Source organism: Reticulibacter mediterranei (genome assembly GCF_016587455.1).
The window spans coordinates 4954875-5011806 of record NZ_BNJK01000001.1; the positions used below are offsets into that span (position 1 = coordinate 4954875).

Sequence of the window (56932 nt, forward strand, 5' to 3'; positions counted from 1 at the left end):
TTCATACCTCATTCTCAAAAACTTTGTACTGATCGATGGCACTGGACGCCCTCCCGTAGAACTGTGTGTCCTTGTGATTCAGGGTGAGCGCATTGTCTATATCGGCGATGAGCAGGGTTGGGTGCGGGAGGCGGAGGCGAGCGTCACAGAACTCGATCTGGAAGGGCGCTACATGTTGCCCGGCCTGATCGATTGCCATGTCCATTTGGCTGGTGAAGGGGCACCGGATAGTCGTTTGCGTGGCGATATGGGCTGGGCAACACTGCTCATGCTCAAGCATGCTCAGAACAGCCTGGCAGCAGGTGTTACGACCGTACGTGATGTGGGAGGTCGGCATGGCCTTGAGTTTGCGGTGCGCCGGGCCATCGAGCTTGGTATGTGGGCGGGACCGCGCATGCAACTGGCGGGCAAACTGCTTTCTATGACCTCAGCCGGAACAGAGTATTACGAGGGCATGTACCGCGAGGCAGATGGACCTGACGAGGTGCGCAAAGCCGCCCGTGAGCAACTGAAAGCTGGTGCCGATCTCATCAAAGTCATGGCAACAGGAGCCGTGCTGACGCCGGGAGAGTTTCCAGGAGCCGTTCAATATGACCTTGACGAGTTGCGGGTGGCTGTTGAGGAAGCTGGAAAAGTTGGGAAAGGTGTGGCGGCTCATGCTCACGGTATTCAGGGAATACGAAATGCGGTTACTGCGGGCGCGAGAACCATTGAGCATGGCACCTATCTCTATAAGGATGAGAAGGTGATGGAGATGATGGCTGAGCGGGGGATTTTCCTGGTGCCTACGCTGAAGGCTGGCTTTGATGTGTTGTATGGAGATCGCCCTGGTGTGCCGAATTGGATCAGAGAAAAGCTGAAAGAAGTGCAGGATCATGCCATACGCAGCGTGCGACGCGCTTTGGAACTGGGCGTCCCGATTGCGATGGGGACCGATGCATCTACCCCCTACAATTTGCATGGAGATAATGCTTTGGAGCTACAATGGATGGTCGAGGCCGGGTTGTCGGCGATGCAGGCGATTGTGGCATCTACCGCGAATGCTGCCCGCGCTCTGGGATGGGACTCATGGCTGGGGACGCTGGAAATGGGGAAAGTTGCCGACCTTGTCGTAGTGAACGGCAACCCGCTGGACAATCTGGGCGTATTAACTGATCGCCGCAATATTACCCTGGTGATGAAAGATGGGCAGATCGTCGCTCGCCAACCCGCCATTGACACGTTGAAGGTGCCGGAAGCAGCGATGGCCGGAGCCTGGATCTGTTGTGGCCTGCCTGTACATGAATAGTGAGAGTTTTCCACTTCTGAGCATTAGCTCTTCTTTGTGAAATACTTCATAGCAAAAATCTTGCGCAGAATGCGATAGTATATCTATCTATTTTTTAACTCAATAACGATAGCCTGGTTCATCCTTTTTTCTACTGTGCTAGACGAACAGCGCATATACCCTTATACTATTTTCACTCATTCCTGCGATGTGAAGGGAGGCACATACTATGACTGTAGAGAGTTTTATCAGCAATTATAGGATACTGACGCAGTTTTTTCATTGCTCCTCCAGTGAATGTTATTTGGCAGAAGATACCACTGGCAACGCTCCTCTGGCGATTATCACTCTCTGGCCGATCATTACCTTGACAGAAGAGAAGCAAGCAGAATTTTTGCAAAAGGCGCGTGGCGGCACCGTGCAATGTGGCGATAAAACCGTGCTTATTCGCGATGCAGGGGTACAGGATCAACATCCTTATATCGTGACTCAATCTAGCTATGAAATCCGCGATCTGCTAGAAGCACAGGTGAAGCTACTCGATCAAATATTGCAGAGGATGCAGAAATCGTATCCCGGCGATCAACGCGTGCTGCTCAATACACTGCTCTATGCATTTATTACTCCCACACCGGTTAGTGAGCACGAAGCTGTGGTATCTTCTCCGGTGTCGCAAGTAGAGGCTCCAGTAGAGCAGAACACGCCGATCCCTCCGGTCACACCAATACCTCAGTCAGAACTGCCAGTTTCTTTAGAAACTGCTACACCGCTTCCACCTGTGCAGGAGCCAATGGTTGAAAAAACTGTTATTGCCATTCCACCTGTGCAGGAGCCAGTTGTTGAAAATACTGCTGCTCCGTTGGCCAATGAGGAGGTGACGCTACGGGCCTCATACAATATGTTACCGCCACCGCCACCAGTGTATGCTCCGGTTTCGCAAGGAGAAGAGCAAAAAGTAGCGCGACAGGCAACGCCCCTACCCTTTGGTGCATCGATTGGAAAATATAGGTTGAGGAGAGGGCGACTCAAGGAATGGCAGATTGGGGTTGCGGTTGTGCTGATCGTGTTGTTGCTTGCGTGGGGAATTAATACGCTGCATACCACGCTTCCAGCCACCAGTGCAACAGTGACGATCAAGCCGATGAGCCAGGCGATGCGCAAGACATATACTATTAGCGTGAGCGCTCAGGCATCCAGTCCACTTTCGGTGCAGGGGCGTGCGCTGTCTGCCAAATCTGAGCAACTTGTGCAGAGCGGACCTGCTACCGGACAGGGCCATCACGATGCAGTGAGCGCAACAGGCACGATGGTTGTTTCGCAGATCAATCTTACGAACTCAACCGGCAACGACGTGCTGAACCTCTCTATCGGTGACAATAACGGCGTGACTGCTACCGGCGATGAATCGGTGCATATCTATACAGGTGGAACGGTCTCGATACCATCGCATGCCAGTCCAGCCGGGAGCGCCGGGAATATTGCCGCTCACGATATGGATGGCCCCATTCAGATCATCGATCACTATACACAGGCGGTGATTGGGACGGCGTATATCTCCAATCCACAGCCCTTTTCCGGTGGCGTAGATGCTCGTGATTACACCTATGTTCAACAATCCGATATCGATAAGGTGGCGAATGCGCTCGTCACGCAACTCACGACGGACACGAAGGCAAAGGTGAAGCAGCAGGTTAAGAGCGGAGAATTGCTTGTGCAAGATCCATCCTGCTCTCCCAACACCTCCCCCGATCACAAGCCACAGGACGAAGCCGCCAGTGTGACGGTCAAGGTTAGCCTGACCTGTAGCGCTCTGGCCTATCGCAATCAACAGCTTCAGGACGCGGCGACGCAAGCGTATAACCAGGATGGTACAGCCCATTTTGGCAAGGGCTACAATGTTGTGGGGGCAACGGTTCTGAGCAAGCCTACCTTCGTTCCTGGCGGTGGTGATTCGTTCTCTATCACCGTCAATGGTATCTGGACATTTCAATATACGGATCAAAGCCAGTTGACGCTGAAAAAATTGATCGCAGGCAAGCCTGCCAACGATGCCCTTCAGATGTTGCGTACCCGCAAAGACATTCAGAATGTGACATTGACAACCAATGGTGGGTTTGGCACCGCCGTTCCATCAGTGCTGCCCCAGATCAAGCTGAATATCGACAAAGTCAATGGGTTAAGCGCATAGTCCTTTTCACAAGCAAAATCGAGAACCTCTTTCGTAGTGGAGCGATTTATCGCGTGGGGGGGATGCATCTCAGGCGCATCCCCCCCACGCGATAAATCGCTCCACTACGAAAACTTTACCGGGTTTGCTCCCGACAAATTTTTGTCCATGATCCGTTTATTTGCGCCAATGAAATGACTGTAAAAACCTGAATCTAGAATAATGCACATAATAAAGTTGGACCAGACAACCCGTTTTGCCCTTCTGTTCATACTCACTCTATAGTGCAATAGAATGTAATAGAATTATTAGCGGATCTTCTATCAAGTTATATTGTATTTTTTTAGCCAATATGGGCTACGTTTATAATGCTTGAACTTGTATCGTTTTGTTTCATGGTAATATATCAATAACCTAAATTTGAAAACAGGTTTGCCGAAGAAAGCAGGCCAGTTGCAATTCTACATCGAGAGTAGCCAATATAGGCTATATTTAACAGGTTTCGTGGTATATCATTTTGTTTCATGGTAAGATATTGCAAGTTACAAAATGAAAGCAGAGTTTTGAGGGGTAGGGTGGGTAGAGGAAAGCCATCCAAACTAGACACTAATGATTAGTGGCCTACCAAATCTTCTGGGCATAATTGCCAGAAGCACACTACACAACCACGAAGGTAATAGCGGTCAGGGAATTTCAGCCACAAAATAAATCCCATGAGAGGTATTTTTGTGCTATCCAACTGATCCATATCAATGATAACTTGAAGGAGAAAATATTGAGTACACAACGTGACAACCGGAAGTTCCTACATCTGTCTACCGCACAAGCCGTACTAGTCAAGCTGGGTCTGGCTGTTGTTCTGGGCGTTGCCCTGTTAGGGGTGATGGTCAATACGAACGCGCAGCAAGCCCATGCCAGTACGCTAAGCTCCTCGTCAGCTTCGGCAGCTGAGGTGACAGGCATGATTAATCAGGTCTTTGGACCAGATGCACCAGGAGCGCTCCGCGTTGCCCAATGTGAGTCGGGCCTGAATCCAAATGCCGTCAATTCTATGTACATTGGAAATAGCCGCGCGACTGGCGTATTCCAGATTCTCTATCCCAGCACATGGTATAGCACATCTCAAGCGAGTGCCTCGCCCTACGATGCTTACGCCAACGTGCGAGCCGCCCATGATATCTTTGTGCGTGATGGGCATAGCTGGCGCGAATGGGTCTGCCAACCATAGTTAGAGATAAAATGACGCGTCTACTGGATATACAGACGTTCGATCATGCTCTTACAATTTTCTGAATTCAGAACAAACAAAAGATCCTGGCTGTGTGCAGTCGGGATCTTTTGTTGTATTTTGTCGTAATCGCTCGATTACGACGGAGGGAAATTGGAAATTGTTAAAATTTTCATGGATGAAACAGACGGGCAAGCGCGTTGGCGATGCCGCGTCGATATGGATTGAGATTGGTGCCGCGTTGGGGGCAGACACTGTTTGCGAGGAAAACGATAGCCAACTGGTGGGCCTTGTCGATCAGCAGCGAGGTGCCGGTGAAGCCGGTATGCCCGTATGTATTGTTGCTGGCCAGATTGCCCATAAAATAGGGGGCGGCAATCACCCAACCCAATCCAAACGCCTCATCGGGGTCTGGATGTTGGATTGAGGTCATGCGGGCAATCGTTTCTGGCTGCAAGATCATGGGGGTGGTTTGTTCCGGCTGCAAGAGCATGGTGCAGAAACGAGCCAGATCTTCGGCGGTCGAGAACAGGCCAGCGTGCCCGGCTATCCCCTCCATCTCCCATGCATTTTCATCATGGACCACGCCATGCACCAGACCGCCTCGCCACTCGACATATTCGGTGGGCGCAATCCGACTTTTGAGCGATTCTGCTGGTTTGAAAAGCGTATCATGCATGCCCAGCGGCTCGAAAATATATGCCCGTGTATATTCGGCGAGGTTGAGCGAGGTGATTTCATGGACAAGTTCTCCAAGCAAGATGAAGCCAAGATCATTGTAGAGATGGCGGGTGCCGGGAGGGAAGACCAGCGCTTGTTGACAGATACCATTGAGAATTTGCGCCGGACCGTGATGCTCCTGATAGAGGCGGCAGGGACCAGGCAACCCCGACGTGTGAGTGAGAACATGCCGGATCGTGATCGACTCTTTTTGTGCGTCGCAGCCAAATTGTGGCAGATAGGTACAGATGAGATCGTCAAGCTGCAATTTGTCCTGCTCTATAAGTTGCATGATAGCGGTCGTGGTCGCCACAACCTTTGTGAGTGATGCCAGATCGTAGAGTGTGCGCATCGTTGTCAGGATGGGTTTGTACTGCTCGTAGGCTTGATCGGCAGTCTTGCCATACGCCGCACTATGTACGGTCTCGCCGCGCCATCCTATCCAGAGTGCAGCTCCAGGAAATGCGTATTCCTGGAGTCCTCGTTCCATCACCACATCAACTTCTGTAAGAACTTCTTTCAATCGGGCAGAAAAAGGCATATATATTCTCTCTTTATGGTATCTACACCTGGCTGGTGTACGGGGCGCATGGTAGATAATCGAGGGCACACGCAAGTAATGCGCTCTCTGTTCTGTTATTATACAATGAAGCATGTATAGTTGAGCCGAAAATGCTAGCATAAAGGAGCCAGTCGTTTTGATCGAACAGCAGTATGAAGATCTCTCCTACCTGCAATTTTCTCACTACCAACCCTTTCCAGAATTCATTCACGGCGTCTTTACGCGTCAGGGCGGGTTCAGCTCGCCGCCATATCAGGGACTCAACACTTCGACGCCGCTCAAAAACAAGCATCGCGATAGCGTCGATAATGTTATACGCAATCGGCAGCGCATTTTGGAGGCGCTTGCAATGCAGGACTATCCATGTGTCACGCCCTGGCCGGTGCATGGAGCCGACATCGCCACCTTTCAATATGAAGACGAATGGCGGACCGATTGGGCCTCTCGCTCTTTTTATGAGCAGTCCTGGACGCCGCAATCGATTCGCAAGGCCGATGCGTTGATTACGCGCGAGCGTGGAGTTGGACTGGCCCTTTCTTTCGCCGATTGCGTCCCCATCGTCTTTTACGATCCTGTCGAGCAGGTGATCGGCATTGCTCACGGCGGATGGCGCGGTACAGCACGCGGCATCGTGATGGCAACCGTTGAGGATATGAGCGCGCAATTCGGCTGTCAGCCAGCGAATATACTGGCAAGCATTGCACCTTCTATCGGCGTTTGCTGTTATGAGGTGAGCGAACATGTACGCCAACTCTTCTCCGGCGAGCAGGTGTTCGACGATATGCCTGTACGCCCACACTTGCGCGGTTTTGTGCGTGAATCGGCGACGTTTACACATGTGCAACTGTCTGATCGCACCAGCCTGCGCCTCGATCTCTGCACGACCAATCGTCAGCAGTTGTTGATGGCAGGTTTGCAACCTGAACATATCGAAATAGCCGATATTTGTACTTCCTGTCATACTGAGCTATTCTTCTCGTATCGCAGAGAAAATGGTATAACAGGTCGTTTTGCGGTGGTAATCGCACTAAAAGCATAAAAATATATCTATATCGATTTGTGTGCGAAAAACCTTTCATACAGGCGTCTATGAAATATCAGGATAAATAGACCTGATATTTCATGATATAGAAAATCGCTTTTGTATGAAAGGTTTGGCACTATGTCTATCACGAGCTTCTCTAACGGTACAACTGGAGGGCATGGCGTGCGCATTCGTCGGATACATGCGCCGCATACGAATCAACCATTTCGCCCATTGCCTCCACCAACCGGAGCAGCCCCCTATCATCTATCGCTTGATCGTATCGTGTCAGCCGATATGATGGCAGCAATACAACAGGCAAAGCGCATGGTATTTCATATCATCGGTGATACTGGCGGGGTGAAAGCGCCGCAGGCACAGCAGATCGTCGCGATGCATATGGAGAACGATGTACAGAATGCAGCGTCCGGGGGGTATCCAGCCTTCTTTTATCATCTTGGTGACGTTGTGTATTACTATGGCGAAGCTGCCAACTACTATTCGCAGTTCTACGAGCCATATATTCAATATCCCTTGCCGATAGTGGGCATTCCCGGCAATCACGATGGCGATCTGCTCAATACATCAGTTCCGTCGCTGGCCGCCTTTGTCGAGAATTTTTGTGCAAAGGAGGCGCATATTACGCCGGAGGCAGGCGATTCCACGCGTGAGGCGGAGATCCAGCCCAACGTTTATTGGACGTTAGAGGCTCCTTTTGTCACCATCGTTGGCATCTATACCAATGTGCCGGAAGGCGGGGAACTGGACGCTGACCAGATAGCATGGTTGGAGGGAGAGTTTGCCTGTGCGCCGCAGGATCGGGCGTTGCTACTGGCGATGCATCATCCCATTTACTCTGCCGACAAATTGCACAGCGGCAGTGCTCACATGGAGCAGATGTTAGAGCAGGTGGTACAGAAGACGCAGCGCTATCCTGATGCCGTATTTGCCGGACACGTTCACAATTATCAACGTTTCACCCGTGCCATCAACGGACGCCAGATCCCATATATCGTGACGGGGGCTGGTGGTTACTGGCATCTCCATGCCATGCAAAAGAGCGCTGGTGGATCAGTTCTCCAGGTACCATTGAAGATTGAACCAGATATCACGCTGGAAAGCTATTGCGATGATCGTCACGGTTTTATGCGCCTGGAAGTGACGGATCACGTGCTGACCGGCACCTATACGACTGTGCCACGTCCGCAGGAATCGTGGAGCGCTGGTCCAGTTCGGGTGCTTGACAGCTTTACCCTTGATTGGAGAGAGCATCGATTGCAGTCGTGGTGGTTGTAGAAGAGGAGAGCATGACCCGATGCTCAAGGTAGCATGCTCTCTCGCTCTAGTTATTTGATAAATGAGCCGCCGTTGCAGTCGATAACGGAGCCAGTAATAAATGCATTGTTGATCAGGAAGAGAATGGTCTGAGCGACATCTTCGGGTTGACCGATGCGTTTCACTGGTAACTGAGCGGCGTATTGCGCCCACAGTGCCTCGCGCTGCTCCTGTGAGAGGTTATCCCACCAGGGCGTTGCGATAACGCCAGGGGAAACGGCGTTGACACGCAGGGGTTGTAGCTCAGCAGCCCACGAAGGGATCATTGCCTCCAGCGCCCCATTGACTGCACCGAGGCCGCTGGCACCGGGAACTGGTCCACGAGCAGAGGCGGCGGTAACAAGGGTCAGCGAGCCATCGGGACGCAGCGTGTCCAGACTGGCCTGTGCGACGGTTAGATGCGCCCAGAATTTTCCATCAAAGGCCCGACGCAACACTGCGGTATCGAGCGTCCGCAACTCACCTGCTCCCAGGCTGCTGCTCAGTGTGATAATCAGGTGATCGAAAGGGCCGATGTGCTGGAAAAAGGCGCGCACCTGTTCGGCTGAGGTGGCATCCACCGCTTCACCAGTTGCGTTATGCTCTAAAACTTTGAGCGCGTTTGCTACTTTTTCGCTCTGGCGGCTGGCAATTACCACATCTGCTCCCGCATCCACCAGCGCTTTTGCTGTTGCCAATCCGATGCCTGAAGTACCGCCGAATATAACAGCGCGTTGATTTGTCAATGTCATTATCTGCTCCTATCACACTTTGAAAGATGAGGCGAGAACCATCGTCCCATCAGTGCTATCAGTAGGCAGGGCTTTCCAGTTCTCCGCTCAAAGGGGTGCAGGGGTCTCCCTGCCGGGGCCTGGGGCGTCCCCAGTTTCCTTCCCTCCTTCGCGCGCCGCCTGCGGCGGCGCGCAAAAGAGAAGAAAAAAGGTTTTTGCGGGGACACCCCGCACCCCGGCAAAGGGCTGCCGCCCTCTGCACTCCCGCTAGATGGGAGAATTGGAAAGCCCTGTATCAGTAGGGAGGCCAGTTGCTTCCCTGTGATCTATTCACTATAATAAGACGAAACGTCTCGTATTGTTAATTGTATACGAGACGTAGTGTATTGTCAAGGGTTGATGTCGTTTATGAAGCCAGGTGTAGTTCGTAGTGGAGCGATTTATCGCGTGGGTGGAGGCACCTGTGATGCGGCCCCAACGCGATAAATCGCTCCACTACGAACTACATTAGCAGGAGAGTGGTATGACCGAGCAGAAGTTTGTTGATAGGAATAGCGCAGGGCGGAGGCGCAATGATAAATCGCATAAAGCGATCTTACAGGCGGCGCTGGATTTGTTAGAGCAGGATGGCTATCGCGCTCTGACCATTGAGGCCATTGCAGCGCAGGCGGGCGTTGGCAAGCAGACCATTTATCGCTGGTGGCCCTCGAAAGCTGCTGTTGTGCTTGAGGCGTTCACCGCAAATGCTGCCACGCAAATTCCACAGCCCGACACTGGCTCATTGCGGCAGGATCTTCAGGAGTTTTTTGCCGCCACGCTGCACGCAGGAGGAGAGAGGACAGCTCTGGTATTACGAAGCTTGATGGCAGAGGCGTTATTGGACCCGGAATTCGCGGAGCAGTTCCTGCACATCTTTATCTATGCGCGGCGCAATGCCCTGGGCGAACTCCTTACAAGAGGGGTACAGCGTGGACAACTCGCAGCGGATGTTGATATCAACTTCCTGCTAGATCTCGTCTATGGTGCCATCTGGTATCGCGTACTGGTGCAACATGCAGCGCTTGATGAGGTGTTGATGGAGCAATTGGTGGATATGCTCAGGCGTTATAACCCTGCTTAACGATTCTGCAAATTTCCCTCAATTCTACTTAAACTCTTTGTGGAGATAGAGTACACTTCCGTTGTGTTTACAAATTGATGTTTTGTGTACAAATGCATCTTTTATCAAGCATTGTACGATCTGCATCAGATTGATATCTCTAAAAAAAGTAGCCTCAGAAGAAGGAGAAATGTTCACAATGGAAGATACTACTTACAAAGGGTATAACAAGAGCAATGAGATAACCAGTAGTCCTCATGGTGAGTTGAAAGAGAAATCCAGCGGCCAGACCGGGAGCAAGGAAGGCTGGCGGTCAACGCTACAGGACATCAGGGGACCTGTGACACATGTGTTCGCACAACTCTCCTTTCCTCTGAGGAAGCAGGGCAAGAAAAAACGCCGGTTCATTCCTGTCGCTCTTCTGCTCTATTTTCTCATTTTCTTGATCACCAGTCTCTTTTCTCTCATCGGAGGGACATCGGCTTCGGCCTCTTCTCAATTGGCGAGCGACGACCCCAAGATAGATATTGGAGGATTGATGGGATACCCCTCTAATCTGCTTGATTGTACCGCGTCTACAACGACAACGACCAATTCAGACGGATCGGCCACCTCAACCGTTGAGAATGGCAAGTATATTCCAGGTGGTAGCCCCATGCCAACATGTCAAAGCGGGCATTGGTCTTGTCCACAAGATGATAAAAATGATAGCCATTCTGTTCCAATAGATCTAACAGGAAATGGGAAGCAGGATTATGTGATCTGCCTTTATGCTGCCAGCCTGTCAAATCCACACTTCAACCCGACCAGGGTAGATATCTCCAATTTTGATACTTGTGACGTCAGTAAGCTTAACGTTCGTCCCTGGGTTGACCGTGTTGAAGTGGATGGTGCTCATGGTACTGCTAAGCCAACTTGTGCTCAGGTTGCTGGCGTTGCAGGAAGCAGTATATGGATCTGTCCTTCAAACTATGCTGCGAAATACAATCCAGATGGAACTACTACAGCAAACTACGGCGGATCTACAACAAACCAATATGATACGCTTAGATGTGAATCTAATAATAGTGACTGGGCCTTTCCTTGTTCAGATCTTTCAGATGGTCTCCCCGCAGTGTCAGTTATTCAAACGGATTGGCTCTCAGGTAATCCCCCAGGAGTACTCTCATCTACGCAAGCGACCCCTGCTGCGGGAGTAGGAGGCCGTTTCCTCTATACATTCCCTGAAGATACCTTCAAGTTCGATGGAGTCACAAAGCTTATGCCCTATACCCTGGGCATCGGACTGATCTTACTGACCCCGGTCATTGTTCTGATCGGCTACCAGGTGCTTCTGGGCAGCATTACCTTTCGTTATGCCAATGCCCTGCAAGCCATCCCTCGTCTTTTTCTCGGCCTCGCGATTATTGTGATCGCTTTTACCATGACCGAAACCTTGATTGCGATCTCCAATAATATCACCGGAGGTCTTGTCTTACTGCATAAAGACCTGGGCTTTCCCGCAGCGACGGTAAATGGACAGCCAGTTGCTTACGCGCTTGCTAATGAGAACGACCCAATTTCGTATCGTGGGATGGTAGTGCCCATGAGCCGTTGGGGGTGCGCCGCCAATGAGTTTGTGTCGATTCTAGCTAAAAAATTTATCACGGACGTGCTGTCCTCGATCATCCCGATCTTTGGCAATTTAGTCCATCTTGTCGCCACAATCACTACCTTTTTCGATTTCATCAAGCACCTGGGTCAGTTCATCTTACTGGTGCTCTCCATTATGCTCTGGGCGCAGGTGCTCGTGCGCATTGTTATCTTGAATTATTATATTCTGCTGTGTCCTGTGGCCTTTGGCTGCTGGGCCTTACCTGGGGGCTTCGGACAAAGTGTGGTCAACCAGTGGACCAAAGGCTTTTTCTCTGCCCTACTAGTTCAAATTGTCCAGGTCTTTATCATCACTACGTTGCCATTGGTGATCCCGACATTACCAGCAATCCCTTCCGACGGTCTCGGCTTGATGAAAGGAATATTGACCGAGCTACCACCTATCCTGGTACTCTGGATGACGGTGCGCGCCCCCTCTATTCTGGGCACCTCCACGGCCAGGGCCATCACTAATGCCGGCTCAATCGCCGGAGGAGTGGTGACAGCGGTTGGCGCGACAGCCTATAACATGGTTTAGGGGATGGATGCAGACGGCATGAGGAAGATGACTTCCTCTCTGTTGGTAAAACACACATAGGACGACAAAAGAGAAGAGCTGAAGCCAGGAAATGATCCTATCTCAGCTCTTCTCTTTTGTTGCTTTCCCTTTATTTTGATTGGGCAATGATCGATACCTATTTCACCAGCTTACCAGCAGCCAGTCCATCCTCCATCTTGAAGCCGCCAGAGCCGACGGAGAGGATGACCACCGCTTTATCGACCGGATCACCATTGGCGTCAAAAGCGATCTGGCCGCTGGCTCCCTGGATGGCCTGAGCGCCTTTGATATTAGTGAGCGCCTTTTGCAGATCAGCGGGCGTAAAGAGCTTACCGCCATTGCTGGAAAGCACGTTGTTGGCCGCGCTGAGCATGGCCAACGTCGCATCATAGCTCAGCGTGACGTTGTATGCCGCGCGGGTGTAGCCATACGTGTTGGCGTGCTTGTTGTTGGGATCAAAGGCTTTGCCATAATCCGTATAGAAGGGCGGTTTCTGAGCATTGAGTTTCAGCACGTTCCACTCGTCGGGGTAGGCAAACTCTGTGAAGTGCAGGCGACTGAAGCCAGCAGTTGCAGCTTTGGTATAGCCACCGAGGTTGTAGAGTGCGTCACCACCCAGGACCGGCACCTTGGCAGAGGCCGTATCTTCTAAGATCACGCTGACATCGTTAGGATAGCCCGCGAAGTAGAAGAGATCGGGTTTGGGATTCTGGCTCATGGCTTGCTGAAGCGCTGTCGTAACCGACTGCTTATCGTTCACCTTATAGTCGACGGTTGCCAGGATGGTTCCAGTGAACTGCTTCTTGAAGCCTTCACCGAGGCTGCGGCTATAAGGATCGCTAGTATCCTCGAAAACCACCACATTTTTTGCCAGAAGCTTCTGCTGGGCATACTTCGCGCCTGCGCCTGCCTGCGTGGTGTCAGATGGAGCCACGCGGAAGAAGTAGGGCGAGGAACCGGTCAGGTCATCGCTGGAGGCGGTGGACGAGACAGAAGCAATCTGAGCCTGCGTCAGCACAGGAATGGCGTTCAGTGCGCGCGAGCTATAGGGCCAGCCTGCCACGCCAACGATAGTGTTGTCGCTCTTGGCAGCCTGGACGATCTGCTGGGCAACTGCTGTAGCATAGTTTGCGCTGCTGCCGGTGTTGGCGACTAGCAGTTTCACCTGCAAGCCATTGGCACCAGCCTTATCGTTAAACTCTTTTTGCGCGACATAGGCTCCCTGCAAATTGTCGCGTCCAACTGATACCAGGTCGCCGCTGCCAGTGAGCATGGTAGCTATGATGATTGTGATATGCGGTCGGTTGCCTATGCGGATATTTTCCAGATAGATCGCGGCCTCAGCGTCGTTGGTCTCCTTGACCAGTGCCGAGCGCAAGGACGATTGAGCACTACCAATATTGCCTGATTTCAAGTTATCCGCAGCATCTTTTTTATCGGAGCCGTCGCTGCGGTTGGTATCAAAGGCAAACGTGCCATCGCTGATGCCGATAGACTCGTTAGTGCTGGTGGTCGTGACGCCGATACCGTTGCTGGTATTAGCTGGCGTGACCGTTTCGGTGGATACTGCGGTTGGGAGGCCGCCCTGATTACTACCCTGATTGCCGCTGCCTTGCGAGTTAGATTTCATCAGGTTAGGAACAACCAGGATAGCGCCGATCAGTATGGCAACGACAACCAGGATAATAAAGCCATTTACTGGTCTACGGGCTTGTTGTCGTGGTTGGAACTGCACCTGGGGAGGCTGCATCGTTTGCTGCTGTCTTTGTGCCTGGACGGGCTGCCTGACAGGTGGTGGCGGCGTCACCGGGCGTTGAATCTGTGTTGGAGGCAGGCCAGGCGATGAGATGGGACCGGATGTGCCGCGCATATAGGTGCTGGTGTCCGGGCCTGTGCCAAAGTGCTGTGCCAGAATAGTATCGATCTCTTGTTTGAGTTCGGCTGGCGTCTGATAGCGATTATTCGCATTGATCTCCAGCGCCTTTTTCAGAACACGCTCGGTATCGGGCGTGATTTTGGGATTCAGCGTGCGGACAGCTGGATAGCTGAAGGGCGGATAGTCGCGTGGATCGCGATTGGTGAGCAGGTGATGCAGAGTGGCCGCCAGAGCGTACATATCTGAGCGCGTATCGGCATTGCCCTGATATTGTTCAGGAGGAGCATAGCCGGGCGTCCCTAGCGCTGAGGTCTGCTTGCGTTGGGCGTGCTTGGCAACATCTGCGCGTGCAATACCAAAGTCCACCAGACGGGCACGCTTATCGCGGCTGCTGATAATGATATTGGCCGGCTTGATATCGCGGTGGACAATAGGCGGAGTCTGCTGGCTGAGGTAATCGAGGATATCAAGCACCTGCGAGACATACGAAAGCGCCTCTTGCTCCGGCATAGGCTGCTTGAGCCGCTCCATATGCGCTTCCAGATTTTCACCAGGGGCGTACTCCTGCACCATGAAGTAGTGAGAGCCTTCCTGGAAGCTATCCGTGACGGTGGGAATCAGAGGATGGTCGAGGTTTGCTAGCGTATCCACCTCACGCACGAAGTTGCGTACATCCTCTTGTCGCTGAGTTGGATCTGAGTTATCCGAGACCAGTTCTTTAATGACCACGCGCTTGTTAGAGACGCGGGTATCCTTTGCCAGCACAGCAGCACCCATGCCGCCCTGCCCCAGGATTTTCTCTACAACGTAACGACCGTTTTGTAGTCGTGAGTTCGGGGTTAAGGTGCCACTGCTCGCGCCAGAAGTTGGGCTGGTAGCTGTTGTGCTACCAGTCGTACTTGACCCACTAACGGCTGTGGCTGTACCACCTCCGGTGATGACAGTTGGGGGAGCTGTAGCTGGATCAAGAGACCCGCCACAATTGCCGCAAAACATCTCTCCGGCTGGATTATCGGTACCACAAAAAGGACATTTCATGCTCTGTGCCTACTCTATCTATACTACTGATGATGATTACTAGCTAGTAGGAGCGCTATTCATCAAAAGCGCTCCTACTAACTGTGCCCGGATTGCTTCTCTGGGCTATTTTAATAAGAAGCGACCCTCGACCGTCTGCTCCATATGAATACGACCCACTGGATCGACATACAGAATCACAATGGCTTTATCGACCGGATCGCCATTGGGTCCAAAGGCAATTTGTCCACTCACTCCCTGAAAGGCGCTTGCACCATTGATCTTGCTCAAGCCATCGCGCAAGTCCTCCGGGGTAATCGTCTTCTTTCCTGCGTTCAATTCAATATTACAGCCCATCAAGAGCGCTACCATTGCATCGTAAGAAAGGATAACATCATTGGCGGCTCGCGTAAAGCCATAAACGCCTGCTGGCTTCTGATGATTGGGATCAAAGGCCGCCGGATACTCGTTGAAAAAGGCCGGTTTCTTTGCTGTGAGACCCTGCACTTCCCATTCATCGGGATAGGCAAATGCAGTGAAGCGCAAGCGATTAAACTGTGCGCGTGAACTCTTGGGATAACCGCCCAGTTCATACAGCGCATCGCCACCCATCACGGTCAGCTTGCTCGGCGTGTTTGCTGGCAGGTTGCTCAGGAGCGCCCCGACATCGCTTGAATAGCCAGAGAAGTAGATCATATCCGGGTTTTTGCTCAATGCATCCTGTAACAGCGAAGGAATATTATCTGTCTTGCCCACAGTATAATTCTCGGTGGCAACAATCGTATTGCCATCGGCCTGAAATTGCTGCGAGAAATCCTGTGCCAGACTCTGGCTGTAGGGATCGCGAATATCGACAAACAGCGCCACTTTCTTTGCGTGCTGCGTCTGTTCCGCATATTTGGCCCCGTTGATACCCTGGATCTTATTGGATGGAGCCACGCGGAAAAAGTAGGGCGAAATGCTCGTCAACTGGTCGCTGGAGGACGTTTGAGAAACCATCGGTATGTGAGCGTTGCCGAGGATCTGAGCTGCTTCAAACGTGCGCGAGCTATACGGCATGCCCATCACGCCAACAAATGTGGAATCTTTCTTCGCCAGATCGATAATCTGCTGTGCCACCTGCTTTGCGTATTCCGTCTTGCTCCCGGTGTTCGCGATCAGCAAGCGAACCTTGAAGCCACCGGTGAGTTTGGCGTTATCGTTGAATTCTTTCTGTGCGACATAGGCACCCTGCAAATCATCGCGGCCTACACCTGCAAGATCGCTACCGCCAGAGAGCATGGTTGCGACCACGATAGTCACGTGTGGCGAGGTCAGGGTGTGCTGGTTCTCCAGATAGATTAGCGCCTCAGCATCGGTGGTCTCCTCACCTGCCGCCTGATTCCACAGTGAGATGGCCCCGGTGGTATCGTTGTTGTGGAAGCTGGTCGCGGCCTGCTCTTTGAGATTGCCGTCGCGCCTATCGGTATCGAGCGCAAAGCTGCCATCGCTGATGCCAATCTTTTCCTTGCCGATTTGCGTTACACCGATGCCATTGCTGTTCGTTGGCGTCTTTGTTGTTGCTGCGGTTGGTGTTGTGCTGGTGGTTGTGCCGCGTGAGCCGAGACGAGGCACCATATACATAGTGAGAAAACCGCCTAGCAGCAGCACCACGAGCAGGAGCGTTACCGGGATCAGCCACCTGGACGTTTTGCGTGGCGCAGGTGGAGGTGGCGGTGGTGGGTAGAAACCTGGCATCGAGACATACGGTGGGGCAATAGGCTGTGGTGGTGTCGCTGTGGACACAGGAGGATACGTCCCCGATACCTGTGCAAGATAAGCGGGAGTGACTGTCCCTGCCTGCGTTGGGTAGGCGGCAAGGTCAGGCGATGACTGTATGCCGCTGCTGGGTCGGACGGTTGGAGCAAGGCCCGATGAAGATATCGGTCCCGAATTTCCAAAAACATAGGTATTGGTTCCGCCTGTTACACCAAAGCGATGGAGCAACAGATCATCGATATCTTGCTTCATTATGGCCGCGCTCTGATAGCGCTGATTGATATCGTTGGTCAGCGCGCGGGTGAGGATATTTTCGATCTCTGGCGAAAGCTGTTGATTAAAGGCACGCACAGGTGGATAAGAGAATGGTGGATGATTGCGCGGGTCGCGGTTGGTTAGCAGGTGGTGCATCGTGGCAGCCAGCGCATAGAGATCTGAGCGTGGATCAGCGTTGCCTTGATATTGCTCCGGTGGCGCATAGCCAGGAGTGCCCAGAGCAGAGGTTTGCTTGCGCTGCACATTTTTCGCAACGTCGGCGCGGGCGATGCCGAAATCGACCAGATGCGCACGATGATCTTTTGTCCCGATAATGATATTCGCGGGTTTGATATCGCGGTGGATCACTGGCGGGTTTTGTTGTGCGAGATAGTCAAGCACATCCAGTATTTCGGACGCACTGACCAGGATATCGCGCTCCTTGAGTGGTTGGCCGACGCGCTCGATCTGCTCTTCGAGGTTTTCGCCATCCACATACTCCTGTACCATGAAGTAGCGGGAGCCTTCCTGGAAGTGGTCGGTGACGTTAGGAATCAGGGGATGATCGAGATGGGCAAGTAGAGACACTTCTCGCTTGAAGTTCCGTACATCGTCCTGGAGGCGATCAGGATCGATGGTATCAGAAATGAGTTCTTTGATAACGACAGGTTTGCCATCCAGACGAATATCTGTCGCGAGCAGTGCTGCACCCATACCGCCCTGTCCAAGCACCTTTTTGATCACATAGCGACCGCCCTGCAAGCGCGAGCCAGTTGCAAGTGAGCGAGAGGAACTATTACCAGGCATTGCAGTTGTCGTGTCGGGAGGTGTCCCGATTTGCTTACCACAACTCCCACAATATCGCACCCCGTCCCGATTCTCTGCTTTACAGTAGGGACATTCCATCTTCTTTTTTTCCTACCTTCTGAGACATATAAGCACAACGTGAGTCTCTAGCGTCCTATCTCAGCAGATTATACTTGGTTTCCTGGTATCAGTCGAGTGAAAATTCCACACTTGTATGCAATCTCACAATTACCTACGTATCTCTAGAGCCAAAGTTAGCACATCTGCTATACCAGATAATATATATGTAGAAATAGACGTAATCCAGGGGGAGGATATCAAATATTGCACATTTTTGTTGTGGCATATTGCACAAAATGGTGGGGGAAATGGTGGGGCTAAATACGCTGTGAGCGTTCCGGTGTTGTAGTCGAGCGATTTATCGCGGGGGGGCAGCCTGTGGCACGTTTGGAACCACCGCGATAAATCGCTCGACTACAACACCGGGAAAAACCGGCAAGGACCGGACAAATCGGCCTGATCGAGCCGAGTCTAAAGGTGCTGGCAGCGCAAAGAGATAATGCCAGGAGCGAAATGATTAGCTTTTTGCAAGTACTCCTGCTCGTTGCCTTCGATCATCAATTTATGCATCACCACGACATCGCCATCGGGCAGCGGCTCAGCTGGTTGCAAACATAGCTCCATAATCGCACACCCGCGCTCATAGACTTTGACCAGTCCGCCGGAGCCAGGAATACGATAGACTCGATTGTCGATAGTGGGGCTGGACACTTCAAGGTATCCAAATTTAATGAGTTGCTGGTATTGATTCTCGGAGAGCATTTCGCGTAAGAGCGCTTTGGCGCGGCTCTCGGCTGACAAGTGCTCGCTGACGGATTCGCGGAAGCGGCCTACCCCGCTATCAGAAGATTGCGAGAGATAGTAGATTGCCAGCAAAAGGAACAGCAGCCAGATCCCGAGAAATAAACTCAGCGTTTCCAACATAGTTGCTGTACTCCTCACCCACCAACGACGCGTGGAACAAGCACGATCTGCTCGGCGGTACGATCAAATGTGTCGATACGCTCGACGCCTTTGCCCGGCTCAACCTTGAATGCTGTTGCGCCTTTCATGCGCTCTTCGTTGAAGATACGCTCTGCCTCACGAATGGCCGCCATTGCTTCAGGATCATGTACCTCTAATTTTTTGGAGTCCCAGCTAATCCGGTCGTCGCCGCGACGGGACATTACCCGTAGCATACCCACTGTCTGTCTCCTTCTCCTGATACAAGCTTACATTACCGAGCCTCATTCCTGGCCTTTGAATCAGCAAGGAACATATTGAGATAACTTGAGCATAGCACGCATTCCGCAGTGAGTCAAGGGCTATCATCGTGCTTCACAACGAAATTGCTTCGAGTGAAAAAATGAGAGCCGTCTCATTTGGAGCGAAACGGCCTCCCCTAGCTCTAGGTAAGCAGGCAGGGCAGTACGCACACAAAGGTACTGCCTTCTCCCGGCGTGCTCTTAACCGTCACCGTGCCACCGTGTAGTTCCACCACCATCTTGACGATAGCCAGGCCATGCCCGCCGCTGCGTCCTCTGCTCCCTGGAACAGTCTGGACGAAGCGCTCAAAAATATGCGGCAGCTTGTCTGGCTCGATGCCAGCGCCAGTATCGTTGACAAGCAGCTCTATTGTTCGCTCCTCTTCGTCGGCGCTGATCTGTTCCGACAGCCTGGCGGAGATCATGACCCGCCCTCCTGCTGGCGTAAAACGTAGGGCATTGCTCAGCAGGTTGCGAATGACCTGTTGTAAGCGGATGGCATCGCCGTAGAGCCGGGGCAGATTGGGCGCGATCTCAACCCCTACAATGATATTATCATCGCTGGCTGTCAATTCCATTTCTTCAACGGCGTTCTCAATCACATCGGATAGGCGCATAATGGCGCGGTTCAATTGCAATTGCCCGGCGTCGGCGCGTGCGATCAGGAGGAGATCTTCCAGCAGCGCGTAGAGGTGTTCGCTACCAGAGCGAGCGCGACGAATAAACTCGTGCTGCTGCTCGTTCAGATCTCCGGCAACGCCTTCCAGGGCCAGGTCCAGATAGCCGTTAATGGTATTGATGGGCGAGCGTAGTTCGTGCGCCACCTTTGAAAGAAAACCGGCCTGCATCTGTCGTGATCCCTCGCTGCCCGACTTTTGCTGCAACGCTCTGTTTTCTAGCGCTGCCGTCGTCATTGCGCTAATATGACGCACGAGTCGAAACTCATCACTGTGAAATGCTGTCGGACGTGTTAGCCAGATGAGGCCATGAAGTCTGTTGCTGGCAAGCAATGGAACGGCAACTTCAGCCGGGAACAACTCGGGATTATCGCCGGAGCGAAAAGGCGCGCGCAACATGGGATGGCGATGGTGTGCCGCCCACGAAGCGAGCAACTGTTTGTTTTCTAGATCAATAGGCTCGCTGGCGAGTTGCGTTGTGCGTATATCTCGAATAGGGTGAGCATCTTCAATCTGGTGTGGCTCGCTATTCAGCTCTGCAACTGGCACCAGTTTACGAGCGCCCTCATCTGTAATGTACATAATAGCTTGCTGACAGGGGATGACGTTCTGTATAGCGGTGAGAATGGTATGATAAAGGGTTTCGGGATCAAGATGAGCGACAATGGTGCGCGAGAGACGAAAGAGCATTTCGCGCTGTCGTGCCTGTTGCTGGGCAATAGCCGTCTGACGAGCATGTACAATTGTCTGCACAGCCTGTTCCGCCAGGATTTCCAGTAATCGCTGTTTCTGTTCGTCAAAACAATCGGGCTGTGTGCTGCTGACTGTGAGTGTGCCAAGCAACAGCTGTTGGTCCAGTAGAGGAACACAAAGTATGGAGCCTATGGGCTGGCTGCCGAGGCGCTTGAAACGGGGATCTTGTTCGGCGCAATTGAGGAGGAGCGAGCGGCGATGTGCTGCGACCCAGCCAGCCACGCCTTCGTTGAAGTGAAAACGCGTGCGGCGAGGTTGCTGACCATGTGGGAGCAGAGCGGCAAGGGTGACGACGGCTGTATTGGAGGCATCCACCAGAGCCAGCGAGCAATGAGCAACTTCCAGCAGAGCGCCGGCGTGCTGCACAATTTTTTTGATGATCTGAAGCTGCTCTGGATCAATTAGCTCCTGGGATTCAATGGTAGTGGTAGCAATATTACTTGTGAAAAGAGCGTTTGAAGTGAAAGAAATATGGGCCGTCATACAAGACCTCTTTACCATTTATGATATTCGGTGCTATACATCACAGCAGAAAAAATGTGAAACGGGTTGGTTTTAACCGCCAGGAAGAACGCCGTCCACTTCATTTTTCATCATCGGCAAACGTATGTGATCCTTAAATGTTGATGAGTAAAGTATATCATTGTGTGTCGCAGCTCGTCGAGATAGCCTGCTATTCAGGCTATCTTCGAGGCGGTATCAAGAGATCCTCTTGCAAGGGCAGGGTCGGAGCGTCGCTGAGGGAGGGCTGTCCGGCAGGCTGGAGCGGCAGAGTGAAGAGAAGGCGCGCTCCGGCTCCTGGAGCGTTTTCTGCTCCTACCTGACCGCCGTGTGCCTCAACGATGGCCCGTACTATAGCCAGACCCAGGCCACTGCCACCGGTCTTTGATTGTCGTGCGCTATCGGCTCGATAAAAGCGCTCAAAGACGCGGGGGAGCGCCTCGGGATCAATGCCCGGTCCGGTGTCTGTGACGGCGATAACGATCTGCTCGCCCTGTTGCTGTGCCTCGACTGTGATCGTCCCCCCAGCAGGGGTAAAGTGAAGAGCATTGTCGCAAAGGTTTGCGAAGACGCGGGCCAGCATGTCCGGATCGGCCTGTATGGAAGGTAAGTTGTAGGAAATGGCGTTGACTGGCTCGACTTGCTCGCGCTCGAACTCGGGGGTCAGAACGGCCAGCACTTCATCGAGCAGGGCAGCCAGGCGTACAGGTTTGCGGTGTGGATGCAGCGCACCAGCCTCCACCTTCGCCATCATATGTAGATCTTGCACCAGACGGCGTAAACGCAGGGTCTCGCGAAAAATGATGCGCCCGGTAGCTTCGTAGTCTTCGTGGCTTTGATCGACACCATCAGCCAGTGCTTCTCCCAGGCCAGCAATCGCTGTCAGCGGTGTGGCGAGATCGTGGGTGATGCTCATAAGCAGTTCGCGTCGCCAGATCTCCTGTTTGCGTAGCTCCTCCACATCGCGCTGCAACTGTGCTGCCATATCGTTAAATGTCGTTGCCAGTTCGCCCAGTTCGCCCAACGCTTTAGTGCGCACCTGCGTCCCATAATCGCCAGCGGCCATTTTGCGCGTTGCGTTGTTTAGTTTGGCCAGGGGATGTGTAATCGTGCGCGAGAAGAGAATACCTGCAATGGCGGCAAGGATGGTTACGATCACCGAGGCAAGCAGAACGGCCCGCCCAACAATTTTTATAAATGGGGGTAAGGTGTTATTTGCTGCTGAAGTGGGAATGAGGACGACAACACCAATGGGGGCGTTCTTACCAGCGACTTTGACCGGCTCTACGGCAAAGGCACGTGGCAGTACACCCAGATATGCTGTGCCAATCTCTCCGGTGGCAGATTTGCCCTGTTGAGCCTTTAAGACGGCATCGCGCAACTGACCCAGACCATCTTTTGTTTTTTCGTCAGGATGGTTCAGTCCATCAAGTAAAGAGTCCAGCAGGTCTTTTGTCGAATCTTTGCCATGCGACAACGATTTCAGCGTTGGGAAGGTTGCATCATTCTCGTGGTCGATGACGAAGAGCAGATAGTCATCTCCCTCTGCTTTGGTGACGGCGGTTGTAGCGGCAAGGCGCGGGAAACTGTAGGCGGCTTTGGCGGCTTGATAGAGGCTGTGGTCATCGTCCTGTGAGTAGTGGTCGCTCACCAGTTGTGCCGTACTGGTTGCCGCGTTGGTTAAGCGGCCCTGCTGATCGATATCATAGAAGCGGACAATGGCGAAGAGAGCGGCCAGAGTCAACAGGCCAGTTGCTACCAGCGAAACCAGCACAGAGCCTATTGCCAGTTGCCAGCGGATGCTTTGCCACCAGCGAATACGCATGATCTTTCCTTGCCACCAGCGAATACGCATAATCCTTCCTTTTATACTGGTCGGGTGCTTTTGGCCTCAAAGCGATAGCCAACGCGCCAGACTGTCTTAATATAGCGTTGCCCCGGTTCGGTCTCGATCTTTTTGCGCAACGAGCTGATATGCACGTCGATGGTGTGACCATCGCCAAGATAGTCGTAGCCCCAGACCTTGTTCATCAGCATTTCGCGCGTGAAGACGCGGTCGGGCGATTGTGCCATGAGCGCGAGCAGATCGAATTCGGTTGGGGTCAGCGCAATTTCTTTACCATTGATCTCCACGCGCCGCGCTGGTAGATCGACGAAGAGGCCGGGGAAGTAGAGGATCGTCTTCTTCTCCGACTTTGTTGGAGAGACGGCTGCCGGTTGTTCGCTGCTCTCCTGGCTGCTGCTGGTTCGCCGCAGAATGGCCCGCACGCGGCTCACCAGTTCACGCGGACTGAACGGTTTGACCAGATAATCGTCTGCCCCCAGTTCCAGCCCGTTGATACGGTCGTCCTCATCGCTGCGGGCGGTCAGCATCAGAATAGGTGTTTTGGACCACGCACGAATGCGGCGACAGACCTCAAAACCGTTGAGCGCGGGTAGCATAATATCCAGGATGACGAGATCGGGATGTTCACGCGCATGGAGCGCCAGGCCATCCGCCCCATCGTAGGCCGCGACAACAGTATAGCCGGCATCTTTTAAATATAAGTTCAACAGGTGAATGATGCCTTCTTCGTCTTCGATAATTAAAATCTTTTGCGGCATAAGTCATGCTCCTTCTCATGGGGCAGCGGGCTTGTTAACTGCAAAAGTGCGCGGTTAACAGGGTCACAGCCCTACACCACAAGAAATTTGAACTTTCTTTATTTGCTATCTTAGCATAAAAGCGTTTCATTGTGTTACAAGGTGTGAGTTTCGCTGCAAATCTTGAGCAAATCTTGAAGGTTCATTACCATGCATGGAAAGTTCCAGGTGCTATAATAAAGTTTGTTGCAGATAATAAATAATTATTGTCGCAAAGATTGGCACAGGAAGAGTTGTCTCTGCTCAATAGTTGTAGCAGAGGTATTTCACGGAAAGAGGATTCGTTTTATGCCCGTAAGCTATGGTATTTCGCTTCCGCAGGGCTGGGTGATGGATCTGGTCCATATCAAAGATCCAGTAGAAGCGTATGAGGCGATGACGAGTGTTGCTCAGACAGCCGATGAAGTTGGTTTTACTTCCGCCTGGCTCGTTGATCACTTTCACACGATCCCGCAACCATCGCAGGAGGTGACATTTGAGTGCTGGATGAGTACAGCGGCATTGGCACGTGATACAAAAAACATTCGCATCGGGCAGATGGTGGCCTGCAATGGCTATCGCAATCCCGCGCTGCTGGCAAAGATGGCAAGCACGGTCGATGTGCTGAGTCATGGCCGGTTGAACTTCGGCATCGGGGCAGGTTGGTACGAACACGAATATCGTGCGTATGGCTTCGAGTATCCCGATGCACCGACGCGTCTACGCTATTTGCGCGAGGCGGTGCAGGTGATTCTGGCGATGTGGACGCAGGAGGAGGCGATATTTGAGGGCAAATATTATCAGGTGCGAGGAGCAATCAATCAGCCAAAGGGCGTCCAGAAGCCGCACATTCCGCTGTTGATTGGTGGCGGCGGCGAGAAGGTGACGCTCAAGCTGGTGGCGCAATATGGTGATGCCTGTAACGTGGGTGGTGGCGATCTTGCGACGATCAGACATAAGCTGGACGTGCTGAAACAGCATTGTGAGACGGTTGGGCGCGATTACAATAGCATTCATCGTACATCTGGAACGCTCTGCGCCATTGCCGATACTGATGAGGAGGCGTTGGCGTCGATCTCGGAAGGTGTGCGGGCCAGATATGCGAACACGCTCGATGCTGCGCTGGTTGGTGGCCCTGACACGATTCGCAAGCGCATCGCCGCCTACGAAGAAGCTGGTGTGCAGGAGTTGATACTCCGCTTTGCCAACCCAACAGACTTAACCGGGATTCGCCGTTTTGCGCAGGAGTTTATTGGCTAACTTCTACTTCTATTGTTGGTAAATAACTGTATTGTACGGACATGATTGATCATGTCCCATTCATCCAGATTTATCCAGAAGATACATATTCTTCGTGAATATTGATAAATCATAGGATAAATGGGACGTGATCAATCATGTCCGTACAAATTGTTTTGCGTTTATATCTTTTGGGAAGTTACTGCATCGGGTGCTAGATCGGCGACATGATGGAAGCGCTTGAGGTGGTGTTCCATGCCCATTTCATGGAGTTGTGGATGGATCAGATTGGCCTGAATCAACAGGTCGCGGTCTCCCAGGATGCTTTCGGGTGTGCCATCTGCCAGGACGCGTCGCTCTTCTCCTATCACGACCACGCGTTGGGCGATGATCGGCACAATCTCTAGTTCATGGGTGGTTGTGATCACCGTTTTGCCCGCCTCACCCAACTTGCGAATGAGATTGACGAGTACCCATTTCGTGCGCGGGTCTAGGGAGGCCGTTGGTTCGTCGAGCAGGATCACATCGGGGCGCAGCGAGAGGACCGAAGCGATAGCGGCACGCTTTTTCTCTCCTCCAGACAACTCAAAGGGCGCGCGTTTCGCCAGATGCGTAATATCCATCAGCGCCATCGCTTCCTGACAGCGCTCTTTGACTTCTTTGGGCGTGAGGCCCAGTTGCAGCGGCCCAAACGCTACATCGTCGAAAACGGTCGCGCTGAAAAGCTGGACATCGGGATCTTGAAAGACGAAACCAACCTCGCGATGAAACTGAAAAGCGTCTTCCCCGGCTGCCACCGCCTTGATCTCCCGGCCTAGAACGTGCATGCGCCCTTCGGTCGGCGCATAGATGCCATCGAGCATCTTGAGCAGCGTTGATTTGCCACAGCCGTTCGCTCCCAACAATACGACCTGTTCGCCGCGCCGTACTTCTAGATCGACGCCATCCAGCGCCAGATGACGGCCTCCGTAGCGATAACGCACTTCCTGTAATGAGAAAATTACATCGTTTGCTGTATGTGGTGTGTTCATATAATTCTATTTCCCAGCACGAACACCACGACGGCCAGCACAACCGCACCAATGACAACAAGCCAATCGGCGCTCTGCATATGATCGTCGTGGTAGGTGTAGATATCCCCTTTAAAGCCCCGGGCCGCCATGGCAGCGTAGACATCGTTGCTCATTTTAAAAGAGCGTTGCATCAGGCTTGTGACTGAACTGCTTACCCAACTGCGTTGCTCGTTGCCGCTCGTGATGCCAACTGTGCGACTTTTGCGAGCCTCAAACATGCCATTGGCGGTGTGCAGGAAGAGGAAGATGTAGCGATAGGTCATGGTTAAGAGCAAGATGAAGACCTGGGGTACGTGGAATGCACGCAGGCTCTTCATCAGATCGGACCAGGGCGTAGTCAGGATCAACAGCACTGCCAGCGAGACCGAGACGCCGACGCGTGCCACAAAGATTGCCGCCGTGAGGACGGTGCCCCAGGATGGTCCGAGATGAAGTGAGCCGATAGTGATGTCAAACCAGCGCTGGTCCGCAGCAAAGAAAATAGACGGAATGATCACGATTCCGGCAAAGAACGGAATGCCGAGCCAGACGCGTTTGACAAACACATCATAGGGAATCTTGCTCAGACGCGCAACGACCAGTAGCGCCAGATAGAGCGCTATCAATGTCAGCAGCGAGTGTGAGAGACCTGCGGCAAGGACCAGGGCGAGAAACATTACCAGTTTTGCGCGTGGATTGCGGGCTTGAAGCCAGCCCGCTTTGTGAGCATGTTCCTCGGTGAAGACCGATTGTTCAATAGCTCCGGCGATACCTGAGATCGTCTTCTCGATCCAGCCAAATTGCCGCTTTTGCTCTCGCCTCTCAGCACGCCAGGAATTCGAAGTCGTCATGCGTGCACCGATCCTTCTTCTAGCGTATCCTGTGGCTGTTGCGTCTGTTTGCGGCGCAAGAGCGAGCCAATGCCAAGAATAACTGCACCGATGAGCAGCACACCGATGATCCCGCAGATCTCGTAACCGATGGCCGCGTGCCAGAGTGGTGCGTTGGCGTCGCTAAAGAATGGCAACTGGACATTGTAGCCGCTGAAGGGCGCGCTAAATATGCTCGAAAACTGGCGCAACCCCTCTGGTATATAGCCAAAAGCTGCCTTGACATCCTCAGCGCTGCCCTCGCCAAAGGCAAAGCCGGGGGCAACCAGACCAAGCGGGGCGATGATCGCAATGGCGACGAAGAAGGTTCCCGTCCGTTTAATCCGTTTTGGCAAGAGGAACCAGGCGAGCGGAATCAGGATGATGGCGATAACGGCTGTGATTGCCAGCATTACCCAGACATCGGGCCAGCTAACCTGCGACCAATCGGCCCCGAAGAAATGATCAATGCGTCCCCCGCCAGTGAGCAGTCCGGCCAGGAATAAGATCACGACGGCGGCAACAATCCCAACGGCGAAGACACGCCAGAGCGGTATCGTCTCTGCCTGCCCTTCCACGATCTCGGACCCCGCAACGACGGATCGCAGCGAAGTGAGATATTGTGGATAGTTGCGCTGAATAAAGGCAAAGCCAAGCGCCGTGACCAGCGCTTCTACCAGCGCCGCGCCGAACAGATGTGATATGAGCATAGCAGGTAGCGCAACCGCAAGAGGGTAAGGGCTGTAGAGCGCATGTCCGTTCTGGGTGAACAATAACGGTTGCACACCAAGCTCAACAGCGACAGCTACCGCCGAGACGGTGATGCCAATGTATGAGCCAATACCAGCTGCCCAGACGCGGCGCGTCGAGAGCAGAGGGGATTTTCCGGCAATGAGCTTATAGCTTGCATACCCGACAAAGGGGAGAATGACGCCCATGTTCAGACAATTGGCAAAGATAGCAAGAATGCCGCCATCGCCGAAGAAGAGTGCCTGAATAATTAGAGCGGTACTGACCCCGATGATTGCCGCCCAGGGGCCAAGCACGATAGCGATGAGGGTGCCTCCAACCGCGTGTGCTGTCGTGCCACCGGGGACGGGGATATTAAACATCATAATCGTGAAGGAGAAGGCGGCAAAGATCGCCAGCAGTGGGACGGTGCGATGATTCAGTACTTTGCGTACACGCCTTACCGCGATAGCCCAGGCCGGAACTGTTGCAAGGCCTGTTCCCAGGGAAAAGACCGGGCTAAGATAGCCATCAGGAATATGCATAGTTTGTCTCCATTCTTCTCTGTGGGAGCTATTTCAGCACATGCAAGAAATAGATCAGGGTGATGGAAGCAACAAAAATACAAGCAGAAGCTCTACACTACAAATACATTTCGTTGTTCTCAATAAAAAGCATATCCTATTTGCGAATGATTCGCAAGAGCAAAAGATTTTTATTGATGTGTACGAAAAAAGATGACACAATCCTGTTGCTATTCTTTTTTGCAGTGGCATTTGCGGTAACAATGTATGGGGAAGTTGTCAGGAATGTTGATTGGGGCATCCACGAAATCTTCGCTAGATGCACCATTATGACCCTGATTGTTTTTTGCGGCGCTCCATTTCGCGCAGTTCGACGCGACGAATCTTGCCAGAGATTGTCTTGGGCAGGCTCTCGACAAATTCGATCTCGCGAGGATATTTGTAGGGAGCGGTGACTTGTTTGACGTATGTCTGTAGCTCAGGGGCGAGTTCGGGCGTTGGACTATAGCCTGGAGCGAGAATTACATAGGCTTTGACAATCTCGCCGCGCATCTCGTCCGGGCTGGCGACGACCGCTGATTCGGCAACGGCGGGATGCTCTTTGAGGGCGCTCTCCACCTCAAACGGCCCGATACGATACCCGGCACTGATAATGACATCATCGGCCCTGCCAACGAACCAGAAATAGCCCTCTTCGTCCTGGTAGGCACGATCTCCCGTAATATACCAGTCGCCGCGCAAACAGGCCTGCGTTGCATCAGGATTGCGCCAGTATTCTTTAAAGATCCAGGTTGGGCGCTCTGGTTTGACACGAACGGCGATATCTCCTTCTTTGCCGGCGGGGAGCTGATTGCCTTCATGATCGATGATGCCGATCTCAAAGCCGGGCGAGGGTTTGCCCATTGAGCCAGGCTTCACCGAGAGCGCCGGGAAATTACCACACAACAAGACGGTTTCGGTCTGTCCATAACCATCGCGGATGGTCATGCTCGTCTGCTGCTCCACAGAATGCCCATAGTGTAAGGGAAGGAGTCGTTGTTGTCTAGATTTAGGGCATTGCAGCCAGTTGTAGCTCGGCGACAGTAGTTGACTCTAGCGCTAGTAGTCGGTGCGAAATGGGCCCTTTCGATCCGCTCCACAAGCCAATCGCCTTTCGGAAATTTGACCGAGTGATTCGATCCACTTCTCAGGCCGTTTGATCTCGTTAAGCTTATATGCCATAAGACTGCTCTGCAGGCTGATTTAGGCATTTCGCACCGCATACTAGTGCTATTAGACACTGCGCTAGATGCCAACACCGCTCATTAGGAAAGAAGCAGTTACCTATCTTCAACAGCTGGTAAATAAGGTGACAAGTGAGCAGGTTTTCAGGTAAGGTGACAAGTGAGCAGGTTTTCAGGTGACGAGTGAGCAATCGGTGCGAAGAGTGAGCGACTTCAGATGCATGGCTTGGGAAAAACGCTCTTCCTCTGGCTTCCTCCATCAACGTTTTGTCAATTGGCTTTAACACCCACCCAGCGCAGCCATCACCACCAAGTGCTCGTGAGCCAGTTACCCCTGCGCAGTAGGACGGACAACCACCTCATTCACATCAACATGGCGTCACCAGATCAATTTGGGAAAAACCTACGCTAAGGGTACTTCACCCCTGAAAAGAGGAGCAATGGACTATGCTAAGGACTTTCCTGCTCATTTCGTCTTGCGTCGTAAAGGTCGAAGTTGCCCACTTGCAGGCGTCTGACCCTGGGGAGAGGTCACCAGCACAGCCAAAATCAGACAAATGTCCCTATCTCAAGCTGTAGTTCCTTATGGTTTCAGCCTTGAACGGTTGGACGAATGGTGATGTCGCCAATCTCGACGGAGTCAGGTTGTGCGATGGCAAAAGCAATGGCGCGTGCGACGGCGTCGGCCGGAATCCCAATACTCCGCATACTTTCTTGAGCGCGGGCGCGGAGCTCGGGGTCGGGAATCCAGTCGTTCAGCTCGGTCACAACGTATCCGGGAGATATCGAGGTGGTACGCAACACGCCGTCGGTCGATTCCTGCCGGAGTGCTTCAAGGAATGTGCGCACTGCATTCTTGGTCGCGGCGTAGACAGCTTGGTTTGGCACGATCTTCAGTCCCGAAGTCGACACGACAGTGACGAGGTGCCCACGTCCCTGCGCCCGGAACACCGGAAGGGCGGCCGCGACGCCGTTGAGAACGCCGCGCAGGTTCGTGTCTATCATGGCGTTCCATGCCTCGACATCGAGGTCAGCGACCGGAGCGACACGTGCCACTCCCGCATTGCTTACCAGCACATCGAGTCGCCCCGTCTGATCGGTGGCCGCTCTGACGAGAGCAACGAGGTCGTCGGCTCGGGTGACATCCGTCTGGAGACCGATTGCGTGACCACCGGCGGCATTCAACTCGTCAACCAACTCGGTAAGCCGCTCGCTTCGACGGGCACCCAGCACGACGATTGCTCCACTTGATGCCAAGGTGCGAGCGGTGGCCGCGCCGATTCCGCTGCTGGCACCAGTGATTGCGACGACCTTGCCTTCGATTCCCGACAAGCCCTTTTCTGATCTGTTCTGTGTCATCATTTTTCCTTTGCATAAAGTACTTGCTCGACAGAGGTCAATCCCAATGTGAAACCATCCCTCTGTGTCTTTTTCTCCTGGTGGATAGCTTTGCCCAGCATCAGTGGCCGAACACGCCAAAAGAGTGGAAAACCCTTTCATCAGGATCATTCCGCTAGCACAACCGGCTTCACGTTGAGATGGACGTTTTTTCTTTCACACACTCCCATCGCAAGACTCAAGCTTTTGCTGAAGTCGGTCTCTCAATGAAATATGCCTAGTCGGCAACAGCAACAGCCACGCCCTCTAGTCTACAACTTAGAGCGCGCTCTAAGTCAAGTGCGACTCGGCTTTCTCTCCGAATTTACAACTGCCGAGCACAACGATCCCCTTCTGGAGCGACTTCCCGAGGCAACAAATCATCAATGCTCACTCTTCGCGCTGACGGTTCTGTCAGAACTAAGATCACAGAAATGCATTAGGAACAACGAATCTGAGGCGCTGCGGTCTCTTCCTGCTAGGAAATTGTGTGCCTAGCTTCCTTCAAGGCTGTAAGCCGATCAAGAAAAGCTCGTCGCCGTTCTGAGAGCGTGACTGGTTCACTGATGGTGAAGCGAGGGCGAAGATAGTTGCGCAATTCATCAAAAGCACAGCAGAAACGAGCTGCTGAGTCAAAGTTCCCGAAGCCATGCATGGGGGAATACCGTTGCTTGATCCCTCGGTGGTCTTGCTCTCAACAATTGTTGAGATATTTGTTGGTCCGATGGTGGACCTGGTTGCCCAGTATTTCACGCACTGCTCGTGGGTAAGAGGTATAGCCATCTGTCGTCACCCATTCTGGGGTCGAGCCAACAACGGCGAGAGCGTGTTTGAAAAACTGTTGGGCGGCTTCCATATCTCGCTTTTCGCTCAGCCGAGAATCCATCAGATTGCCATCAGCGTCAATGGCTCGATACAGGGAGCACCACTTTCCGTGAACCTTGATATATGTCTCATCCACATACCAGGATCTCCCGGCTTGCCCCCATCGTTTTGTCTGCAATTGGTCTGCGACTAGGGGCGCAAACCGGGCTTCCCAGTCCCGAACAGTTTCATGAGTGAAGACAAAACCACGTTCTAAAAACATCTCAGCCACGTCACGCAGGCTCAACTTATAGCGCAGCCGCCACAGAACGACGAGAAAAACGACATCGGTGGGAGCCTCAAGGGAGTTGAAAAGAGTGCCAGTGCGCTCATTAAAAATGCGCTGGCACATCGGACAGAAAAACGTTGCATAGCCCAGTTTCGTTTTCCTTGTTCGCTTCCTGGTTGTAGATGCTGCACAATAAGGACATTTCATCGGTTGAGGCTTTCCATTTCCATTTCTTTTCGAGAGAAGGAGAGCAGAAGTCTGCCTCAACGCCAAGATGTTGTTTCAGTTCTGACAAAACCCAGTATTCTGGTCCGCAAGCTTCTCAAACGGGGCCATTTCATCTCGCTCGATGATTTGCGCGACCAGATGCTGGCCTTTATGGCCTATTACAATCGGACAATGGCTAAGCCCATCCAGTGGACGTACACCGCATACTGACAGAAAGTGCCCTACCGATGAACGGTACAACCAAGCCTCTTCATTTAAGAGGCACTTCCCTCTTTGGGCCAAGTGACTTCTAAACACAGCTGATTGTTGTCGAAAAACACAAATGATCCTAATTCAGGAATATCTGTGACAGAGACATGAGCATTTTTCAAACGCTCGCGTAAGGTGTGTGCGGCAGTTCCATTTGGGAGCCGCAAGGCGACATGAGGGGCAAAACTCTGTGGGTGAGAATCTGAGATGCCGAGCGTTGTTTTTTCGGCTGGGCGTTCAAAGAAATGGAAGCCTCGGATGTGGTCATCGTTGGGTTTGACGAAAATGAGACAATGCCTGCCGCGTCCCTCTTTGGACGGGAGGATCTCACTGGTAGGCATCCCCAACACGTCCCGGTAGAAGCCAATAGTCGCCTCCAGATCCGTGGTAAGCAAAGCAATGTGATGAATCCCATGCCAGGGAAGTTGAAATGATTGCTCTGTGAGAGACATCTTTCTTCTGCTCCTTCTCTTTTTCTAGACGATATAGATGGGCACATAGGCATGGTGAGGGTTGGGAACGAGAGGCCCTCGCTGCTTCCGCTGTTTGACGAAGCCGAGAAACACCGTTGGCGTACAGCCCATCCATATCTTGAATTCATGGATAATATGGGCTTGATCCTGATAGCCAAGCTGAGAAGCGACGTCAGCAAGAGAAGAGGCTGGCTCGTGGATCAATATGCGAAGCAGCGCCTCGAAGCGGAGGAGGCATGCAAACTTCTTGGGCGAGACACCAATGCACTGCTTAAATCGTCGTTCAAATTGGCGTAAGGAGAGACCACAGTCAGCGGCGAGCGCACTCATACGGATGTGACCATGTGTGGTGTAAAGCCGTTCGAGTGCCGTTCGCAGAAACGTCACATCAGCAAGCGTCCAGCGCGTTCGCACGGCGCTAAAGTGCTGAGAGGAAAGCATTTGCTTGGCAAAAGAACTGCGGCGGACCGTCCCCTCCAAGGTGAAGGCAAGGCGGAGCCAGATGCCCTCACGTGGGACAGTCAGCTGCATCGCCTGTTGATCGAGCGATGATCTCTGTTTTTGATGAACGATACCAGGTCTTTCCATCGTGCATCTCACCTCGTCGTTTGTTCTACGAGAACGGGTTTTGTGAAGAGCTTCTCACACGACTGTTTTCACTCGGAGAGAGGTGTCTTCACGTGTGACGTTCTCAGAGAGAGCATACCAGAGAACCCCACCAGGAGTCTTGTTAAAAATCGACATTTCTTTCTTCTACTCTGGACTCTTTCCTGATCATGGAGCCATTTGAGCCTCAATGTACTAGATCTTCTACAAGAGAAGCGAGTGTGATAGTCTACCTAAAAGTCTCTTTCTCTCGTTTTACCTTTCCCTGCTTATACTTGCTCGTTCCTCTTTAGGAAGCACGAATCCCCTTCGTCTCTGACTATGAGTAGACTGGTAGAGGCGAATCCTCTCTTCATAAAATATACTAGGTAGCAGCGATGAGCGGATTTTTCATCGAAGCCAAGTGATTCATAAAAATAGACTCGGAAGAGGAAAGAGAGGAATTGGAGGGCGGAACATGATTCTCTCTTCACAAGGCGATTTTGCAGAAAGTGTGTGAGCGTGAGGAGCAGCACTAGAATGGACGAGCAGCAACAAGCCGGGCAAAAACAGGATGATGCAAGAGGCTTGGCTCAGCAAGAAGAGTTACACCCGCCTCTCGCCAGCAGTCGCTCGACTCATGAAGGGCAAACATACACCTTCCTGCTGGCGAGAGACGGGGACTCTCGTAGGCTTGCTGACGTTACTCTATCACTGTACGCAATGCCTCGATCCGCTCCCTGACGCTGTACTCCGCTGAGGGCTTCGGCTTTCTCTCCACAAGTGGCTGTTCTGGATAGCGCAACACCCGTTTCCTCACATAACGCCCGTGGCTGCTCGATTTCTCTCCTTCCAGGGATGGTAGTGTAGGACGATGTGCTTGCAGCAGCAGACATGGCACCAACGCTGAGCGTTCATCCCTTCGCCCAAGCGTCAGGAAGAAGGTTCTTTCTCCTACAGCGGTGCGCACAAAGATTGAGCCACTTGTAGCTTCGTTCGTCTGGGGATTTCTGTACAGAGAGCTGAATGCCAGAGAGGCAATGAAGAGAGGATATTAAGGCAGCCTGATGATGTGTGATCAGACTTCGGCTATTTGCTGCGACCACATCTCGCAAACACTCATCGTTTTCTTATCAAAGGGAATATAGTAGAGTAAGCGGAAACGCCTATCCTGCGTAAAATGTTCCGCAGCGAGGCGAAAGTGCAGGGGTTGTCCCTGTGGCCCTTTTAGTGCTATCGGATAGAGCAGACGCGCTGCAACGGCAGATGGAAGTCCCTGTTGAGCTTGTTCCCAATACGTTCTAAAGTCAGGAATATGCTGCAACCAGCGGGTTGTGAGCGCGGTATGCCAGGTCTCATGACGAAAAGGCAGCATTTCATGGTAAAGCGCCTGAACCAATTGAGGGTAGAACTGTTCCGCAGCATGGACCAGAGAGCCCAGACACGACTGTGTATCAAACCAGACATCAATAATGGAATGGTCCCTTAATTGGAGCAGATTCGGGTCACCAGGGCAAACTCTGAGTAGCGATGGAATGAGAGCGTTCCACGCAAGAAGCCGGTGGGCACAATCCAGCAAGTAGGTAGGAAGCCGGACTGCCTGCAATACATCGTGGCAACAGTCTCGCGCCCAATCCATTTCTTGCCTGGTGGGCAACCTCTGGGCAGAGGTATAGCCAAAGAGCGCAAGCACTTCCTCAGCCTCACGGCTCTCAACTTCTATAGCCTCAAGGATACGCTCAAGCGTTGGACGCAGTGGTTGCTTCACTCTCCCAGACTCTACCCGTTGCAAATAGCCACTGCCAAGCTCGGCTTCTAGCTCAATATCAAGCTGTGTTCTGCTACGGCACTGACGCAATTCACGCAGTCGTTGCCCTCCCTGCGGCTCATTCTGTTGCATAGCCTGGTCCTTCTTCACTCAATTCGACTTCGGAGTCAATGACAGCGATCCTCCCTACATGTATGATAGCAGAGAGGAAAAGGAAGAGCAACAGAGCTCTGAGAGTCACTGCATAAAGAGGGAAGCACAGCGAACGGAGAAACAAGCATGAAGGGCAATAAACCACATATCTATATACGGGAAGCAACGGCAAAGGATGCCGAGTCAATCACAGCAGTGTTGCAGGGTGCATTTGCTGAGTATAAGGTAGCCTTCACCGCCGAAGCATTTACCGCGACCACTCCCACGCGCGAACACCTGGTGCTCCGATTGAGCGAAGGCCCGATATGGGTTGCCGTACAAGGGGAGATCATTGTCGGTACCATCTCTGCCGTTCTCAAGAGCAAGGAGGTCTACTTGCGCAGTATGGCGATCCTTCCCTCTGCACGAGGACAAGGGATTGGAAGGCTTCTGCTGGGGCAGGTAGAGGAGTTCGCCCGCCGACACAACTATGAGCGGGTGTTTTTGAGCACGACTCCTTTTCTCACGCAAGCCATTGGCTTGTATGAGCGCGATGGGTTTTACCGCAGCGATGAAGGTCCCTATGAGTTGTTTGGAACACCGCTCTTCACGATGGTAAAGATCCTCAAGCCGGCAGAGGAGTGGGAAAATAGAGGACAGAGAAAGAGAGATGGACATTATGGTAGTTGATACGAAGACGCTTCCGTCTGCCCATTGTAGAAATTGGGATTGTGGTGTGGTGGCTGGTTCATAGCTTCCTCTTCTCCACGCTCTTCAAGAAAAGATGTCCCGTTGAATCTCACGGCGAACGGGAGTTGAGGGAACGATGGCTTGCATTCACCAGATCTTGAAGAGTTATCCGTTTGGATACATCACTACAATGAACAGAGATGAGATGCACCACACAGGCCAACAATACCGTACACCCCAGCGGTGCATCTTTTTTGTTAAGAGGTTGGCCGAAAGGTGAGCCAGCCAACCCATGAGGTTAGTGTGAGTACGGAATAGCTTGCTCACCTCTATGCTTCGAGCAGCTTCCTTTATGCCCTCCCGACTTGGAACAAAGACCGTCACCACATTGCACAACATAGCCAGTGCCATTCTCAAAGGATGAGACGCACGAGAAATACTGGCCTGAGCAGTAGTCAGCAGGTGGATCAGTGATGTAGTTTCCCTGCTCAAAGTCATATCCCCAGAGGTCCCGTTCACTCCAGTAGGCATCGCTGGCGTTGGCGTCGGTATTTGTGTAGGGATCGGTATCGTCGGCTGAAGGGTGGGCGTCGGTATCTGTGGAGGGATTGGTGTCGGCGATGGCATAACGGTTGGAGATGGCATAACGGTTGGTGTTGGTGTTGGCGGCAGCTCTGTTGGTGTGGCTGCGGTGGCGTGCGCCTGAACAGTCGGTGTCATGCTGGACTGAGCCGTATGTGGATGCTGCGTGGTGGGAGCAGCACTGACCGAAGCGCACACGCTACACACGATCAAGACAAGCACGAGAGAGCCGCAGCCAATCACCCACTGCACGCTTTTCTTTGCAGAAAGTAGCGCGTCCAGAGTCCCGGTTGCCGTACTGGTGGTGGCCGTGGGACGAATAAACCAGGTTGCGGCGGCGGATACCAGTGAGCATGAACTTCCGCCTGACCACTTGAATAGTCGCCTATGCAAATGAGCTAGGCATTTGCCGAAAACAGAGGCAATCTGCTACAGTGATCGTATGAACAGGGCTGAAGAACTCGAAGCCTTGCGGCAAGAAAATCGAACCCTGCGCCAGGAAAATCAAGCCTTCTGTCGAGCAGTGGCCGCTAAAGACGAGCGATTCAAGTGGCTCGACCAGGAGAAACACTTGCCGAGCGAAGCGCTTCAGAAAACGACCCAGGTGGTCGATCAGTTGCGCCAATGGGTCAAAAACCTGGAGGAACAGCAGGCCAAAGACAGCCACAGCAGCCACCTGAACCAGGACTGTCAAGTCTTTTGGAGAAATTGCCAGGGCTTTCCAATTCTAATAAACAGTACAAGAACCAGTGAAAAGGAGAGCAAGAGCTTGTTGAGGGTGAGCGTCAAAATAGCGCATCTGTCGAGCAACGTTGCGAACGCCAACGCGATCCATCAAGCTCAAGACGGTGCTGTTGAGTTGAGCCAGAAGGCTCGGTACTCGTCCAGTGCGCGTTTGACAGGCATCTTCCCCTAAACTTCCGTCGCGGCGATAATGCAGCCGATTTTCGATGGCCCAATGCTCCCGAATCAAAGCGAGCAGGCGGCTAGGTGGCGCTTGGCGCATGGAGAGACTACTCAGTCCATAGACGACTTCATGACGAAGCGTGCCAGCTTTGAGCAAGAAGGTCGTCCGTTCGAGCCGAAAGACTTGCTCGATGCCTTCCCATTGCTTGCCAAACCACTCATTGAGATCAGGACTGCACGTGATAGCTCGATGTTCTTTCCGTCCATGAGCTTTGTCCCACGTCTCTGCTTGTTTCCACCGACGACGATCAGGGCCGCGATCTTCGAGCAAGTCCGCAATATCTTCCTGGAGGGTCGGTTGGTTCTCTTTGGCGATCAAAATATAATCTCCGGCTAGTTGATGCACGCGGCTACAGAGATCACGTTGGGTATGCATGGCATCAAGAGTCAAGATACGTCCTTTCACACATGAGGGAGTCAATAAGGGTTTGAGCGCACTGATCTCGTTCTCTTTGGCCCCGACATTACAGTGCCACAAGACAATGCCAGTGGCGACCTCATAACAACTGAGTTGATGGATTGGATGTTCTTGTGAGGTCGTGGCACGCAATGTTTTCCCGTCAATCGCCAGATGAGCATGATCGGCTTGACTCTGTGGAGTGTGTAACCGACTTGGCTCGTCTCCACACCGGATCTGAGCCTCCCATCGCACAAAAAAAGCTGATAAGATCTCGTCAAGGTGTTTCCCATCCACTTTCGCCAAGACGTTCCAATAGGTCGTCTGACATGGCATCTTCTCTCGTCGTAACTCAAAGTGTTGGGCCAAGTATCCTGCTCGATGGCGAATCCATTCGGTGGCTGCACTCAATGTTTTTTGTCCCGCAAGTTTGGCAAGCACAAGCAGGCACAAGATCACTGCCAAAGAGTAGCGTTTGCCTTGCGCACGCCTGGGATCAGTCAGTCCTTGCAATGCTTCATAGAGCGAGAGAACTGCGCTTTCCGCTGCTTCCATCTCCGCTTGAGGTGGCACGTTCCATGTTGTATAGTCCATAGAGAGTTTTCCTTGTCGATGTGATGTTTTTTGTATTCTACAAGAAAAACTCTTCTTTTTCACCTCCTCTTTGAGAATTGGAAAGCCCTGGAGAAATTGCTCAGGGCCTTGCACGCGAATTTTGATGTGAACACTGGAAAAACCATTCGTTAGGAAAAACAGCGGAATCTCGCTCAACTCTGTCAGAAACCCTGACGTATTTGTCAAGAGCGATAGTTCGCATGGACCGCAGTCTCCTCTGTGTGCGGACGGTCTTCCCTTGCGAAAACCAAAAGGATGGCCAAAACATGCTTATTCGACCTGAACGGGTGACAGACTACCCAGGTATTGCCACAATCCACGCTCGTGCCTTCAGCACCCAAAGAGGAGTCCCATTGATTGTCACCTTGCAACGTCAGCGGCGAGAGTTTGACCCGGAACTTTCCCTGCTGGCTGAAGTTGACGGGCGTATTGCCGGGCACATCCTTTTTTCTCCCTACCAGATGCGTCTGCTCGATCAAACCATCCCCTCAGTCAATCTTTCCCCGCTTGGCGTTGACCCAGCATACCAGCGCCAGGGTATTGGAGGACGCCTGATTGCCGAGGGCCATGCCATTGCCGCCGCTAAAGGCTACCTTGTCAGCACTGTTCTTGGACACCCAACCTACTATCCAAAGTTCGGCTACCAGACCCACGCTTTTGGCTCAACTCACCTCACCATTCCCATCGACCTTGCGGCCCGGCCAATCCTGGAAACACGCGGCCCAACAGAAGAAGATATCCCCGCCCTGCACGCACTCTGGTTTCGCGAGGAGCAACATGTCGATATAGCACTCGACCCTGGTCATGAGTTGCTCGATTGGCTCAGTCCTGATCCAGCCATTCAGGCAACTGTTTACATCCGCGAGGCTCAAGTTGTCGGCTACACCCGCATTCATCGCGACGAACCCACCAGCCCGCGCTATTTCCTGGCCCATGACGCCGAAGCCGCGCGAGCCATGCTTACGACCCTCGCAAGCCAACGCACGGAGACAGCTTTTGAGTCAACCTATACCCTTCCCCTGCATCCATTCTCAGCCACCACAGCCGCTCTTGGTCCCGCGCAAGCCAGATCATGGGAAGCTGGTATGGCCTATGAGCTGGCCCCCAGCCCCCTTCCCGACTACCTGGCTGTGCTCAGCGAAAAAGGCCGACCTGCCGGGAGGCCCATCTGGCCAGTGGCTTTTGATCTGGCTTGAGGTGCGCCAACCTGGAAGGTGAGAGAGGTATCCAGGTGTTCCATCTCAAGCTCCTTGAGATTTGATTTGTTTGAGCTTTTTTAGACCCTGGATACCTTCTTTATGCAAAAATTGGCTCTCACTCACACCAAACGTTAATATAGCCTCTCAAGGAGATGGACAAGGGGGTACTGAATAGTTACGACGTGGATTTTACTAAGCAAAATGCTATACTGCGGAATGCAGCAGTGAAACAGAAAAAGAGCCAGAACCGGAAAAACGGCATCTGTTACTTATGTGAGAAAGAGGCGAAGCAAACCCCTGAAGGACAACTTACCAGGGATCGCATTCCACCTGAATGTTTCGCACCTGAGCTTTTGGCGTCGTTCACTGCCACCTCTACCTCGCGATTTCACTATGCCTTCGCATGTCGGACATGTAACAACTACTATAGCGATTTGGAGAAAAATTTAAAAACTTGATGTTGATGGATGCTAAAGGTGATGTACAAGCTGCTGAGGATGCATGGAATAAGGTCGCCAGGGAGAACGAAACATCGCTCTTAAAATGTGGTATGTTGAGTAAAACCACTCGTGCGCGCTCCCTCTCTGGTGAGAGGCAAGAGGAGGCGTTGGCCAAGATAGCAGATGCCTTAGCCCAAGCAGAACAGCGGAAGCGAGCAGAGGAAGTGGTGCGCTCCCTCCCTGATGAGCAGCGGCAAGATCGGATATTAATCAAGGTGGTACGAGCCTTAGCCCAAGTAGGACAATGGGAGCAGGCCTAATACGTGGTCCGATCCATCCTTGATAAGGAGTGGCAAACCCCAGCCTTGAGGGTGTTAGCACACGCTCTTTTCACCCATCAGCAAACAACAAGACTTCGCAACTTGGCCCAGAAATCCTTCATGTCTGCTGAAACTAGAGATGCCGCTCTTGAGATCTTTACTGCTATCGTCGAAAGCGTCATCTTTCTCAAGCCCGAACTCGGTCTCGCCTTCGTGGAAGGGTTTCACTGGGTTGACGCATTTTTGCAAGGGAAGGAACGTTCCTCCTAAACCCTGCTTTTGATGACAAAAAGATCTTTTCAGCGTAAGCATCTTTCATTCTTGGCTCAGACGTTCCTCCCGGCCTCTGTTCACCTTTCTTCAACGCTTTGCAGTATAACTGGAAAACGACTGGCTTTCTGCTTCAACATCCTTGCGAACGAACAAGGTAGGTAGGTAGGTAGGTGACGCATTTTGCGCATCTCAACGAGAATATGGAGCTTTGAGCGGTTAGGCCAGAGTGTGTAAGCCCAATCCCTTGCCACTAGTAAGATGTTGAACCGACATGCTTGCTCCCTTTTGTTCCGTCACCGTCAATTATTTCCTCCTTTGCATTCTTCCCACAATCAATATGTAGTAGTTCTCCACATGTTTTCCACAACATATCCACATGTGGTCCTTCAACCGTAAAAAGAGCAGAGAATATATAGAGAATTGCAGATATATTGAGATGGTGTTTTGATAAGGAACATGCATATCATTTGACTCAGCCCGAAGTCGCTAGAGACGTGATTGAGACGACCAAAGAACGCGCTGGTCTGCTTGGCATTTCCATTGATGAGGGGACAGGCGAGAGCGAGGAGCGCGTGTCTGGCGCTCCTCGCTTGATCTGCTTTGAACCTTTCTGAGGAACTCCTGCAACGCTTCTGTGCTTCCTGATTGAGCAATCGCTCAGCCGCGAAGCAGCCCATTGTCACATCAGTGAGCCATCGATCGGTGGAGTTTATGACGGCTTTCAATCGCTCAGTCGCGAAGCGGTCCATTGTCACTCTGTCGATCCTGGCAACAGACGCCTGGAGGTTGAGTTTCAATCGCTCAAACGCGAAGCCGCCCATTGCTACTCTTTCTTCGATGAAGTCAACCTACAAAGCTCGCATGTTTAGTGATTCTGCGAAAGTAGGGGAAGATCAATTTGGCTGAGATCAAATAATCAGAGCAGGTAACGAGTTTGTGAAGACTCCTTAGCAGGGTATGCAGTCGTTGCTCCATTTGGACCCGGCAAGGAAAGCATATTGTGGTATCATGAGGCAACGATTGCATTATCACGCCGAAGTGTCTTGCTCAGTCCGTAACCAGGAAGGAGTTTCGCAGATGACTACCGCTAAGATCCCCAACATGACCGACTACGAGACCGAACGCCGCACTTTCTCACTCGAAGTACCTGAATACTATAACTTCGCGACCGATGTCGTTGACAAGTGGGCGCAAGACCCTGGCAAACTCGCTCTCCTCTGGGTTGGGCAAACCAACGAAGTCGAACAAATCACCTTTGCCCACATTGCCGAGCGATCCAGTCGAGCCGCGAATGCCTTTGCCAGCGCTGGCATTACCAAAGGCGAACGGGTACTTCTTATGCTGCCACGTATTCCTGAGTGGTGGGAAGTCGCGCTTGGCTTGTTCAAGCTCGGAGCGATTCCTATTCCTTGCACCACGTTGCTGACACCCAAAGATGTACAATTCCGTTCAGAAATCGCCGAACCGTCTGCCATTGTGACTGACAACGAGGGCGCGGCCAAATTCGACGAGGTACGTGGGGAGTGCCCTTCGGTACGAGTTGCTGTTTTAGCTGAGCATACTCATAAAGGCGTTGAACGAGACGGTTGGCAAAACTACCAAACGATGCTGCAAGACGCTTCACCCGAATTTACCGGAGAAAAAACGCGCAGTGACGACCCCTGCCTGATCTATTTCACCTCTGGCACCGCTGGCTATCCGAAAATGGTTCTGCACAGCCACGCCTCTTACCCAATAGGGCACCGAATCACTGCCAAATACTGGCTAGATCTGGGCGAAAACGACCTCCATTTGAACATAGGAGAACTTGGATGGGCAAAAGCAGCCTGGTCTTCATTGTTCGGCCCCTGGCAGATGGGCGCAGCCATGTTCATCCAGGACGGACGTGGCAAGTTCAATGCGCTTGAGACCCTGAAACTATTACACGAGTATCCAATCACCACATTCTGCGCTCCTCCGACTGTATATCGTATGCTCGTACTCGACGAGCCAATGGCCTATTTGCAAGCTAATCCACCAAAGGCACTACGTCATTGCGTTGGGGCTGGCGAGCCGCTCAACTCCGAAGTTATTAAGATATGGGAAAAAACCACTGGCCTGACTATCCGCGACGGGTATGGGCAAACAGAAACGGTCTTGCTCTGCGGGAACTTCCCGCCGCTCCCAGTAAAACCTGGCTCAATGGGCAGACCCTCGCCCGGCTTTGACGTGAGCGTCATCGACCACGATGGCAGCGAACTGCCGCCCAACAAAGAGGGCGACATTGCCGTTAGAATTAAGCCGCAGCGCCCGACGTGGATGTTTCAAGAATACTGGCGCAATCCCGAAGCGACCGCCAATTGTGTCCGTGGCGACTGGTATATCACTGGCGACCGGGCCTACAAAGACGAGGATGGGTATTTCTGGTTTGTAGGCAGGGCCGATGATGTGATCATCAGTGCCGGCTATCGTATTGGTCCCTTTGAGGTCGAGAGCGCGCTCAAAGAGCATCCAGCCGTTGCTGAGTCTGCGGTGATTGCCAGCCCTGACGAGATGCGCGGGGAAATCGTCAAAGCCTGCATTGTGCTGGCACCTGGCTATGATCCATCAGCTGAACTGGCTGACGAATTGAAAGAGCATGTCAAACGTGTCACAGCTCCCTATAAATACCCACGTGAGATCGAGTTTATGGAGAACTTGCCCAAGACGATCTCCGGCAAAATCCGCCGTGTGGAGTTGCGCGAACGTGAACAGCAGAAGCAATCAGGTCAGTAGATCATCTCACAGCGGTGTGCTAAACAATTGAGCTTTCATTGAGCTCTTCCTGCTGTGAAATAGATACGTTGCTCGTCAGTCGTCACCTTTCTTTTCTGGTTGCGACGGTGCTTGCAGTCCCAAGGTCAAAAAAGAGGCTTCGGTGGCATCGTGCAAGACACGGGTCAGCAGTCGCAGTTCGTCGGCGTTATAGTGCTGCAAGAAGCTGAGGAAGCCTCGCTCCATCTGCTCATCAAAGGCGCGATGCACCTCAAAAAGCTCTTTGCCGAGAGGGGTAAGGCGGAATAAGATCTCTTTTTTGTTCTTTGGCAGGGCTTCCTGGGTAATCAGATCTTTGGCAATCAACCTCCGGGTGATTTTCGAGACAGTGCCCTTTGGAATGTGAAACTGTTCAGAAATGGTAATGCCGTTCGCGGGTTCCAACCGTCCTATGGCATCGAGCACGCGCAGCGTCGTAGCGGTCGATTCACGCATCAAATCGACAATACGTTGATTACTACTGTGCTGAGCAAACCACTGCCAGGACGACTCATTTTCATCTGAGTCGAAACGCTCAGTGACCTGACCCAGCAAGGCAAGAATGCGTACGGAAAGCTCGGTGATCTCGTCGTGATTGTCTCTTGGAATGTGGTCAGCTTCAGACACAGTTCTCTTCCTCCAGGCTTTTCGTTTTCTTCAGTTTCTCACTACTATAGCAAACACCCACAAAAAAAGAAAGTTTCCTGGAAACAATCTTGACAAGATGATTCGCCCACGGTATTATTGTTTCCAGGAAACCAAATGGTTTCCGAGAAACAATTTTACATGAGGCTCCAGATCACATCCACTTCATGGGCCTGAGCCTGGTTCTTTCTCACAGAAAGAGGTTAGACCACTATGATCCGTACATGCAATCGCTGGCAACATAAGCTTTTCGCCGAGTACTTCAATCTGCCTGAAGGCACGGAACCCTTGCAAAACCGTCTTTTGCAGAATCACCCTTTGCCGAACCGCCCGCTACCTGCTGCTCATGCCAACGACCACGAGCCCCGGGTTCTGAAAGAGTGGCAGAAAAGCATTGGGAACTTTGTCGAACGGCATACCGCACACAAATAGTCATAGAAGATCGAACAGAACGTCTTCTCCTCTTACGAACCGCTAAAAGAAAAAGTGACTGATAAAGGAAAAATGCATGAAAGCTGCTGTACTCCATCACTTCGGGGATATCCCGCGCTATGAGGATTTTCCTGATCCTACTCCTGGCGAGGAAGAGATCGTGGTCCAGGTGAAGGCCGTCGCCCTGGAGAACTTTGATCGAGTCCTGGCAAAGGGGACGCATTATGCCAATGGCCAGTTCCTCCCCACGCTGCCAGCGATTATGGGGACCGACGGGATCGCGTTGCGCGAGGATGGCCAGCTCATCGGCTTTGGGGGCCTGCGGTCTCCTTATGGGTCGATGGCTGAAAAGGCGGTCGTTCCCAAAAAGCATTGCGTCCCGATCCCTGAAGGCGTTGATGCTGCGACGGCAGCCACGGTTCCTGCTTCGACGATGACCGCACTGTTCGCGCTCAAGTATGGGGCAAAGCTTCAACCGGATGAGACGGTTTTGATTCATGGTGCGACCGGTTTTGCGGGAACACTGGCGGTCCAGGTCGCCAAATTCCTTGGAGCACAACGTGTCATTGGCACCGGGCGCAACGCTGCACAGCTGACGAAGCTGCGTGAGCTGGGCGCCGATGCGGTGATCAACCTCAAACAATCGGACGAAGCGCTGGTCGAAGCCTTCAAGCAGGAAGCAGGGGCATCAGGATACCAGGTGATCCTTGATTTTGTCTGGGGGCACCCAACGGAACTGCTCCTGGAAGCGCTTGTGCCCCATGAACTTTCCTTTGCCCGACGCCGCATGCGTTTAGTGCAGATCGGAGAGATGGCCGGGCCGACCATTGCTCTGCCTGCACAGGCGCTGCGCACATCTGGACTCGAACTGCTGGGCGCTGGTTCTGGCATTACGCCTGAGGCTGTGGCTTCGGGGACGCAGCAGATGTGGGAATGGATCAAAGCAGGCAAGCTCCAGGCGGATATTGAGCAGGTGCTACTCAAAGACGTGGAAAGTGCCTGGAAAAGCACCGGGGTTTCTAGCAAGCGCACAGTCATTGTTCCCTGAGCCTCTACAGCGCGCAGAAAGGCTGATGCGTGAGCGCCATTCTCACAGACATGCGAGCCTTCCCTCTGCGATCAGCCTGCTCACCATTGAGCAGGCTGATGATGACGGACTCGTCCCGTCTCACTTTCCCGGACGCGGGCTGAACTGCGGAAAGGGCAGACCAAAGGAAGGAGAGCACTCATGAAAGCCTACTCACAAGATTTATGCGAGCGTGTCCTGCGAGCTGCGGACCTGGGTCGTCCGAGGGCCGAGATTGTGCAGGTCTTTGGCGTCTCTCTTGCGACCATCAAGCGGTATCTGAAGCAACGACGAGAGAAAGGACATGTGCGCCCGAAAGCGATTTCTGGTCGCCCACCGATGAAACGGGCACCGGTGGAAGCTGGCGTACTGCCGCAGTTACAAGTGAATGCCGACGCCACGCTGGAGCAATATTGCGCTCTGTGGGAGCAGACCCACGGTGAGCGCGTGAGCCGCTGGACGATGAGCCGAGCGATCACACGGCTAGGCTGGACGCGAAAGAAAAAGTCGCTCGGGGCAACGGAGCGCAACGAGGAAGAACGAGCTGCCTGGTGGGAGAACGCGAGCACGCTTCCGACTGAATCGCTGGTAGTCATTGATGAAACTGGAGTGGCCGTGTCAGGATTGGGAACTCCCACCTGCGCTTCTTGAATGGCAAGAGATGATGAGATGGGTTCTCCATTGCGCTAGCTGGTTCATGCGCCCAGAGATAGCCCATTAGGTGATCCAAACCGCCCACGAACTAGCCGATCTGCTCGGTGGGTGCGTGATCTTCGGGACCGTTGTAGTGCTCAAGGCATAGCGTTCTTTCACAAGCAATGGGGAGGGCTTACACCAAAGTCTGGTGGACGTTTACTTGATGGACGTACCTGGGATGAATTTCCTCAAGTATCGACAATAGAACAATTGAGGTTTTCCACGTCAGCACAGAGCAATTGAACCAATCAAGAATCTCTATCGGGAAGATAAAGCTCCACATTGGATGAATAGTGATACTACAATTCTAGGGCCTAGTTAGGCCATTCACAAAAAGTCAGCTATCCATTTCCTCTCGCGAAATTTATCTCTTCTTTGTTACAGAGCTAATTCATTGTATTCTCTTTTCCGGGGCTTAATTCATACGCTTGGTGTAAGTTGGCTACCAGTCCGGCAGGTCGGCAAACACCATCAGATCCCGCTGGAGAAAGGAGTTGAGCCAACAACAAAAGTTGTGCAAACCGACCTTGGCCGCCAAGCGGGCCTGAAAGCCGGAAAGGCTGTGTGGCTGCTCACGGCTGAGGCGAAAGATGTTGTGCAAAGCGTTGTAGACACTCTCAATGGCTGTGTTGCAAAAATAGGCAAGAGGTGAGACAAGAGTGGAGGAGGGCATCAAGTCTGTTAAGCTGCTATTCTAAAGAACTGAGCGATAAAGGAGTTCTGGGAAGGAATGTCTCCTTTTCTTACACCCTGCACCCCTCCTTTGGAGGTTCGTGTGTTGAATCAGAGACATTGAATTGCAAAGCGATTCCGTCACGTTTGATAATGGCAAACCCCTCGTCGTGATAGGTGGCCACAAAGCCGAGTCGAGTATAAAAGGCCAGCGCTTGCTCCATATCTTTGACCAGAAAACGTGGAGCAACCGAATCAAGGGTGGGTTGACGGCCTTGTTCTGTTGGCATCGTTTCTCCTCCTCATTTCTGTATCAAACAACATTCCACCTACCTCTTCTTTTCATCTCTTTCCAGAGAGGAAAGAGCGCCTGTCGTTTTCCTCTGTTCTGGCTAACTTTCAGAGGAGATCAGTGGCATCTCTGGTTCAAGCGGGAACTTACCTGACACCATCTGAGCAGTGAGATGTCCAAGTGCAATAGCTTCCTCAATCGGGAGGAGAACAGCTTCAGGGTGTAATGTGATCCAGGGTAAGGCCATCTCCATCGTCTGAAAAAAATGGGATTGCGCACAAAAGGTTCCTCGGACACACTCACACCGAGCAGAGGGCAAGGTCAGCGACAAAACGCTCGTTGCGGGAGCAAAGTCGATAATGCCTTCTGGAGTAACGCTGAAGATAATCGGTCGTCCTGTCGTTTGACAGAGTGATCGGACCTGCGCTTTGGCCTGAAGCAAGTAAGGAAACAGGACTGTATCGAAGGCGCACCAGGTAAAGAGGGAATGCCCTTTCACCCAGAACTGATGTTGGGTGGGAACAAGAGTAATTCCCCAGCCAATAATCTTGCCCTCGCCGTCAAACTCCGTGTCTGGAGCGTGGCTCAAATGAGCGGCCAGGCGTTCTGGGCTGATCTGTAAACGGCTCGCCACATCCATTGGAGCAAGGGGCTGACCCGTTTCGGCAAGCAACTGGAAGATCTTTTGACAGGCCAGATTCCGCGTACAATCGAGATGAGCGGCGAGCTGATCTGCCAGCAGCTCAAGAGAAGGTTGATTCATGGGCTTCTATTCCTTTGTGGGAGACCTGCTTCCCAGGAAGACTCGGGGAGCAGCATGTTTCCTCGTCTTGCATCGAGGGACACGGTTTATCGGCATAGGAGCAGAACACGCAGCAGTCTCCGCTTTTGTGAATATATGTCATTGAACACGCTTGACAGGTGTAGGTTAACTGGCAAAAAGTGGTGGGCATCAGAGCCTGTTGCTGATGCCCACAGGCCGGGTTGGGACAGGTAAGGGTTGAGAAGTGTGCATTGCTATTCATGTTTCCACCGTTTCTGAGTCATGGCCCAGTGCGTCGAGCAGAGGGCAGCGGCTTTTGGGGCCTTCTTCTTCACAAAATGCGGCAACCTGGAGCAGGGCTTGTCGCATGTGTTGGAGTTCAGCGATTTTTTGCTCCACTTCCGCGAGTTTCGCTGCGGTGCGCTCTTTCACCTGTTCACAGGAGGTTTGCCTGTCCACGCGCAGCGTGAGCAGTTCCAGGATCTCTTTGAGGGAGAAACCCAGAAGTTTCGCGCGTTGAATGAAGCGAATCCGTTTGACCACTTCTTCAGAATATTGTCGATAACCAGAGGCGCGGCGTGGTGGTGCTTCCAGCAAGCCCTCGCGTTCGTAGAACCGAACCGTTTCCACACCAACTCCGGCTCTGCGTGCCACTTGTCCAATCGAGAGGGTCTCCATATCTTTCTCCTTTGGATGGAAGTATACACTCTGTAGTATGGTACGGAGTCAAGGGGGTGAACGCTCGAACATTCTCTCGACTTTGGACTCGCAGGTCGGTCAAGAAGGGAAAGGACGAAGTACCACTACTGAAAAGGAAGAGAGGCATCACGACCCTCGGAGATAGTGTCAAAGGACTTCAGAGGGGGGAGCAGCAATCTTTAGGTTTATCCCGAATTTTTGTATTTGTGAGATGTCTGACTGTTACGAGTACTTGTGCTCATATTGCCTACGAGAGCTGGTCATATGTGTTTGCCAGGGCCACCTTGAGTTGAAGCTTCAGATTCTGATTTTCCGCTTCTAGTTCCTTGATTCGACGGTCTTTTGTCAGGATTATCAAGTCACGGCTGGCGTCGGTTTTGCCTAGAGCATCGGTCAAGAAATGCTGTGCTTGGGACCCAATGAGGTGCAAGCGCGGAATAGTCCCTTTAGCGGCCGAGGTGCGGCCGAAAGCCGAAGGCGGTGACAAGTTCCTCCCCAAGGAAAGCCGTCACTGAGGCAACCTGCAGTTGATCGCAGAGCGTTGCATCGAGGGTGATAACTTGAATTCCGAATGCTCGATAGGCCCCCATCGCTTCATCAGCTCGATACAAAACCACCGCTGGCTGTCCATTGGCACGCGTCGGAGATAAACGCCACTGCTTCTGGACGCCAGATGGGAAGACTGCGGCAAGCAGGATGGTGCGAATCGCCTCTCGCCCCTGATACCACGAAGGGACTGGAGGCATAGAGAACGTCGCGTCTTCTTTCAGCAGCGCCACGAGTCCATCAACATCGTCGGTCTCCCACGCTTGCAGATAGCGCGAGAGCAACGAGTTCATTGTGGCATCCATACAACCGAATTGCACCCTCTCAGGCTGCTTGCATTGATAGTTTTTCTCCAACGTCACCCTGGCACGGTGCAGAGCACTTTTCACCGCTGAAACCGAGATCTCAAGGAGGTGCGCAATCTCGCTCGCACGCCAGTCCAGCACATCTGAAAGCAGCAAGATGGCTCGTTGGCGAGGGGGCAGCACCTGAAGAGCCGTGAGGAAAGCCAATGAAACGCTCTCGTACCTCGTATAGCGGGCTTCCAGGTTCTCCGTCTGCTCTTGCGCCGAGGCCAGCCAACTGTCAGGGAAAGGTTCAAGCCAAAGGGTCTCGGCACTCCTGGGAGCAATCGGAATCAATGGGTCCGACGCAGAAGAGGCTGCGGTCGGCAGCGTGCGCGACGCGCGTTTCTTGAGCGTGTCCAGGCTCGTATTGGTCGCAATTGTGTACAGCCAGGTACGCAACGATCCCGGACCCCGATCCGTAAATGTGTCAAAATGTCGCCAGGCCCGCAGCATGGTTTCTTGCACCGCATCCTCTGCATCGTGCAACGATCCCAGGAGGCGATAGCAGTGCAGAAGTAACTCCCTGCGATAGGGTTCTATCAAGAGGCCACTCTCAGATTGGCCATGGGCAGCAACATCTGTGATCAGAGCCTCGTGAACGTGATCAGTCTTCCTGTGTTTCTCTGTCACACGATTTCCCCTGGTCGCCCTGTTTTTGGGGAGCGTTCTGTTTGCTGGAACTCTCGCACTTGTCCGGGCTCTTGGATGTGTTCCCATCTTTTTCACCTGCTCTCCTCGAGTATGCTACCCTCTTCGCTCGCCCACGATCATCGGAGCGTCCCCAGTCGGATAGATACTTATAAAACTGTCGTGAAGAGCAAAACGGTGCGGTCTGAGGGGGTGTTTTCTGCTCAGCATGCGCGTCCTTGCACTGGCTCATCAATGCAACCAGGCCGGAGGTCGCGATACTCTTGCGCCAAACACGCTCATTTTACCACACGGCGCAGGTTCTTTGCCACTCGTCCAAGCGTTCCAAAACCGTGTGTATCACCTGTTATAGCAAGCTGAAAATACCTCCTATCAGACCGCACCGTTTTGCTCTTCACGACAGTTTCATGAGTATCTATTGGCAAACAGGCACGATCCTACCAGAAAAAGGAGATAGTATTCATGGCTCAGATCAATCAAATCGCAGAGGGGATCCCATCTTTCTCCCCAACTGTCGGCATCAGCTTCAATCAGTTTCTTCTTGATGATGAGCATCCGACACTCATTCATACCGGGACGTATCCTCTGTATGAAGGGGTGCGTCAGACCGTGTCCGATATCCTTGAGTTCAAACGATAGAAAGGTGAAAAGTCATGCACGTTCCTGAGAAACCAGTTCCCTCACGGCGCTGGTGGTCATTACTCGTCATTCTCGCCGGCACCTTTATGGGGACGCTGGACATGTTTGTGGTGAATGTCGGCATCCTCTCGATTCAGCAGAGTTTGCACAGTACCTTCGCGCAAGTTGAGCTGGTCATTGCCGGTTATACTCTCTGCTATGCGGTGCTGCTCATCACAGGAGGGCGGCTGGGCGACCTGTACGGACGCAAACGACTCTTTCAATTGGGCATACTCAGTTTTACGCTGACTTCTCTGCTCTGTGGTTTGGCCCCCAACGCCACTATGCTGATTGTCTTCCGGCTTGTGCAAGGGTGTTCTGCTGCGTTGATGATCCCCCAGGTTATCGCGCTTATTCAGGTCACGTTTGCCGGTACACAACGCGCCATCGCGCTCGGGTGTTACGGGGCGACTCTCGGCCTGGCGTCAATCACCGGGCAAATCGTCGGAGGCCTCCTCATTGGCAGTAATGTTTTCGATTTCGGCTGGCGTAGCATCTTTTTCATCAACGTTCCTGTTGGCGTTCTGACTTTGCTAGCGTCTATTCCTCTGGTTCGCGAGTTCTCCCGGCGAAGTAGCCGTCATCTGGACCTGCTAGGGGTGGGAATCTTGACGATAGGACTCTTTTTGCTCGCCTATCCGCTGATCGAAGGACATGATCTTGGTTGGCCTCTGTGGACCTTCCTCTCTCTGCTCTTCTCAGTGCCAGTGTTAGCACTCTTTGTGTTCTATGAGTACAGTCTGACCCGTCGAGGAGGCTCGCCACTCGTCCCACTTGCTCTGTTCCGACAGCGCAACTTTGTTTTAGGCATGCTCACGGCCCTGGTCTTTTATAGTGCCAATGGCGCTCTGTTCTTTACACTCGCACTCTATCTGCAATTTGGGCTTGGCTTCTCACCCCTGGTTGCTGGGCTGACGTACCTGCCCATGGGCCTGGGTTTCTTCTTCACTTCACTGCTGGTCCCACGGGTTGTGTCCCTCATAGGAGGCAAGTGGGTGCTGCGTAGCGGGGCGATGGTGATGGGCATAGGCGAGCTTTGGATCATCACGGCTGTGTTGCAAGCTGGAATGCGAATATCGCAAAACCAGTTGCTCCTGCCTCTGCTGGTCTTCGGTCTGGGTGGAGGTATGATCGGCGCTCCTCTGATGAATGTCGTGTTGAGTGATATCCCATCTCAGGATGCTGGTGCAGCTTCGGGCTTATTGACGACCGCAGTCCAGCTTTCTAGCGCCATAGGAGTCGCGGTGATAGGAGTCATCTTCTTTGGCGTGTTGGGACCCACCACCCCTGGACAGATTGCTAGCCTGTCCGCTCTGCCCTATGGACAAGCCTTTGTCGCATCCGTATCGGCTCTTGTAGCGCTGGCAATCGCGACGTTGCTGTCTGTCTCGCTGCTGCGATCTCCCAAAAAAGGGCAGGGTGATACAGCCCGAGAGCAGGTGAGTGTTCCCTCCCTTCAGAAAGTGGCACCACGATAATGTGGAGAATACTCCCAAGGAGGACTGTATGGTCAAATTTCTTGTGCTCTGGAATACTCCAGAAGATCCCGTGGCCTTTGAGCGCCACTATCGCGACGTGCAGATCCCATTGATCAAACAATTACCCGGTCTGCGCCGTTACACGATTGGCCGTCACGCGACTGCTGTTCGTGGAGAAGAACCTTATTATTGGATAGCTGAGTTAGAGTGGGACAGCATGGATGAGCTCCAGAAGGCGTTCCAATCGCCTCAAGGTCAGGCCACCGCGCAAGATGCCGCCAATTTAGGCATAGCTAGCAGCACCGGATTCCGGGGCATGGTGTACGAGGTGGAAGAAGTCTAGGAGTGCGCCCGACGACACACGACCTCTTTTGCGTCTTCCTTCTCTTTTTGGTAAAGCGGGCGAGAGCACATCTTCTCGCCCGCTTTTTAGTAACAAGAGCATTCCAGCAAGCTTTCAGAAAGCAAGTAGCATGTGCGTCCTCCAGCCTGGCATCCTCCAGTTGAACTCTCATCCCTTGAGCAAACCTTTATCACACGCATCAAACGGGCGAAATTGTTTGTCTTTCTCCGTCATCACCGCCATGAGTTATTTGATGACGCTTTTCAAGAAGAACTGGCGGCGCTCTATGCCCCGAATCTCCGCTGGCACCCTCCCACTTCGCCAGGGCAATTAGCCCTGGCGACCATTGTGCAAGACTACACAGGAGTCTCTGATGATGAGGTCAGGGACCGCAACGCTGCTGGATCGGTGCTGGCAATTGGTACTGGATTGTCTGGATACTGAGCAGGCACCTTTCAGTAAAGGAACGTTCGTCGCCTTTCGCAAACGCCTCATTGATGCTCAGATGGACCGGCGGTTGATCGAACGAACCATTGAACTCGCCAGCCACACCCAGGATTTTGGATCACGGGCCTTTCGTATTACGTTTCCAGGTCTTCTCACTCATGGGCTTCCGCCTCTCGGTTCTGTTGACGCTGCTCCCACTCTTCATCAGCGTATTCGCGCTCAGCGAGCATCTTCTTCGTGCCGTTTTCTTCCTGCAACACCTCCTGTCTCCTTTCCCCTGTTGCTGGCGTGTGTGTGGAGCACCATCTTGGGATAGCCAACTGTCCCGGAGGTGAAGTAGACGAGGCAGGGATCGTCACTGCGCGTTTGTGGGCCAGTAAATGATGAGGAGGCGCTATCGACGATCTAATGGTAACTGGTCCAGCCTTCTCGTCGAGCAAGATCGGCGTCTGGTTCAATCATCACGGTATGGCGCAATGTGGGGCAGTTTGTGCGGATCTGGTCGAGCTTGGCCGCACCTTCGCTATCGGTGATGAAGCCTTTTGCCTCAGCAACGTGGATGCGATGCTCGATATCCTGCGGCGTGAGCAGCGTGGTGCAGGGGATGAAGATGGCCCCCAGCTTCATCAGCGCAAGCACGCTTTCCCACCATTCGGGGATGCGAGGCAACATGATTAAGATGGCGTCGCCCTTCTGGATGCCCAGGTGCGCAAAGGCATTTGCCGCCTTGTTGGAGCGCTCTGCAAATGTTGTAAAGGAGATATGTCGCTCGCTGCCATCTGGTCCAGCCCACATCATTGCCAGCCTGTTGGGGTCTTGTGCCCACTTGCCAATCACATCAGTTGCGAAATTGAAATACTCGGGCACTTCTAGATGAAACGAGCGTCGTTCTGCTTCATAATCGAGCATGTTTGGTGTATTTGAAGTGGTCATTGCCTGGCTCCTTTGCGATAAGCTGCTACATAAACAACGCTGTTCGGGTCTTATCTCTGGTATCATATCACGCTTGCTACAATTATGTGCTGCTGGATGTGCTGCAAATTGCCCCTGATGTATCGACCAGCCAGTGCCGATAGTTTATAGAGAGCATGTTCCTTTTCACCGATAGAAACATGCAACACAGAAGGATTGAAGGATTGTGAGAGGGATATGAAAAGAAGCTCTCAACGAAACTGGCTTTGGGGAGTCGTTATCATTGTGCTCCTGAGTCTGGTAGCACTGGGTATGTTCGGGGAGAGAGGGATAACTTTCGCCCATGATAGTTTCGCCAGCAGCCATGCCGTTCCAAATAGCAGAACCGTTACGCTCTGGATTCAAGCGACGGATTCTTGTGCGCAAGCACTTTCTGGGGGAAACTTCATTGTTCAGGGGCCAGGGACAAATATCACAACAGGACTGACAGGTGGAGCCAGCCCTAAAACATTGCCAGCCTATAAAACAATGCCTCGTGCTCAAAGACATTGTCCCGTCAATCAGGGAACATGTGTCAAATTTTCGGCGGGCTGTGTCTCTCTGGCCGTTCCTGTCCCCGCTACTGGCACAGCACAATATACAGTCACTACCAATAGACTGCCGCCTGGACATGGTACAAATGTGAGCTATGCCCCCTGTGAGGGAGGCCCGGCGTGCCATATGGATGAGCAGAAGCAGCCCATCAAAGAGGTCGCATTTGTGACGGTTGCTGCGAATGGATCGGTTCAAGCATGGACGCGCAACACGGAACCCGATGGCTATGTAGACAGGTGGCCTGCGAGCGATTTTTTTTCCGCGACCCCGCGTAACCCAATCATGTTTCACTATTTTGGCGTTGCAGCGAGCGCGCATGGTCCATTTACCTGCGATGGCGACGGCGATGCCGACGACTTCATGACAGGAACCAGTAAATGGGCTCACTGCGATAATGACGGCGACAAAAAACACTAAATCGTGATGATTGGCGAAAAGATTTTAATAAGTTCTTTCTGCACTGTTTATTTGAGCAGGAAGAACTTATTATTTTATGCTACCTGAGACTGTTTGTATTTATCTATGCACGGGTGAGTAAGAGTGCCAGTGGAAAACAACGACATGCCTTGACACGTGGCGGATGAGATTCGTATCATTATGTGTATATGTGTAGAGGCAGAAGACGGAGCGTAATCTCTTGTAGAGCGTTGTTGTTTCAAAGATGAAAGGTCTCTCTGTACAATGAATAATATCTTTCGGCTGCTGGCCGACGAAGAGAAGTTTACCGACGAATTGTTCGCATTCGTGACCGACCACAATGCTGATAGCCGCAACGAGCGGGCCATCGTTAGCGTCTTGCATGAAGTTGCGCCGCAGATCGTCGATGTTGCCGAGTGTATGATTATCGACGGCGTGGACGAGCGGCACTATGTTGCGGATTATGTTCGCGCTATCCTGGGCGGTCAGGGCTTTTACGATTGATTGTCCCTGATTCTCTTGCGTGTAACGACAATCTTTCCTGATTATTGTAACAAAAAAGGGATCAAGATGTGTTTTGAGCAATAGCCATGAGGGATTGTCGCTACGCGGACTTTTTGGTATACTTGAAACGAGAAGGAAGAAAGTTCTTCAGGTAACTGGCGAAAGACGTGGATAAACCACGAGGGAGCCTGAAGAGCAAGTAAACGTTAACCTATCAGTCGTTCGCCTGGGCTGTGGCACCATTGGTGCCTTTTTTTATTGTCAAAAGAGCAGAAAGGCTGAGCAAATTTTATGCTGAATGAAAAAATTGCGTTACATACTCCTGGTCCGACGCCCATTCCTCCCCAGGTAAGTGCTGCCATGACGCAGCCGATGATCAATCATCGTGGCGAAGGCTTCTCTCGTCTGTATCGCGATATCACCGCGAAGTTGCAGACGGTTTTTCAAACGAAAGAACAGGTCTATGTGCTGGCTGGCTCGGGAAGTGCTGGTTGGGAGACGGCGATGGTCAATTTCGTGCCTGCCGGTGCAAAGGTTCTCAATATAGTGATTGGCGATTTTGGCGAGCGCTGGGTCAAGGCGAATCGCGCTCTGGGTTATCAGGTGGAGCGCCTGGACTATGCGATTGGCACCGCATCTCGCCCGGAAGATGTTGATACGTTCCTGAGCAAGCAGGAGGGGGCAATTCAAGCCGTCTGTTTGCAGCACAATGAGACCAGCACTGGCGTCTCCAATCCCGTCCACGAGATCGCGCAAGTCGTCGCCAAACATGGAGCGCTGGTTCTTGTGGATGCCGTTTCGAGCCTGGGAGCGCTGCCTCTGCCGATGGACGAGTGGGGACTGGATGTTGTTTTCACAGGTTCGCAGAAGGCATTGATGTGTCCTCCGGGGCTGATGATGATTGCTGCCAGCCAGAAAGCCTGGGCGCGGGCCGAGAAAGCCAATGCGCCGCGCTTCTTCTTTGACCTGAAAGGGCATCGCGATGGCTTTGCGAAGGGTCAGACACCACAAACGCCAGCTATCTCACTGCTCTACGGTTTGCAGGCCGCGTTGCAGATGGTGCTGGAAGAGGGGATCGAGCAGGG

53 protein-coding genes, 3 pseudogenes and 1 riboswitch (2 of these 57 only partly in view) are annotated in these 56932 nt (G+C 52.6%); of the genes and pseudogenes, 28 read left to right on the top strand and 28 right to left on the bottom strand.

The window, feature by feature from the left end; genetic code table 11:
• The 3 genes from K3T83_RS21365 to K3T83_RS21375 all read left to right on the top strand — a co-directional run.
• Positions 1–1288 carry the 3' portion of a metal-dependent hydrolase family protein gene (locus tag K3T83_RS21365; RefSeq protein WP_220204964.1) on the top strand. Its footprint begins 5 nt before the window's first position, so only the last 1288 of its 1293 coding nucleotides appear in the window; the start codon falls outside the window, past its left edge; the stop codon is at positions 1286–1288.
• Positions 1289–1496: 208 nt separating this feature from the next.
• Positions 1497–3455 carry a hypothetical protein gene (locus K3T83_RS21370; protein ID WP_220204965.1) on the top strand — a complete coding sequence of 653 codons (1959 nt, stop codon included), beginning with the start codon at positions 1497–1499 and terminating at the stop codon, positions 3453–3455.
• Positions 3456–4209: 754 nt separating this feature from the next.
• On the top strand, positions 4210–4662 hold the full coding sequence (locus K3T83_RS21375) for a lysozyme family protein (protein ID WP_236064949.1): 453 nt from the start codon (positions 4210–4212) through the stop codon (positions 4660–4662).
• A 172-nt stretch (positions 4663–4834) separates the two neighbouring features.
• Here K3T83_RS21375 and K3T83_RS21380 read toward each other — a convergent pair whose 3' ends face one another.
• Positions 4835–5923: a serine hydrolase domain-containing protein gene (locus K3T83_RS21380; RefSeq protein ID WP_220204966.1), complete on the bottom strand. Its 1089-nt coding sequence runs from the start codon at positions 5921–5923 to the stop codon at positions 4835–4837.
• 157 nt (positions 5924–6080) lie between these two features.
• Here K3T83_RS21380 and pgeF point away from each other — a divergent pair, with 157 nt between their 5' ends.
• Together pgeF and K3T83_RS21390 are read left to right on the top strand one after the other, a co-directional pair.
• On the top strand, positions 6081–6983 hold the full coding sequence (gene pgeF / locus K3T83_RS21385) for a peptidoglycan editing factor PgeF (protein WP_220204967.1): 903 nt from the start codon (positions 6081–6083) through the stop codon (positions 6981–6983).
• Between the two features lie 123 nt (positions 6984–7106).
• The gene (locus tag K3T83_RS21390; protein ID WP_220204968.1) at positions 7107–8264 is read left to right on the top strand and encodes a metallophosphoesterase family protein; all 1158 of its coding nucleotides are present in this window, start codon (positions 7107–7109) and stop codon (positions 8262–8264) included.
• A gap of 50 nt (positions 8265–8314) precedes the next feature.
• Here the strand turns inward: K3T83_RS21390 and K3T83_RS21395 are convergent, their stop codons facing one another.
• Complete coding sequence (locus K3T83_RS21395) at positions 8315–9034, bottom strand: SDR family oxidoreductase (RefSeq protein WP_220204969.1); 720 nt, start codon at positions 9032–9034, stop codon at positions 8315–8317.
• Positions 9035–9536: 502 nt separating this feature from the next.
• Between K3T83_RS21395 and K3T83_RS21400 the strand changes: the two genes are divergently transcribed.
• Both K3T83_RS21400 and K3T83_RS21405 read left to right on the top strand, forming a co-directional pair.
• A complete protein-coding gene (locus K3T83_RS21400) occupies positions 9537–10133 on the top strand; it encodes a TetR/AcrR family transcriptional regulator (protein ID WP_220204970.1) in 597 nt (198 codons plus the stop codon).
• A 178-nt stretch (positions 10134–10311) separates the two neighbouring features.
• Positions 10312–12282, top strand: coding sequence for a hypothetical protein (locus K3T83_RS21405; protein WP_220204971.1), 1971 nt, complete (start codon positions 10312–10314; stop codon positions 12280–12282).
• Between the two features lie 157 nt (positions 12283–12439).
• Here the strand turns inward: K3T83_RS21405 and K3T83_RS21410 are convergent, their stop codons facing one another.
• From K3T83_RS21410 to K3T83_RS21440, 7 genes are all read right to left on the bottom strand, one after another.
• On the bottom strand, positions 12440–15217 hold the full coding sequence (locus K3T83_RS21410) for a protein kinase domain-containing protein (RefSeq protein ID WP_220204972.1): 2778 nt from the start codon (positions 15215–15217) through the stop codon (positions 12440–12442).
• 105 nt (positions 15218–15322) lie between these two features.
• A complete protein-coding gene (locus K3T83_RS21415) occupies positions 15323–18115 on the bottom strand; it encodes a protein kinase domain-containing protein (RefSeq protein WP_220204973.1) in 2793 nt (930 codons plus the stop codon).
• A gap of 432 nt (positions 18116–18547) precedes the next feature.
• Positions 18548–19000 carry a hypothetical protein gene (locus tag K3T83_RS21420; RefSeq protein ID WP_220204974.1) on the bottom strand — a complete coding sequence of 151 codons (453 nt, stop codon included), beginning with the start codon at positions 18998–19000 and terminating at the stop codon, positions 18548–18550.
• A gap of 14 nt (positions 19001–19014) precedes the next feature.
• Entirely contained in the window at positions 19015–19254 is a 240-nt protein-coding gene (locus tag K3T83_RS21425) for a hypothetical protein (protein WP_236064950.1), read from the bottom strand.
• A 209-nt stretch (positions 19255–19463) separates the two neighbouring features.
• Positions 19464–21233: an ATP-binding protein gene (locus K3T83_RS21430; RefSeq protein ID WP_220204976.1), complete on the bottom strand. Its 1770-nt coding sequence runs from the start codon at positions 21231–21233 to the stop codon at positions 19464–19466.
• 199 nt (positions 21234–21432) lie between these two features.
• On the bottom strand, positions 21433–23106 hold the full coding sequence (locus K3T83_RS21435) for a sensor histidine kinase (protein ID WP_220204977.1): 1674 nt from the start codon (positions 23104–23106) through the stop codon (positions 21433–21435).
• Between the two features lie 11 nt (positions 23107–23117).
• Positions 23118–23855, bottom strand: a complete 738-nt coding sequence (locus tag K3T83_RS21440; RefSeq protein WP_220204978.1) for a response regulator transcription factor — start codon at positions 23853–23855, stop codon at positions 23118–23120.
• 327 nt (positions 23856–24182) lie between these two features.
• On the opposite strand from K3T83_RS21440, the gene K3T83_RS21445 reads away from it, so the two are divergent.
• Entirely contained in the window at positions 24183–25133 is a 951-nt protein-coding gene (locus K3T83_RS21445; protein ID WP_220204979.1) for an LLM class F420-dependent oxidoreductase, read from the top strand.
• 161 nt (positions 25134–25294) lie between these two features.
• Here the strand turns inward: K3T83_RS21445 and K3T83_RS21450 are convergent, their stop codons facing one another.
• The 8 genes and pseudogenes from K3T83_RS21450 to K3T83_RS21485 form a co-directional block, all read right to left on the bottom strand.
• On the bottom strand, positions 25295–26143 hold the full coding sequence (locus tag K3T83_RS21450; RefSeq protein ID WP_220204980.1) for an energy-coupling factor ABC transporter ATP-binding protein: 849 nt from the start codon (positions 26141–26143) through the stop codon (positions 25295–25297).
• The gene (gene cbiQ / locus K3T83_RS21455; RefSeq protein ID WP_220204981.1) at positions 26140–27015 is read right to left on the bottom strand and encodes a cobalt ECF transporter T component CbiQ; all 876 of its coding nucleotides are present in this window, start codon (positions 27013–27015) and stop codon (positions 26140–26142) included. The genes K3T83_RS21450 and cbiQ overlap by 4 nt, the downstream gene beginning before the upstream one ends.
• A complete protein-coding gene (cbiM, locus tag K3T83_RS21460) occupies positions 27012–28307 on the bottom strand; it encodes a cobalt transporter CbiM (RefSeq protein WP_220204982.1) in 1296 nt (431 codons plus the stop codon). Before cbiM ends, cbiQ begins: the two co-directional genes overlap by 4 nt.
• 306 nt (positions 28308–28613) lie before the next feature.
• Positions 28614–29285 (bottom strand): annotated as a pseudogene (locus tag K3T83_RS21465) (AMP-binding enzyme); the annotation flags it as partial.
• Positions 29286–30100: 815 nt separating this feature from the next.
• The gene (locus tag K3T83_RS21470) at positions 30101–30871 is read right to left on the bottom strand and encodes an SDR family oxidoreductase (protein ID WP_220204983.1); all 771 of its coding nucleotides are present in this window, start codon (positions 30869–30871) and stop codon (positions 30101–30103) included.
• 493 nt (positions 30872–31364) lie between these two features.
• Positions 31365–32186 (bottom strand): annotated as a pseudogene (locus K3T83_RS21475) (IS6 family transposase).
• 275 nt (positions 32187–32461) lie between these two features.
• Positions 32462–32908, bottom strand: a complete 447-nt coding sequence (locus K3T83_RS21480) for a VOC family protein (RefSeq protein ID WP_220204984.1) — start codon at positions 32906–32908, stop codon at positions 32462–32464.
• 24 nt (positions 32909–32932) lie between these two features.
• Positions 32933–33517, bottom strand: coding sequence for a helix-turn-helix transcriptional regulator (locus K3T83_RS21485; protein ID WP_220204985.1), 585 nt, complete (start codon positions 33515–33517; stop codon positions 32933–32935).
• A 537-nt stretch (positions 33518–34054) separates the two neighbouring features.
• Between K3T83_RS21485 and K3T83_RS21490 the strand changes: the two genes are divergently transcribed.
• The gene (locus K3T83_RS21490; RefSeq protein ID WP_220204986.1) at positions 34055–34258 is read left to right on the top strand and encodes a hypothetical protein; all 204 of its coding nucleotides are present in this window, start codon (positions 34055–34057) and stop codon (positions 34256–34258) included.
• A 334-nt stretch (positions 34259–34592) separates the two neighbouring features.
• On the opposite strand, the gene K3T83_RS21495 is transcribed toward K3T83_RS21490, so the two are convergent.
• Entirely contained in the window at positions 34593–35414 is an 822-nt protein-coding gene (locus tag K3T83_RS21495; protein ID WP_220204987.1) for a helix-turn-helix domain-containing protein, read from the bottom strand.
• Positions 35415–35561: 147 nt separating this feature from the next.
• Between K3T83_RS21495 and K3T83_RS21500 the strand changes: the two genes are divergently transcribed.
• Positions 35562–36104, top strand: a complete 543-nt coding sequence (locus K3T83_RS21500) for a GNAT family N-acetyltransferase (protein ID WP_220204988.1) — start codon at positions 35562–35564, stop codon at positions 36102–36104.
• Positions 36105–36269: 165 nt separating this feature from the next.
• Here K3T83_RS21500 and K3T83_RS21505 read toward each other — a convergent pair whose 3' ends face one another.
• Genes K3T83_RS21505 through K3T83_RS21515 form a run of 3 tightly spaced genes read right to left on the bottom strand, consistent with a single transcriptional unit; the run spans position 36270 to position 38643 of the window.
• The gene (locus tag K3T83_RS21505) at positions 36270–37079 is read right to left on the bottom strand and encodes a hypothetical protein (RefSeq protein WP_220204989.1); all 810 of its coding nucleotides are present in this window, start codon (positions 37077–37079) and stop codon (positions 36270–36272) included.
• Entirely contained in the window at positions 37072–37380 is a 309-nt protein-coding gene (locus K3T83_RS21510) for a hypothetical protein (protein ID WP_220204990.1), read from the bottom strand. Before K3T83_RS21510 ends, K3T83_RS21505 begins: the two co-directional genes overlap by 8 nt.
• Positions 37381–37413: 33 nt before the next feature.
• Positions 37414–38643 (bottom strand): ISAs1 family transposase, encoded by a 1230-nt coding sequence (locus tag K3T83_RS21515; RefSeq protein ID WP_220204991.1) that lies wholly within the window; start codon positions 38641–38643, stop codon positions 37414–37416.
• Positions 38644–38930: 287 nt separating this feature from the next.
• Here K3T83_RS21515 and K3T83_RS21520 point away from each other — a divergent pair, with 287 nt between their 5' ends.
• The 5 genes from K3T83_RS21520 to K3T83_RS21540 all read left to right on the top strand — a co-directional run bounded on the left by K3T83_RS21520 (position 38931) and on the right by K3T83_RS21540 (position 43650).
• A complete protein-coding gene (locus K3T83_RS21520) occupies positions 38931–39860 on the top strand; it encodes a GNAT family N-acetyltransferase (RefSeq protein WP_220204992.1) in 930 nt (309 codons plus the stop codon).
• 466 nt (positions 39861–40326) lie between these two features.
• Positions 40327–40623 (top strand): hypothetical protein, encoded by a 297-nt coding sequence (locus K3T83_RS21525; protein WP_220204993.1) that lies wholly within the window; start codon positions 40327–40329, stop codon positions 40621–40623.
• A 120-nt stretch (positions 40624–40743) separates the two neighbouring features.
• The gene (locus K3T83_RS21530) at positions 40744–40893 is read left to right on the top strand and encodes a hypothetical protein (protein WP_220204994.1); all 150 of its coding nucleotides are present in this window, start codon (positions 40744–40746) and stop codon (positions 40891–40893) included.
• 470 nt (positions 40894–41363) lie between these two features.
• Entirely contained in the window at positions 41364–41510 is a 147-nt protein-coding gene (locus K3T83_RS21535; RefSeq protein ID WP_220204995.1) for a hypothetical protein, read from the top strand.
• A gap of 463 nt (positions 41511–41973) precedes the next feature.
• Positions 41974–43650: an acetate--CoA ligase gene (locus K3T83_RS21540; protein ID WP_220204996.1), complete on the top strand. Its 1677-nt coding sequence runs from the start codon at positions 41974–41976 to the stop codon at positions 43648–43650.
• Positions 43651–43725: 75 nt separating this feature from the next.
• Here K3T83_RS21540 and K3T83_RS21545 read toward each other — a convergent pair whose 3' ends face one another.
• Positions 43726–44295, bottom strand: a complete 570-nt coding sequence (locus K3T83_RS21545) for a MarR family transcriptional regulator (protein WP_220204997.1) — start codon at positions 44293–44295, stop codon at positions 43726–43728.
• Between the two features lie 231 nt (positions 44296–44526).
• Here K3T83_RS21545 and K3T83_RS21550 point away from each other — a divergent pair, with 231 nt between their 5' ends.
• The 5 genes from K3T83_RS21550 to K3T83_RS21570 all read left to right on the top strand — a co-directional run bounded on the left by K3T83_RS21550 (position 44527) and on the right by K3T83_RS21570 (position 47159).
• Complete coding sequence (locus K3T83_RS21550; protein WP_220204998.1) at positions 44527–44745, top strand: hypothetical protein; 219 nt, start codon at positions 44527–44529, stop codon at positions 44743–44745.
• Positions 44746–44821: 76 nt separating this feature from the next.
• Positions 44822–45793 (top strand): quinone oxidoreductase family protein, encoded by a 972-nt coding sequence (locus K3T83_RS21555; protein ID WP_220204999.1) that lies wholly within the window; start codon positions 44822–44824, stop codon positions 45791–45793.
• A gap of 180 nt (positions 45794–45973) precedes the next feature.
• Complete coding sequence (locus tag K3T83_RS21560; RefSeq protein WP_220205000.1) at positions 45974–46462, top strand: hypothetical protein; 489 nt, start codon at positions 45974–45976, stop codon at positions 46460–46462.
• Positions 46463–46573: 111 nt separating this feature from the next.
• Positions 46574–46750 carry a DUF5131 family protein gene (locus K3T83_RS57945; protein ID WP_220205001.1) on the top strand — a complete coding sequence of 59 codons (177 nt, stop codon included), beginning with the start codon at positions 46574–46576 and terminating at the stop codon, positions 46748–46750.
• A gap of 151 nt (positions 46751–46901) precedes the next feature.
• Positions 46902–47159 carry a hypothetical protein gene (locus K3T83_RS21570; RefSeq protein ID WP_220205002.1) on the top strand — a complete coding sequence of 86 codons (258 nt, stop codon included), beginning with the start codon at positions 46902–46904 and terminating at the stop codon, positions 47157–47159.
• 91 nt (positions 47160–47250) lie between these two features.
• On the opposite strand, the gene K3T83_RS21575 is transcribed toward K3T83_RS21570, so the two are convergent.
• The 5 genes from K3T83_RS21575 to K3T83_RS21590 all read right to left on the bottom strand — a co-directional run bounded on the left by K3T83_RS21575 (position 47251) and on the right by K3T83_RS21590 (position 50456).
• Positions 47251–47469, bottom strand: coding sequence for a VOC family protein (locus K3T83_RS21575; RefSeq protein WP_220205003.1), 219 nt, complete (start codon positions 47467–47469; stop codon positions 47251–47253).
• A gap of 102 nt (positions 47470–47571) precedes the next feature.
• Positions 47572–48234, bottom strand: coding sequence for an organomercurial lyase (merB, locus tag K3T83_RS21580; protein WP_220205004.1), 663 nt, complete (start codon positions 48232–48234; stop codon positions 47572–47574).
• Entirely contained in the window at positions 48215–48496 is a 282-nt protein-coding gene (locus tag K3T83_RS57950; protein ID WP_373324540.1) for a GDCCVxC domain-containing (seleno)protein, read from the bottom strand. Before K3T83_RS57950 ends, merB begins: the two co-directional genes overlap by 20 nt.
• The gene (locus tag K3T83_RS21585; protein ID WP_220205005.1) at positions 48493–48912 is read right to left on the bottom strand and encodes a MerR family DNA-binding protein; all 420 of its coding nucleotides are present in this window, start codon (positions 48910–48912) and stop codon (positions 48493–48495) included. Before K3T83_RS21585 ends, K3T83_RS57950 begins: the two co-directional genes overlap by 4 nt.
• Positions 48913–49379: 467 nt before the next feature.
• Positions 49380–50456 (bottom strand): RNA polymerase subunit sigma-70, encoded by a 1077-nt coding sequence (locus tag K3T83_RS21590; RefSeq protein WP_236064952.1) that lies wholly within the window; start codon positions 50454–50456, stop codon positions 49380–49382.
• Positions 50457–50936: 480 nt separating this feature from the next.
• On the opposite strand from K3T83_RS21590, the gene K3T83_RS21595 reads away from it, so the two are divergent.
• The 5 genes from K3T83_RS21595 (at position 50937) to K3T83_RS56320 (ending at position 53736) form a co-directional block, all read left to right on the top strand.
• The gene (locus K3T83_RS21595) at positions 50937–51113 is read left to right on the top strand and encodes a hypothetical protein (protein ID WP_220205007.1); all 177 of its coding nucleotides are present in this window, start codon (positions 50937–50939) and stop codon (positions 51111–51113) included.
• A 14-nt stretch (positions 51114–51127) separates the two neighbouring features.
• Entirely contained in the window at positions 51128–52630 is a 1503-nt protein-coding gene (locus K3T83_RS21600) for an MFS transporter (protein WP_220205008.1), read from the top strand.
• Positions 52631–52658: 28 nt separating this feature from the next.
• Positions 52659–52973, top strand: coding sequence for an EthD family reductase (locus K3T83_RS21605; protein WP_220205009.1), 315 nt, complete (start codon positions 52659–52661; stop codon positions 52971–52973).
• 132 nt (positions 52974–53105) lie between these two features.
• Positions 53106–53417, top strand: coding sequence for a hypothetical protein (locus tag K3T83_RS21610; protein WP_220205010.1), 312 nt, complete (start codon positions 53106–53108; stop codon positions 53415–53417).
• Positions 53347–53736 (top strand): hypothetical protein, encoded by a 390-nt coding sequence (locus tag K3T83_RS56320; RefSeq protein ID WP_236065159.1) that lies wholly within the window; start codon positions 53347–53349, stop codon positions 53734–53736. Before K3T83_RS21610 ends, K3T83_RS56320 begins: the two co-directional genes overlap by 71 nt.
• On the opposite strand, the pseudogene K3T83_RS56325 reads toward K3T83_RS56320, so the two are convergent.
• Positions 53640–54419 (bottom strand): annotated as a pseudogene (locus K3T83_RS56325) (AMP-binding protein). The gene K3T83_RS56320 and the pseudogene K3T83_RS56325 sit on opposite strands and share 97 nt — an antisense overlap.
• Before the next feature lie 150 nt (positions 54420–54569).
• On the opposite strand from K3T83_RS56325, the gene K3T83_RS21625 reads away from it, so the two are divergent.
• The 3 genes from K3T83_RS21625 to K3T83_RS21635 form a co-directional block, all read left to right on the top strand.
• Positions 54570–55343: a hypothetical protein gene (locus K3T83_RS21625; RefSeq protein ID WP_220205012.1), complete on the top strand. Its 774-nt coding sequence runs from the start codon at positions 54570–54572 to the stop codon at positions 55341–55343.
• Positions 55344–55607: 264 nt separating this feature from the next.
• The gene (locus tag K3T83_RS21630) at positions 55608–55847 is read left to right on the top strand and encodes a hypothetical protein (protein ID WP_220205013.1); all 240 of its coding nucleotides are present in this window, start codon (positions 55608–55610) and stop codon (positions 55845–55847) included.
• A 141-nt stretch (positions 55848–55988) separates the two neighbouring features.
• Positions 55989–56086, top strand: a riboswitch (ZMP/ZTP riboswitch).
• Positions 56087–56138: 52 nt separating this feature from the next.
• Positions 56139–56932, top strand: the 5' portion of a protein-coding gene (locus tag K3T83_RS21635) for a pyridoxal-phosphate-dependent aminotransferase family protein (RefSeq protein ID WP_220205014.1). 379 nt of this gene lie beyond the right edge of the window; 794 of the gene's 1173 nt are visible here — the first part of the coding sequence; the start codon lies at positions 56139–56141; its stop codon lies beyond the right edge, outside the window.

What these genes read in the sequence shown, in the direction of transcription:
- K3T83_RS21370 (WP_220204965.1), top strand. Translation starts at nt 1,497, where the DNA reads ATGACTGTAGAGAGTTTTATCAGCAATTATAGGATACTGACGCAGTTT.
- K3T83_RS21380 (WP_220204966.1), bottom strand. Translation starts at nt 5,923, where the DNA reads ATGCCTTTTTCTGCCCGATTGAAAGAAGTTCTTACAGAAGTTGATGTG.
- K3T83_RS21390 (WP_220204968.1), top strand. Translation starts at nt 7,107, where the DNA reads ATGTCTATCACGAGCTTCTCTAACGGTACAACTGGAGGGCATGGCGTG.
- K3T83_RS21395 (WP_220204969.1), bottom strand. Translation starts at nt 9,034, where the DNA reads ATGACATTGACAAATCAACGCGCTGTTATATTCGGCGGTACTTCAGGC.
- K3T83_RS21400 (WP_220204970.1), top strand. Translation starts at nt 9,537, where the DNA reads ATGACCGAGCAGAAGTTTGTTGATAGGAATAGCGCAGGGCGGAGGCGC.
- K3T83_RS21405 (WP_220204971.1), top strand. Translation starts at nt 10,312, where the DNA reads ATGGAAGATACTACTTACAAAGGGTATAACAAGAGCAATGAGATAACC.
- K3T83_RS21410 (WP_220204972.1), bottom strand. Translation starts at nt 15,217, where the DNA reads ATGAAATGTCCTTTTTGTGGTACCGATAATCCAGCCGGAGAGATGTTT.
- K3T83_RS21415 (WP_220204973.1), bottom strand. Translation starts at nt 18,115, where the DNA reads ATGGAATGTCCCTACTGTAAAGCAGAGAATCGGGACGGGGTGCGATAT.
- K3T83_RS21420 (WP_220204974.1), bottom strand. Translation starts at nt 19,000, where the DNA reads ATGTTGGAAACGCTGAGTTTATTTCTCGGGATCTGGCTGCTGTTCCTT.
- K3T83_RS21425 (WP_236064950.1), bottom strand. Translation starts at nt 19,254, where the DNA reads ATGCTACGGGTAATGTCCCGTCGCGGCGACGACCGGATTAGCTGGGAC.
- K3T83_RS21430 (WP_220204976.1), bottom strand. Translation starts at nt 21,233, where the DNA reads ATGACGGCCCATATTTCTTTCACTTCAAACGCTCTTTTCACAAGTAAT.
- K3T83_RS21435 (WP_220204977.1), bottom strand. Translation starts at nt 23,106, where the DNA reads ATGCGTATTCGCTGGTGGCAAGGAAAGATCATGCGTATTCGCTGGTGG.
- K3T83_RS21440 (WP_220204978.1), bottom strand. Translation starts at nt 23,855, where the DNA reads ATGCCGCAAAAGATTTTAATTATCGAAGACGAAGAAGGCATCATTCAC.
- K3T83_RS21445 (WP_220204979.1), top strand. Translation starts at nt 24,183, where the DNA reads ATGCCCGTAAGCTATGGTATTTCGCTTCCGCAGGGCTGGGTGATGGAT.
- K3T83_RS21450 (WP_220204980.1), bottom strand. Translation starts at nt 26,143, where the DNA reads ATGAACACACCACATACAGCAAACGATGTAATTTTCTCATTACAGGAA.
- cbiQ (WP_220204981.1), bottom strand. Translation starts at nt 27,015, where the DNA reads ATGACGACTTCGAATTCCTGGCGTGCTGAGAGGCGAGAGCAAAAGCGG.
- cbiM (WP_220204982.1), bottom strand. Translation starts at nt 28,307, where the DNA reads ATGCATATTCCTGATGGCTATCTTAGCCCGGTCTTTTCCCTGGGAACA.
- K3T83_RS21470 (WP_220204983.1), bottom strand. Translation starts at nt 30,871, where the DNA reads ATGATGACACAGAACAGATCAGAAAAGGGCTTGTCGGGAATCGAAGGC.
- K3T83_RS21480 (WP_220204984.1), bottom strand. Translation starts at nt 32,908, where the DNA reads ATGTCTCTCACAGAGCAATCATTTCAACTTCCCTGGCATGGGATTCAT.
- K3T83_RS21485 (WP_220204985.1), bottom strand. Translation starts at nt 33,517, where the DNA reads ATGGAAAGACCTGGTATCGTTCATCAAAAACAGAGATCATCGCTCGAT.
- K3T83_RS21490 (WP_220204986.1), top strand. Translation starts at nt 34,055, where the DNA reads ATGGACGAGCAGCAACAAGCCGGGCAAAAACAGGATGATGCAAGAGGC.
- K3T83_RS21495 (WP_220204987.1), bottom strand. Translation starts at nt 35,414, where the DNA reads ATGCAACAGAATGAGCCGCAGGGAGGGCAACGACTGCGTGAATTGCGT.
- K3T83_RS21500 (WP_220204988.1), top strand. Translation starts at nt 35,562, where the DNA reads ATGAAGGGCAATAAACCACATATCTATATACGGGAAGCAACGGCAAAG.
- K3T83_RS21515 (WP_220204991.1), bottom strand. Translation starts at nt 38,643, where the DNA reads ATGGACTATACAACATGGAACGTGCCACCTCAAGCGGAGATGGAAGCA.
- K3T83_RS21520 (WP_220204992.1), top strand. Translation starts at nt 38,931, where the DNA reads ATGCTTATTCGACCTGAACGGGTGACAGACTACCCAGGTATTGCCACA.
- K3T83_RS21525 (WP_220204993.1), top strand. Translation starts at nt 40,327, where the DNA reads ATGGATGCTAAAGGTGATGTACAAGCTGCTGAGGATGCATGGAATAAG.
- K3T83_RS21530 (WP_220204994.1), top strand. Translation starts at nt 40,744, where the DNA reads ATGTCTGCTGAAACTAGAGATGCCGCTCTTGAGATCTTTACTGCTATC.
- K3T83_RS21540 (WP_220204996.1), top strand. Translation starts at nt 41,974, where the DNA reads ATGACTACCGCTAAGATCCCCAACATGACCGACTACGAGACCGAACGC.
- K3T83_RS21550 (WP_220204998.1), top strand. Translation starts at nt 44,527, where the DNA reads ATGATCCGTACATGCAATCGCTGGCAACATAAGCTTTTCGCCGAGTAC.
- K3T83_RS21555 (WP_220204999.1), top strand. Translation starts at nt 44,822, where the DNA reads ATGAAAGCTGCTGTACTCCATCACTTCGGGGATATCCCGCGCTATGAG.
- K3T83_RS21560 (WP_220205000.1), top strand. Translation starts at nt 45,974, where the DNA reads ATGAAAGCCTACTCACAAGATTTATGCGAGCGTGTCCTGCGAGCTGCG.
- K3T83_RS21575 (WP_220205003.1), bottom strand. Translation starts at nt 47,469, where the DNA reads ATGCCAACAGAACAAGGCCGTCAACCCACCCTTGATTCGGTTGCTCCA.
- merB (WP_220205004.1), bottom strand. Translation starts at nt 48,234, where the DNA reads ATGAATCAACCTTCTCTTGAGCTGCTGGCAGATCAGCTCGCCGCTCAT.
- K3T83_RS57950 (WP_373324540.1), bottom strand. Translation starts at nt 48,496, where the DNA reads ATGAATAGCAATGCACACTTCTCAACCCTTACCTGTCCCAACCCGGCC.
- K3T83_RS21585 (WP_220205005.1), bottom strand. Translation starts at nt 48,912, where the DNA reads ATGGAGACCCTCTCGATTGGACAAGTGGCACGCAGAGCCGGAGTTGGT.
- K3T83_RS21595 (WP_220205007.1), top strand. Translation starts at nt 50,937, where the DNA reads ATGGCTCAGATCAATCAAATCGCAGAGGGGATCCCATCTTTCTCCCCA.
- K3T83_RS21600 (WP_220205008.1), top strand. Translation starts at nt 51,128, where the DNA reads ATGCACGTTCCTGAGAAACCAGTTCCCTCACGGCGCTGGTGGTCATTA.
- K3T83_RS21605 (WP_220205009.1), top strand. Translation starts at nt 52,659, where the DNA reads ATGGTCAAATTTCTTGTGCTCTGGAATACTCCAGAAGATCCCGTGGCC.
- K3T83_RS56320 (WP_236065159.1), top strand. Translation starts at nt 53,347, where the DNA reads ATGATGAGGTCAGGGACCGCAACGCTGCTGGATCGGTGCTGGCAATTG.
- K3T83_RS21625 (WP_220205012.1), top strand. Translation starts at nt 54,570, where the DNA reads ATGAAAAGAAGCTCTCAACGAAACTGGCTTTGGGGAGTCGTTATCATT.
- K3T83_RS21630 (WP_220205013.1), top strand. Translation starts at nt 55,608, where the DNA reads ATGAATAATATCTTTCGGCTGCTGGCCGACGAAGAGAAGTTTACCGAC.